Genomic DNA, 57306 nt, shown 5'->3' on the forward strand with positions numbered 1-57306 from the left:
AGCCAGTGACTTGCGTCACTGGCTTTCTCGCATTAATCACTCAAATCACCGCAGCCTGATCCTGCGGTGCCGGAATGTGATTATTCGATATTAGATTCGATAAACCACAGGAATTTATCCAGGTCGCGGGATGCGGCAGTGAAGATATCTGCGGTGTCTTCATCTTCCACTTCGCTGATGGCTTTGCGGGTATCGTTAGCCACAACAGCATAACGTTCAGCCAGCGCTTTCAGGTGTTCCTGAACGGTGTGGATATTGGTCGGGTAACTTTTCAGCGGGGTTTTATCGTTAACAACCTGCACGGTACCCAGCGCAACGCCACCTAACTGAACGACACGTTCCGCGATGGTGTCCTGATGGTCAATAATTGCGGTGCGGAAGCCGTCGAGCATTTCATGGACCGCAATAAAGTTTGCGCCACGCATGTTCCAGTGTGCCTGTTTGGTGATCAGCGACAAATCGATATATTCAGTCACCAGACGATTAAGCACTTTGATGGTATTGAGTTTAACACTCTCATCTAAATCGTTGCGTGTGTAGATAAGTTCAGAAGATTTCGTTTTGACCAGTTTAGCGGTACTCATATTCATATCTCCTTGTTTCATTAAAATAAACGCTAAATAATGTATTTCTTAACTGCATTCAGTATAGCAATAAATCGAAATTTTGCAGGACAGTCGTTCCTATCGTTCTGATAGCGTGTGTCTAAAAGGACTGTCTCGTCGACCTGTTTAACCTATCATACTGATTTCTCAGGTGCATAGGATTCATCCGTAATTGTGTTTTTTATTCCGGCATTCATAATTATTAATAGTGATAATTATTTTCATTTAAGCGTGATAAATATTTATGAATGTAACTTATGATGTGAATATATATTCATGATACTCATGTTTAATGGCTGGGAATAACAATCAGATCGGGTAATTATTTATTTTGAATAGAATTAGCAAAAACGGCAGAAAAATATCTGCCATTTTATATAAGTAACATGACAGGATTACAGCGCCAGCGTACCGCTATAAAGCACTGCGCCGGTAGGTTGTCCGGTTGGAGAGCCGCCGCGAGGTTCGAGGCTGATCGCCAGCGTATACCCCGGATCCGGCATTTTTGCGGCCAGCGTTAACTGCGTCGGTTGCTGAGTGTTGAGCAAGCCGAGCGAACGCGGTTTACCACCCGGTGGTATCGCCCACAGTTCCAGACTACGGTCTGCCGCAAGATCCGGTGCGCTGAGCGGTGTCAGCAACAGGCTGCGCGTGCTCATATCGACGCTGACCACCCATTGCCCGTTTTGCTGCCCTGCGCTGCTGGCCAGAATGGCGACCGGCGTTGGCGCAGCGGGTTGTACCAGAAGGTGAGGGATCAGCAACAACGCGGCCAGCCCGGCGGCCAGCGCCCAGCCAATGTATCCGCGCACCGGTCTTTTCGCCGGAGCAGGGCGCTTATCGGGTTGTAACGTCAGATTGTGCTGAATGCGCTTCCAGACTGACGCGGGTGGGATCACCGGGATAATCTGGTTATCGAGTTGCGTAAACGCCTCCTGCCAGCGGGCGACTTCAGCCGCTAGCCCCGGGTCATCGTGCATCTTGCGCTCAAACTGAATCCGCGCCGCGCCGCGCAAGGTGCCGAGTGCATATTCGGCTGCGAGGGCAGCCTGATAATGGCTTCTGCTTTTCATAGTCCGACGCAGCTCTTAAGGTGATCCAGGGCGCGACGGATCCAACTTTTTATCGTCCCCAGGGGTTGTTGTAAATGTGAGGAAACCTCGCCGTGAGACAGGCCCTGATAATAGGCAAGGATCAGGCTCTGTCGTTGTTCTGCGGGAAGGTGCGCCAGGCAGGCCGCCAGAATTTTGGCATCGCTGTCCTGTTGCAGCCGTTGCAAAGGCTCATCAACGTCGCTGGCGTCGCTGTTCATGACGTCGTCATCCAGCTCATCGAGCTGATTGTCGCTCCCGCGCATCCAGTCGATGGCGCGGTTGCGGACAATGTGTGTCAGCCAGGTCATCGGGGAACTGAGCGCCGGATTATACGAACCGGCGCGGTTCCACGCGGTGATGTAGCTGTCGTGCAAAACTTCTTCTGCCCAGGCGTGCCGGCGCAACATGCGTAATGCGACGGCAAACAACCGGGGGGACGTCAGACGGTATAACTGCTCAAATGCCTGTCGATCGCCAACGGCCATGGCGCTCATCAGTTCACGCTGTACTTCCAGCGCATTCTCTGGTGTTGGCTTAACTAAAAAATTGTCATGCATTCGCCCGTCCTGACATGCTGAGGTGCTGTTTCATAAAGAAATCATGCCCTCAGTATAGTCGGTATTATTTTGGCATCAGGACGGTATCAATGACGTCGATCACACCGTTCTTCTGCTGGACGTCATAAGTGCTGATATTGGCGATATTCCCTTTGCCATCTTTAAGCTGAATATTGTGCGGGCCGTTATTGAGGATCCACAGTGGCTGGCCGTTTACGGTTTTAAGCTCTGCGGTGCCGTTGCCTTTTTTCAGCAGTTTTTCGAGATCTTTCATTTCATATTTACCCGCAACCACGTGATACGTGAGGATACTGGTCAGCGTGGCTTTGTTTTCCGGTTTTACCAGGTTATCAACGGTGCCTGCTGGTAATTTTGCGAAGGCGGCATTGGTTGGGGCAAACACGGTGAACGGGCCCTTGCCTTGTAAGGTATCGACCAGACCTGCGGCTTTGACGGCAGCCACCAGCGTGGTGTGATCTTTAGAGTTCAGGGCATTTTCTACGATATTTTTAGACGGATACATTTCAGCGCCACCGACCATGGTGGTGTTTTGAGACATCATTGCAGCCATTGACGCAGTGCTCAGCAGAAGAGAAGCACAGATAGCAGTACGGAGTAATGTTTTCATGATGGTGTCCTTCGCAGGTTAAGTAGGTAAGGTCTTGCCTCACATCTATACATACGAATGACCCCCTGCTTTTGGATGCAGGAAAAGATGAAATAAAATGAAAAAGGCGAAAGTGTTTTTCAACATATTGATAGAAAAGAAAAAAGCCACATCGTGATGACGTGGCTTTTTTGAAGATTCGGGATGAATTTACTTCCCTGAAGGATTATTGCCCGGAATATCGACCGTTTCTATTTTGGCTTTGCGTTGGAGCGTCAGCGTTGAACCGGCAGATGCCGCAATAATCGCGGCCAGCCCAAGCCACTGCGAGGCCGTCAGGAACTCACCCAGGAAAATAATCCCGGAAAGTGCCGCCATGGCGGGTTCCATGCTCATCAGCGTGCCGAAGGTTTTCGCCGGAAGCTTGGTCAGCGCCATCATTTCCAGCGAATAAGGTATGGCCGAGGTCAGCAGGGCAATCAGCAAACCTAGCGGCAAAATCTCCCAGCTGAAAATTGAGGTATGCGCCTGAATCGCACCAATCGGGAAGAATATCAGTGCGGCAATCAGTGAACCCATCGCCGCCGTGCCGGGGCCATAACTGCTGCCGGCCCGCTGTCCTGCGAGGATATAAATCGCCCAGCAGGCACCGGCAATCAGCGCAAAACAGGCACCTTTCAGGTCCACACCGCCCGCGCTTTGCCCCAGCGGCAGCAGGAACAATAACCCGGCGACGGCCAGCACGACCCAGATGAAATCGACCGGACGGCGCGAGGAAAACATCGCAACGGCCAGCGGCCCGGTGAATTCGAGTGCAACAGCGATCCCTAACGGCACGGTACGTAGCGCCAGATAAAAGCTGTAGTTCATGCAACCGAGCGCGAGGCCGTACATCAGCAGCGCGCGGAAATTACCGCCGCGCATTTTAAGCCGCCACGGTCGGAAATAGAGAAGTAACAGAACAGAACCGATGCCCAGACGCAGCGCAGTCACCCCTTGCGGCCCGACGACCGGAAACAGCGTTTTGGCCAGCGACGCGCCACCCTGTAATGATAGCATCGCGACGAGTAATAAAAGGATGGCGATCAGTGGTGAAGCTTTCCGGGGTAACGCGGGAAGTGGCGGGCCATTATTATGTGCCGCGTCCTGAGAGTCCTGCGGCTGATTTTGTTCTGACTGTGACATCCATTGCGCCTTTTGAGGTGATCCCATGAATCCAGAATCTTCAGATTTATAGTTTTGAAAAGAAAGGTAAAGCACAGTCAGTGTAGTGGGAAATCACGCGAGAAAAAATCCTCAAAAAAAGTTTTTTCAGAATGAGTTTCTTAAAAAATTGTCAAAAAGTGGCGTTTTTTTGCCCAAAAATTTAGGAAATATCAGCTAATTCCAAAAAGTTCAATAAGTTTATCGTATAGTTTTAGTGACGAAAAACTCAATAAATTTAGATAGATACTAAGTACTGGAAACTTCCTGTTACACCATATGATGCTTTGGACATCTTAATTGAGGCAGAGTTTCACACTGGTTTTTGTTATATTTTGGAACGTGAAGGTTACTTTGGTTTCTCTTTTTGAGGTGGTTTATGAAAAAAATTGCATGTCTTTCCGCATTAGCTTGCGTCGTAGCACTGGGTGTTTCCTCTAGCGCATTCGCTGGTACCAGCACCGTTTCTGCTGGCTACGCTCAGGGTGACGCACAAGGCGTTGTAAACAAAGCAAACGGCTTCAACCTGAAGTACCGTTACGAGCAAGATAACAACCCACTGGGCGTTATCGGCTCTTTCACTTACATTCAGGACGACAGCAACCCAACTTCTGGTGACTACCGTAAAGCAGAATACTACGGCATCACTGCGGGTCCTGCTTACCGCATCAACGACTGGGTTTCTGCTTACGGCGTGATCGGTGTGGGCTACGGTAAATTCCAGTACAACGAAAACGTGGCTTCTACTGCTAACCGTGAAAAATCAGACACCAGCGATTATGGTTTCTCTTACGGTGCTGGTCTGCAGTTCAACCCAATCCAGAACGTTGCTCTGGACGTTTCCTACGAACAGTCCCGCATCCGCAGTGTTGATGTTGGCACCTGGATCGCAGGCGTGGGTTACAGCTTCTAATTCTTCGCCCTGTGTAACGCTTGCCGTTACCCTATCGCGAAAACAAAAACCGCTCGAAAGAGCGGTTTTTTTATGTCTGGGATTCAACGTATTTTACTCTCACGCGGTTGCACGTTCATTCCACGCGTCGGCGAACTGAATATTTCCATCTCTATACTTCCAGGTGATTTTTTCATAGCGCAGGGCAACGCTTTCCATGTGGCCCGTTCCCGAACATTCGCGGGTATCATGCATTACCGGTGAAATCGATATCACTTTGACTTCTTCAAGCAGGATATTGAAATATTCAACTTCTTGCCCCGCGTCGCTGATGCAGTACCATCTGATTTCTGCCGATTTTAACGTTTGGCCTGTTGCGGCAGCTTTGTACAAATAAGGAGATGCGCTATCAATTTCTTTTTCAAACTGAAATGGAGCATGTTGACGGGTGCCGGTCAGTTTTCCTGTTGTACCGTCGGTGGGAATGCTCAGGTTATGATGAATTCCTCTCAATTCTATGCTGCCTTCACGCCCCCTGACATCGGAAGAGCCGCGGATTGCCGCGCCGCCATCATCTTTAAGCCATAAGTGAACAGGTACAGCCATCGTTAAAACTCCTTTTTATTAATCGTATAACCAGCGGCCCGCTTTGGCCGATTCTATTAACATTCCGATAGTGAAATCAGGAGTGTCAACCACATGTTTTTTAAATGGATTCCATGAAAAAATTACATCTGGGTAATAGGTTTCAATTTTAAACTCGCCTCTTTCAACGTTGAATTCTGAAAAGTAATCCTCCATCAACTCTTCAACATCATCCTGATCAAGCTTTACATCAAACTGAATGTTTGAGTCTGCTGTGTAAGTGTCATACTTTTTTTTCTTAAAAAGATAAACTCCACTTTTTCGAGTCACTAGTGCGATTATGCGTTGTTCAATGTTGTCAGTTACCATATTTTATCATTGCCTCTGGCTATGATGTTATAGTCGCGTATCGACCGGTAAAGGATTTGGGAAATATCAGAGAGAATAATAAGTTCACCGATTAATGGTATGGTTCGACCTACAAATGTTCCAATTTTAGCTACCATCCTCCTTTGTACAGTCCAGGGGGTATAGCCTCCAATCCAGGTAGGGAGTTGTATACCAAAAGGGAACTTTACTTGATTGAACACTTCTCTTACTTTTTTCGAAGCGCGAGACGTACCTTCAATCGCAGTTCGGGGTTTCCCTCTCGTTGTCTGGTTATTCATTCCACTGTATAACGCGACGACAGCACCAAAATCTGCGATACCCAAGCCAAATTGATCTACCGTGTTCTCACAAAAAATCATAAACAGGAGTTCACCCGCAGTCAGGTTGGACTTCCCTGCATAGAAGTAGGTTCCTTTTAGCTCTTCAACCGTATCCATACTTTCTCTTAATGGCGTGTTTATGAATCCTTGTATATTACGCGGGCCGAAATTCAGCAATATAGAGGAAGTGGACTCTGTCGTTAAAAAGCCTGTTTGTTGATCTGGGTTATATATTATGTGTTATTTTGCAGGGTTTTAAAAATATAATGGATCAGCCGTTAACTATTTCACTAATCAGTCTGGCTTAAATGAAGGGAGAGCTTTTTAAGACGAGTAATTTAAATAATGAAGTTGAAATTATGCCTTTCCGGCAGGGACGACTGGAAATGCCCTTTATTATTGATTCGGATAATGAATTCTACTTATTGAATTTCAGCCGGAATATAGAATAAAGGGCTAAGGTATTATCAAATCCCGCTAAACCAGTTATAACCCTGGTCTTCCCAGTAACCGCCCGGATTAGTATTGGTGACGAAAATCGCGCCGATATGTTTGGCGTTTTTGAAACCTAGCTTCGTAGGCATTCTCAGCCGCAGCGGGTATCCGAAATCCGGAGGCAGTGGTTTGCCGCCAAAATCCAGTGCCAGAATGGTTTGCGGATGCAGCGCAGTGGCCATATCGATGCTTGAGTAATAGCGATCATCGCATTTAAACCCGACATATTTAGCCGTCAGATCGGCTCCGACGTGTTGAAGAAATGTTTTGAGCGGCACGCCTTTCCACTGCCCGATAGCGCTCCAGCCTTCAATGCAAATCAGCCGGGTGATCTGGCTTTCCTGCGGCAGGCGCTGAAGTTGTTCCAGCGTCCACGAGGCTTTCTTTTGCACAAGTCCGGACACTTCCAGCCGGTAGTTCGGGATGTCGATTTCCGGCACATTGTATTCGGGGTAATACGCGTTGAAGCGAAACGGTGTCGTAATCTGGTCGGCGCGGTAAGTTTGCGCCAGCTTCTGCCCGCCAAATAACCAGCCCTGAACGCGATCATTCCAGCGCGACATCGCCCACAGCACTTTGTCGACTTCGTCGCCGTCCTGCAAATTACAGCCGGTCAGCATGGAAACGGCACCGAGCGTTAATCCTGAGCGCAGCAGTAAACGGCGCTGGATATTCACCAGCTGCTTGCGCTGATCGGGCTCCAGAATGATTTTTGGCCGTTGCGATTTTTCACTCATCGGCACTTTCCTCTTTATTCATTACCTTGCCGCCGGTAATCATCGCCACAAATGTTTTCGGCACCAGCAGCACCATCAGGACATGAATGACCACAAACAGCATCACGCCACTCATCGCAAAAAAGTGTACATATCGGGCAATATCAAACCCGCCGAACAGCCATACCAGCCCGCTGAACTGCACCGGTTTCCAGATGGATAAGCCGGAAAGCACCAGCAATACGCCGAGCAGCAAAACGCCGCTGTACATCAGTTTTTGCACGGCGTTGTACTGGCCGAGTTTATGGGGCAGATGGAAGGTCAGGGCACGAACGGTATCGCGCCAGACGCTGCGGGCTGAAAACGGGAAAAAGTCCCGTTTAAAATGGCCGCTGAAAACGCCCCATAGCAGATAAAAGAGAGCGTTAGCCGCCAGCAGCCACATCACGGCGAGATGCCAGGCGATGTTGCCGCCCAGCCAGCCGCCGAGTGTGGTGTTTTGCGGAAACGTAAAGGTAAACAGGGGATCCGCGTTATAAATCCCCCAGCCGCTCATCACCATACCAATCATTGCCAGAAGATTAATCCAGTGGCTGATACGCACCGGCCAGGAATGGATCCTGCGTTTTCGAACTGAAGAGGGCTGAGGTTTCACGGTAAATCTCCTGTTAAACAGCCTGATTACATCGGTGGCGCGATGCCGTCTTTACCGGCTGCGATGCCACGGGCAACCAGCGCACCTTTGTCATCTTTCATGGCGAACAGCACGATTTTAGTGCCCGGTTTCAGCAGGCTGCGGTCGCCCGGTGCCAGCAGAACCACAGGAACGTCGTCAGGAACAACAACTGTTTTCTCAGCATCGTGATACTTCACGGTCAGCGTGCGGCCATTGCTGTTGACCAGTTTGCCAACGGTACCGTTGGTCATGGTATTGATTTTCCCGTCAGCAGATTCAAACGGGTTGAAGCCTTCACCGCTGCCGCGCAGGCTTGGTGCGAAGACGTGGACTTCCAGCGCTTTCAGCGTGCCGTTAGCCTGCGGAACTGCGGCGGTACCGATGAAACTGTCGGGTTTGATATCACTGATCTGGCCTTTGGTAACGGCGTTGATCTTGGTCTGGTCAGTCAGCTTCACATCGAGCTTTTCACCCTGACGTGTGGTGATTTGCACCGATGAGTCATTAACTGAATCAATGGTTCCGCGCGTCGGTTTAATCACGTTATCGGCCGCAAAGGCGGATGTCATTCCGCTGCACATCAGAAGGGAACCCAGTAATAAACCGGCAAGGCGTGTAGGTGTGTTCATGATCAACTCTCCATTTTCTAGCGTTATTTCATTCTGTTAGATGAATCACTGAACCGGCCAGTGATGAATAACTTCATTAAGAGTGGACGATAAACCGGGATTGGTTGATGACAAGTTGATGACAAAATTGTCATCAAAGGTGTCTGATGAAACTGATAAACTTCCTCTGAATCATTCTTTGGGAGAATGGTCTTGCGGCGCCGAGGGCCTGAATGCGGATACTGGTGATAGAAGATGATGTCAGCACAGGCGACTACCTGAAAAAAGGGCTGACGGAGGCGGGTTACAGCGTGGATCTGGCGCGCAACGGCGCAGACGGTCTGTTTCTGGCGCTGGAAGAGGGTTATGACACCGTGATCCTCGACGTCATGCTGCCCGGCCTTGATGGCTGGCAGGTGATGGAAGTGCTGCGTAAAAAAAGTGACGTGCCGGTGCTGTTTCTGACGGCGCGTGACGAAGTGCAGGATCGCATTCACGGGCTGGAACTCGGCGCGGATGATTATCTGATTAAACCGTTTTCATTTACCGAGCTGGTGCTGCGGATCCGCACCTTACTGCGCCGCCCGACGGCACGCGAGCCGGACACGTTTTCAGTCGCCGATCTGAATCTCGATGTGCTGCGCCGCCGCGTCACCCGTCAGGATCAGACCATCGCGCTGACCAATAAAGAGTTTATGTTGCTGGAGCTGCTGATGCGCCGGGAAGGCGAAGTGCTGTCGCGCACCATGATCGCCTCGCAGGTCTGGGACATGAATTTTGACAGTGATACCAACGTTGTGGATGTGGCGATTAAGCGCCTGCGCGCCAAGGTGGATCGCGCCTTTGAGGTGAAACTGATCCATACCGTGCGTGGCATTGGCTACGTTTGTGAAGTGCGCAATGACTAACGTGATGAAAGAAACTGCCCGTCCGTCTGCCTCAAAACGAGCGATGTCGCTGACCTTGCGGGCGACATTACTGTTTGCGCTGATTGCCTCGCTGGTGGTCAGCGCTGTCGGTTTTTATCTCTATTATTCGATGGATAAAGAGCTGGTGCGCCGCGCGGATTATCAGGTCAGCGGACGCGTGCAGTATTTCCGCCATCTGCTGGCGAATGAATTTCCGTTATCACAGCTGAGCCGTAATCCCGGTTTGTTTGAAAATATGCTCGGCAACGAGCGCGATATTCTGACTTTTCGTCTCGAAGGCGAGCCGCCACTGATTAACGTTAATCCCTCGCAGCTGATCTTACCGCCGGTTGCGCCCGTGCCCGACGGCCAGCCGCTCACCCTGCAAACCGTGCATCACCTCATGTCGCCGGACGGAACGCCGGTGCGCTTTGCCCGTGCAAGTGTGCAGATTGAGGATGGCAGAACGGTAGAAATTACCGGCGCGCATTTCATGACGGAAGAATCGCGTCTGCTTGAGACATTTCGCTGGGAAATCATTGGCGCCGTGCTGTTCGCCTATTTGCTGATTGCCGCACTCGGTTATGTTGTGATCCGCAGAGGCTTAAAGCCTTTACGCAACATGGCACAGGAGGCGACGCAAATTCATCCGTCCAGCCTGTCTACCCGGCTGAGCACGGAGAATGCGCCGCAGGAATTGCAGCAACTTATCTATTCTTTCAACGACATGCTGGAAAGGCTTTCGGAGGGCTATCAGCGCCTGACCCAGTTTTCAGCCGATCTGGCGCATGAAATCCGCACGCCGGTGGGCGCGCTGATGGGGCATTGCCAGGTGGCGTTGTACCAGCCGCGCACGGTGGAAGAGTATGAAACGCTGCTGGCAAATAATATGGAAGAGCTGGAACGTATTTCCCGCATGGTGGAAAACATCCTTTTTCTTGCCCGCGCCACCGACGCGCGGTCTGTTTTAACCATCACCGGTATTGATGTTTCCTCTGAAATTACCCGTATTCAGGAATATTTTGAAGGGCTGGCGGAAGAGCGTGAAATGGAGTTGTACGGCGAAGGGCAGGGGATTTTGTATGCGGACGCTATCTTGTTTCAGCGCGCGATCAGCAATCTTGTCGCCAACGCCGTGCGTTACGGCGATGAGGGCAGCACCATCACGATCAGCGCCCGGCCGCAGGGTAAAGGCATGGAGATTGATGTGACCAGCCAGGGCAATCCGATCCCGCCGGAAAAACTGGGCAAACTCTTTGACCGTTTCTACCGGGCCGATGCATCACGCAGCGAAGGCGGCAGCTCCAGCGGTCTCGGTTTATCGATAGTTCAGGCGATTATGGCGCTGCATCAGGGAAGCGTTCGGGTAACGAGTTCGCCGCAGGGCGAGACCCGGTTCACGCTGTCATTTCCGGGGCCATTATCCGATCCGGATCACAGGCTTTCTTAATAATTCTTCAACGGCTCGGAAAAAGTTCAGAAAATCTTAGAGAAAATTCATTTTTTACTTATTGAAAAGTAAGGGTTTCGTTAATTTGGTTACATTATCACAATGGCAGAAACCTTTGCATTTGAACAAAAATGCTTGTCCCGGGGTCTGAATAGTCCTAAGGAGTGGGTTCCATCCTCCGGTTCGAACGGTCAGTACGACGTAAACAGACTCACAAAAGAGCCATTTATTACTAATGCATAAAATACGTTCACTTTCGCTGCAGAGCATTTCTGTTTTCATTGCGCTTTATCTTGGGATCCTGTTAAACCTTCCGATTTTCATCCGCCGTTACAGTCAGCTGCATTATGACAATATGCTGTCGATCGTGGTCGAGATGGTGGCGTGTGTTGCCCTGGTTTACTTCCTTTGTATGCTGCTCTCCTATACCGGCAAAACGGTTTTCCGTGTGCTGATGACTGCCATTGTGATTTCCTCGGCGGCGGCCAGCTATTACATGATCCTGTTCAACGTCGATATCGGCTACGGGATTTTGGCGGCAGCGCTGGCCTCAGACTCCATTGATTTATCGAAAGAATCTGTCGGCACGCATTTTGTGGCCTGGACGGCGCTCGTCAGCCTGATCCCGGTACTTTTGATGTGGCTCAGCACCCTGCCGGGCGCGGCACTCAAACAAACCACCTTCAAAAAAGTGGCGGTGAAAACCGGCCTGCTGGTGATCTCCGGTCTGCTTTGTTACATGCCGCTCCGCCTGATGGGCAAAGTGCAGGATCGTCATGACAAAGAAAGTAACCGCATGATGGCAAGCTACGGCGGCGTCGTGGCAGGAACTTATTCTCCGTCCAACTGGTTGTCCGCGCTGGGCTTGTACTCCTACAGCAGCTACAGCCAGGCCGAAGACACCAAAAATCTTTACGACCCGGCGAAACATTTCACCTACACCGCACCGGCGGATGCCAAAGATATGTACGTGGTATTCGTTATCGGTGAGAGTGCACGTCGTGACCACATGGGCCTTTACGGCTATGACCGCGATAACACGCCGAACCTCGACAAAGAGAAAAATCTGGTCGCGTTGCAGGGCTATTCCTGCGATACCGCCACCAAACTTTCCCTGCGCTGCATGTTTGTGCGTGAGGGCGGCGCTTCGGAAGCGCCACAGCGTACCCTGAAAGAGATGAACGTTTTTTCCGTGCTGAAAAGCAACGGCTGGAGCTCTGAGCTGTATTCCATGCAAAGTGAAGCCTGGTTCTACAACAAAACCCGCGCCGATGATTATTCATTGCGTGAAAACATCGCCTCTGAAAAACGTAACGCAGGCAAGCCGGTCGATGACATGCTGCTGGTCGATGAAATGAAAGATTCGATGGCTAATCATCCGCAGGGAAAACACCTGATTATTCTGCATACCAAGGGCTCGCATTACCTGTATTCAGACCGTTATCCACGTTCATTTGCCAAATATCAGCCGGAATGTATGGGCATCGATGACTCCTGTTCAACGCAGGAAATGATCAACGCTTACGACAACACGCTGCTCTATACCGACTACTTCCTGTCGCAGGTGTTTGATCAGCTGCGCGATAAAAACGCTATTGTTTTCTACGCATCCGATCACGGCGAATCGATTTCCAAAAGCATGCATTTCCACGGTACGCCACGTGATCATGCGCCAGTTGAGCAACGCACTGTGCCGATCATGGTCTGGGCGTCGGACAAGTTCCTGTCTAACGATCAGAACAAGGCAAGCTTTGCACAGTTGCAAAAAATGGCCGCTGAGAAGAAACCGGCATTTCATGAAAAACTGTACGACACCCTTCTCGGCTGTATCGGATACACCTCGCCAAACGGCGGGATTGTAGAGCAGCACAACTGGTGCCATACGCCTGATCCGGCAGCACCGGCGAAGTAACACCGCTAAAATCGCCGTCTTTTTCTGATGAATGAAAAAGGCGGCGACATCCTTCTGGTCGCTCCACCCTTTTTGAGTCACAATCGGCTAACAAAATTCCCGTCATACTTCACGTTGCATGTGCGCTGGCTACGCTTACTCACCCGAATCACTGACTTATGTCAGCTCATCGGGATCCCTCAGCTTGCCGCCTTCCTGCAATACGAATTATCCAGGGTATTACTAATTGATTTCTCTTTATCAGGGCTGATAACCGATGCAAGCACTCCGAATTATCGTCTGCGTTCTGACGGTCATCATGACCTTACTGACGCTGCTTCCTCTTTCCAAAAATCAGCGCTGGTGGGTGCGTGTGTGGGATTTCCCTCGCCTGCAAATGGTTTCCCTGTGCCTGCTTTTTCTTCTGACTGAACTGCTGATTTTACCCTTTGACGGTGTGCTGACCGGCATTGTGATTATCCTGACGGTCGCCTGCATGGCGTATCAGGGCTGGTGGATCCTGCCTTACACCCGTTTATACCGCGTGCAGGTGAAGAAGACGGTGCCCAACGGTCATTCGCGTATCAAAATCATGAACAGCAATGTGCTCACTACCAACCGGGAGAGCGCGCAGTTACTCAGTCAGATTCAGGAACACAAACCGGACATTATCGTGCTGCTGGAAACCGACCAGTGGTGGGAAGACCAGATGGCTCCGCTGGAGGCCGATTACCCGCACAGCCTTCGCTGCCCGCTGGATAACCTCTACGGCATGCACGTCTATTCGCGTCTGCCAATGCACGGCGAGCAAATTCAGTTTCTGGTGGCGAAAGATATTCCTTCCATGCATTTTCGCGCAGAACTGCCGTCGGGCGAACAGGTGGTGCTTCACTGTCTGCACCCGAGGCCGCCAAGCCCGACCGAAGCGGATGAATCAACCGCCCGTGACGGTGAGCTGATCGCCGTCGGGCATACCGCCGCGAAAGCGCATTTCCCGACCATTGTGACCGGTGATCTGAATGACGTCGCGTGGTCGCGTACCACCCGTTTATTTATGAAAATCAGCGGATTGCTTGACCCGCGCCGCGGTCGGGGAATGTACAATACTTTTCATGCGAGCTATCCGTTTCTGCGCTGGCCGCTGGATCACGTTTTCCACAGCAAAGATTTCACGCTGATTGATCTGAAACGACTGGATTTCATGGGCTCCGATCACTTCCCGATCCTGGTCGAACTGGCGCTGACGCCTTGTCAGGGGAAAGATCAGGAACCGCTGGAAATCGAAAATGACGATCTTGAAGAAGCCAGAGAAAAACTTGAGCTGGCGGGTGTAAAACTCACGGATATCTATCCTGCTAATAAAAAACAGGCCAATAATGAACCGGCCAATAACAAATAACGTGAGGGCCAGGGCGTAATCCATGACAACTGAACGTGACCGCTTGCCGCTGGCTGAAGACTTACGGGTTTTTCTGGCGGTGGTGAACAAGCAAAGCTTTGCCGCGGCGGCGACCGAACTCGGGCAGTCTCCGGCCTATGTCAGTAAGCGTATTCAGATCCTCGAAGAGTCCCTGAACACCCGTTTGCTGCATCGTTCAACCCGCGGCGTTCGCCTGACTGAAGATGGCGAACGGGCGCAACGCTGGGCGCTGCAAATTCTCGACACGTTCGACCAGTTTATTGGTGATGTTTCAGACTCCCGCAGTGAGGTTCGCGGCAACGTGCATATTTGCAGTTCGTTCGGTTTCGGACGTTGCCACGTTGCGCCCGCTGTTGCAGAACTTGCCGAACGTTATCCGCAGCTGAACCTGCGCCTCGACCTGTTCGACAGGGTTGTTGATCTGGTCGCCGAAGGCATTGATCTCGAAATTCTGGTCGGCGATGACATTCCCGAACAGCACATCGGTAAAAAGCTGGCGCAGCATCAGCGTATTCTCTGTGCTTCTGCGCAGTATCTGGCCACGCACGGCGAACCCGGTTCACCGGACGACCTGACGCGACATCAGTGTCTGGTGCTCAAAGAGCGCGACAACCCGTTTGGCATCTGGTCGCTGACCGGAGAAGGGCAGGAACAGCGCGTACGGGTCAAAGGCGTGTTGTCATCCAACAGCGGCGAAGTGGTATTGCAGTGGGCGCTGAAACACCACGGAATTATTTTGCGCTCTGAGTGGGATGTCCGGCCTTATATCGACTGCGGTGAACTGGTGCAGGTTTTACCGCAGTTTTCCCAGCCAGCCAGCGTCTGGGCGGTCTACCCCACACGGCTGGCAGATTCTGCAAAACTGCGGGTTTGCGTTGAATTCCTGCATCAGCGCTTTAGCCAGTTACTGCAATAAGGCTTTCACGCCAGCCACGGATTACGCTGCAAATACGCCTGCTGAAATTCAAGGATTTCATCGCTATATCGCAGCGTATTCCCCACCGCATCCAGCCCGTTGAGCAATGACAGTTTGCTCAGTTCGTCGATGTTGAAAACGATCTCTTTGCCATTGTGCAAACTTATTGTCTGCGCCGGTAAATCGACGGTAATTTCGTTGCTTTCCGCCTGCGTAACCTGTTCAGCCAGCTGTGCCCATTGGTTCGGGGCGAGCTGTACGGTGAGCACGCCGTTGCGCTGGCAGTTGTCGAAAAAGATCCCCGCAAACGTGGTGCCGATTAGCGCCCGTATCCCCAGCAGTTTCAGCCCCCACACTGCATGTTCGCGACTGGAGCCGCAGCCAAAGTTCGGCCCGACCAGAAGGAATTTAGCGTTTTTCCATTCAGGCTGATTGAGGATAAAAGCCGGATCGGGTGAACCGTCTGCCAGAAAGCGCAAATCGAAAAATACCCCGCGGTCTAGCCCGTTGCGGTCGATGCCTTTTAAAAATTGCTTCGGCATGATCACATCGGTATCGACGTTGGCCGCCGGGAAGGGCGCGGCTGCCCCGCTTAACACAGTAAATGCTTGCATGTTTTTTCTCCTCACACTTCGCGAACATCGGTCAGATGACCGCAAATTGCGGCGGCGGCAACCATCGCCGGGCTCATCAGATGGGTTCGCGCTCCGGCGCCCTGACGGCCTTCGAAATTACGGTTGGTGCTCGACGCACACCGGTCGCCTGGCGACAGCACATCATCGTTCATCGCCAGACACATCGAGCAACCGGACTGACGCCATTCAAAACCGGCACGGGTGAATATTTCAGCCAGACCTTCCTGCTCGGCCTGAGCGCGAACCTGGCTGGAACCGGGTACGATCATTGCGCGTACGGTCGGTGCAACGGTTTTTCCGCGAACCACGTCGGCGGCAGCGCGTAAATCTTCGATGCGCGCATTGGTGCAGGAGCCAATAAAGGCGTGGCTGATGGCGATACTGTTAAGCGGTTGCCCGGCGCGTAATCCCATATAGCTGAGTGCGCGTTGCAGGTCTTTTTGCCGTGCGGGATCCGCTTCGTATTCCGGATCGGGTACGTGTCCGCCAATGGCCACCGCCTGATCCGGGCTGGTTCCCCAGCTCACCATTGGCGCGATTTCTGTGGCGCTCAGTTCGACTTCGCGGTCGAAAACGGCGTCCGCATCGCTGTGTAATTCACGCCAGACATTCACGGCATCCGCCCATTGCTGGCCTTGCGGCGCGCGCGGTTTGTCTTTCAGATAATCAAAAACTTTGTCGTCAGGTGCCATAAATGCACCGCGCGCACCGGCTTCCACCGCCATATTACAAATCGTCATACGGCCTTCCACACTCAGCGCGCCGATGCCTTCACCGCAAAACTCAATGGCGTAGCCGGTGGCACCTGCTGCACCGATTTTTGCCACCAGCGCCATCACCACGTCTTTGGCAGTGATCCCGTTCGCCAGCGCGCCGTTTACGGTGACGCGCATTGTTTTCAGACGTTTATAAATCAGCGTCTGGGTCGCCAGAAGATGCTCGATTTCAGAGGTGCCGATACCAAATCCGAATGCGCCGAGCGCGCCATAAGTGGTGGTGTGGCTGTCACCGGCGGCAATCACCATGCCCGGCAAGATAAAGCCCTGCTCCGGCGCGACAACGTGCTCAATCCCCTGACGACTGTCGAGAATATCAAACAGCTCGATGCCAAATTCTGCGCAGTTCTCGGCCAGATACGAAACCTGGCGCGCGCCACCGGCGTCCGGCATCTGGCGTGTGCGCAAAGGCGCAGTCGGATTGACGTGATCGACCACCGCCAGCGAGGTTTCCGGTCGCCATACCCGGCGGTTCGCTTCACGCAATCCGCTGAAAGCCTGCGGGCTGGTGTACTCGTTAATTACCTGCCGGTCGATGTACAGCAACACGTGCCCTTTGTCGTCCAGCGTGCGGACTGTGTGGCTATCAATGTGCTTTTCATACAGCGTTTTTGGCTTCATTTCATTGCCCTGATGAACGTAATGGATAATGCCAGCGTCGCAAACTTACCCGTTATCGGGCAACGGCCTGAGTGTGGTGTCTCAAAACACAGATCGTGAAGCGGCAATCTTCATTTGTGACCTTGTTGCTCAAAAGCCAGCGACTAAGATGGGTAAAAAAGGAGAAAACCCATGTTTGAACATTTTACCCAAGGCCGGATGGACGTGAACGGCACAGAGATTGCTTACCGGATTGCCGGTCAGGGCGAACCACTGTTATTGCTGCACGGACACCCGCAGACTCAGGCGATCTGGCATAAAGTCGCGCCGTTTCTGACGTCTCAGTTCACCGTCGTTCTGGCTGATTTGCGTGGCTATGGCGACAGCGGCAAACCCGAACCCGACACGGAACATCTGCGCTACAGCAAACGCGAAATGGCGCAAGACCAGCGGGAGTTAATGGCCGCGCTCGGCTTCAGCCGGTTCAGCGTTATTGCCCATGACCGGGGCGCTCGCGTGGCGCACCGGCTGGCACTGGATCATCCGCAGGCCGTTAAACGCCTGGTGCTGATGGATATCGCGCCGACGCTTTCGATGTATCAGCAAACCAATGAAGCTTTTGCCCGCGCTTACTGGCACTGGTTTTTCCTGATCCGTCCGGCACCGCTGCCGGAAACGCTCATCACCGCCGATCCGGATCAGTATCTGCGCAGTGTGATGGGCAACCGCAGCGCCGGTATGCAGCCTTTCACCGCCGAAGCTTACGCAGATTATTTGCGCTGTCTGCAACAAAATGGAACGGCGCGCGGGATTTGCGAGGACTATCGGGCGTCGGCAAGTATCGACCTGCAACACGACAAAGAAGATCTGGATGCAGCCCGCAAACTGACTTGTCCGTTGCTGGTGCTTTGGGGCGAGAAAGGCACGGTCGGACAATGTTTTGCGCCGCTTGAGGAGTGGAGAAAAGTCGCTGAAGACGTACAAGGTGAAGCGCTGCCTTGCGGGCATTACATCGCCGAAGAACAACCGGAACTGCTGCTGGAAAAAGTCCTGCCGTTTTTAGGTTAGGCGCACGTTTCCGGACATTAAAAAACCCGCATTACGCGGGTTTTTTGTGCGCTCAGATTAAACCGGCTGTTCCGGGAAGGTCAGGGTATTCCCCGGCGCTTCGCGGTTGATGTGCAGGAAGTTAAGATGACGTTCGTACTGGTCCAGAATGTCATTGATCACCTGATGTTTGGTGAAGTCCATCAGGTCATTGCCTTGCGTGCCTTCGAGCAGGAAGGTTTCCAGCCGGTAATAGTGCGATTTCCCGGCGCGGGCGCGGTAGGTAAAAGCAGGAACGGCATAACGTACCGGCCAGATCTGATACACAAAGTTCTGCTCTTCGCCCAGTGCCACCTGTAATTCCAGTGGTCCGATTTTTTCATCTTCCTGCGGCTCATGTTCGTTGAACGTGACTTTTGCACCGCGCAATTCCAGTTCCTGCGCCACTTCCTGCATCGCCGGACGGCACACGGTATCCATCATTTTTTGCGTATGGCGCGTGCCAGGATAATTCATGACCCGTGAAAGCCGCTGCTTCCAGTTTAGCGCAGCATCGCTCGTCGCCGGCAGCGGTGCCAGCGTTTGCTGGGTGCTGGCGCGGCGGTAATCTTCCAGACGCAGGGATTTATACAGCCCGGCCATGATGAAGAAAATCACAAAACTGAACGGCAGCCCCATGATTACCGTGGTGTTTTGCAGCGCAGAAACGCCGTCGGTCATCAGCATGCCGAGCGTCAGCACGCCGATGGTAACTGACCAGAAAATCCGCAGCCAGTTCGGCGCATCGTTGTTAATGTCCGCGAGCTTCGAGGTGAAATTCCCCAGCACCAGCGAACCGGAATCTGCCGAGGTGACGTAAAACAGTAAACCGGTGATGGTCGCGACAGACGCACTGAGCGTAAAGCCCGGATACTGCGCCAGCAGGCTGTAAACGCCGCGTTCAGGGTGCGCGATCACTTCGTTCGCGAAATCCAGATTGCCGTGCAGGATTTGATAAAGCGCGCTGTTACCGAAAATCGACAGCCACAGCAGGGTGAAGACGAACGGGATGATCAGCGTACCCAGCACAAACTGGCGGATCGTGCGGCCACGGGAAATACGGGCCAGGAACAGGCCGACAAATGGCGACCACGCTACCCACCAGGCCCAGAAGAACAGGGTCCAGCTGTTCATCCATTCCGTCGGGCGGTCAAAAGCAAAGGTATTGAGCGTCATGCCCATAAAGCGGTTGATGTAGTCGCCGATATTGAGCACCAGCGCGTTGAGCAGGAATTCGGTGTTACCAAAGAACAGCAGGAACAGAATCAGCCCCAGCGCCAGCAGCACATTGAGTTCCGACAGAATACGGATGCCTTTATTCACACCGGACGTCACCGAGACGGTTGCCATAATGACCGACAGCAGGATCAGCGCCGCCTGAACAGTCAGGTTTTCCGGAATATGGAACAGCACTTTCAGCCCGTAATTGAGCTGCACCACACCGATACCCAGCGTGGTCGCGATACCAAAGATAGTACCGACCACTGCTGCGATATCTACGCTGTGGCCGATCGGGCCATTAATGCGCTTACCGAAAATCGGGTACAGCGCCGAACGGATGGTCAGCGGCAGGTTATAACGGTAACTGAAATACCCGAGCGCGATACCCATCAGCGCATACATCGCCCAGCCGGTCAGCCCGTAGTGGAACAGCGTCCAGGTCATCGCCTGTCGCGCGGCTTCCAGCGTCTGGCCGTTGCCTTCCGGCGGCAACATGTATTGCGTGACCGGTTCGGCGACCGAGAAGAACATCAGGTCGATGCCGATCCCGGCAGCAAATAACATTGCCGCCCAGCTCATCATGCTGAATTCGGGTTTGGATTGTTCAGGACCAAGTTTGATCGAGCCGAAGCGCGAACAGGCTATGAACACTACAAACACGATGTACAGCGTCGCCGCCAGCATGTAATACCAGCCGAAAGTGGCGGACACCCAGTTGAGGGTCAGGCTGATCCATTTTCCCGATAAATCGGTGAAGAAAATGGTCATCAAAGTGAAGGCTAAAATCAGACCGGCGGAGGTGAAAAATACCACCTTGTTGAGCTGGTCCCGTGGTTTCTCAGGTAATTTTTCTTTCGTATCGGCAATTGCCATCTTTTCCCCTGTCTTGTTAATTATTCACTGTTTTTCAATAAATTGGCGCTAAATTCATCTCAATAATCATACAAAACACTAACGTATTGGTAATAAAATATATGCATTTTTAATTGAACGTTCAATCAAAAAAAAGTTAAATAGGTGACGTCAGAGCGTTAACAAGGTTGGACGAAAGCGTAAAAAAACGGTTTTTTAAGCGCGTCTCAACCCGCTCATTTTCAGGAGCCGGATCCATGCCCAAAGTAGGAATGCAGCCCATCAGACGGCAGCAATTGATTGAGGCAACGCTGGCCGCAGTGAACGAAGTCGGGATGCACGATGCCTCGATTTCGCAAATTGCGCGCCGCGCAGGCGTCTCCAACGGCATCATCAGTCATTATTTTCGTGACAAGAATGGGCTGCTGGAAGCGACTATGCGCTATCTGCTCAGTCATCTGGGGGAAGGGGTGCAGTTGCGGTTAGCGCAGCTGACGGATACCGCACCGACAGCGCGGCTGCATGCGATTGCAGAAGCCAATTTTGACGACAGTCAGACCAACAGCGCGGCGATGAAAACCTGGCTGGCCTTCTGGGCAAGCAGCATGCATCACCCGCAGTTGTACCGGCTGCAACAGGTCAACAGCCGCCGGCTCTATTCAAATTTATGTTCTGAATTCAGGCGTTTTCTGCCCAAAGGTGAAGCGCGGCTCGCGGCGCAAAGTACCGCTGCACTGATTGACGGCCTGTGGCTGCGCGGTGCGCTGAGCGGTAAGGAATTTAACCGCGCCGAGGCGATGCAAATTACCCGCCGCCACATTGAGTCGCAGCTCACCTGAGCGCAGCAGAAAACCTTCAGACCGCACAGACCGAGGAGAGATTTATGTCCCGCTACGGCACGCAAAAACTTTATATCAACGGGCGTTTTCAGGACAGCACCGGTGATGAAACCTTCGAGGCAGTCAATCCGGCCAATGGCGAGGTGATTGCCACGCTGCAATCCGCCACGCACGCAGACGTGGATCTGGCGGTGAAAGCCGCGCAAAAAGGTCAGAAAGTTTGGGCGGCGATGACAGCCATGAGCCGTTCGCGCATCCTGCGCCGTGCGGTAGATATCTTGCGCGACCGCAACGATGAGCTGGCCGCGGTAGAAACTGCCGATACCGGCAAACCGCTGTCGGAAACGCTGGCAGTCGATATTGTCACCGGCGCAGACGTGCTGGAATATTACGCCGGTCTTATCCCTGCCATTGAAGGCCAGCAAATACCGCTGCGCGATTCTTCCTTCGTTTATACCCGCCGCGAACCGCTGGGCGTGGTGGCCGGTATCGGCGCGTGGAACTACCCGATTCAGATTGCCCTGTGGAAATCCGCACCTGCGCTGGCAGCCGGTAATGCGATGATCTTTAAACCAAGCGAAAACACCTCGCTCACCGCCCTGAAACTGGCTGAAATCTACACCGAAGCGGGCGTGCCGGACGGCGTGTTCAGTGTGGTGACCGGCGCGGCCAGTGTCGGGCAGGCGTTAACCGATCATCCGGATATCGCTAAAGTCTCGTTCACCGGCGGCATCAAAACCGGTAAGAAAGTGATGGCCAGCGCGTCAGCATCCACATTGAAAGAAGTCACCATGGAACTCGGCGGCAAATCACCGCTGATCGTCTTTGAAGACGCGGATCTCGATAAAGCCGCGGACATCGCCATGATGGCGAACTTTTACAGTTCCGGTCAGGTATGCACCAACGGCACCCGCGTGTTTATTCCCAAAGCACTGCATAAAGCGTTTGAAGCCAAAGTGCTGGAACGTGTGAAGCGTATCCGTCTGGGCGATCCGACTGATGAAAACGTCAACTTCGGTCCGCTGGTCAGCTTCGCGCACATGGAATCTGTGCTGCGTTACATTGAAAGCGGCAAACGTGAAGGCGCAACATTGCTGACCGGCGGCGAGCGCGTCACCACCGGCGAATACGCTAAAGGCGCTTATGTGGCACCGACCGTGTTTACCGACTGCCGCGATGACATGCTGATCGTTCGCGAAGAAATCTTCGGACCGGTGATGAGCATTCTGACCTATGAAAGTGAAGAGGAAGTGATCCGCCGCGCCAACGATACCGAATACGGTCTGGCCGCCGGGCTGGTGACGCAGGATCTCAACCGTGCACATCGCGTTATTCACAAACTCGAAGCCGGGATTTGCTGGGTCAATACCTGGGGCGAATCAGCGGCTGAAATGCCGGTCGGCGGCTATAAACATTCCGGTGTTGGCCGCGAAAACGGCGTCAGCACACTCGAGCATTACACCCAAATCAAATCCGTGCAGGTCGAACTGGGCGAATTCAGCTCAGTCTTTTAATCCGCCGCATCAGAGGAGATTTTAATGGATTACGATTACATCATTATTGGTGCCGGTTCTGCCGGCAACGTACTCGCCACCCGACTGACTGAAGACAGTGCCATCAATGTGCTGCTGCTCGAAGCCGGTGGCCCGGATTATCGTCTGGATTTCCGCACGCAGATGCCTGCCGCGCTGGCTTTCCCGTTGCAGGGACGCCGTTACAACTGGGCGTATGAAACCGACCCCGAGCCACACATGAATAACCGCCGTATGGAATGCGGACGAGGTAAAGGTCTGGGCGGTTCGTCGCTGATCAATGGCATGTGTTACATCCGCGGTAACGCGATGGATTTCGATAACTGGGCGAAAGCGCCGGGTCTGGAAGACTGGACTTATCTGGACTGCCTGCCGTATTTCCGCAAGGCAGAAACCCGCGATATCGGCCCGAATGATTTCCACGGTGGCGATGGCCCTGTGAGCGTCACGACGCCTAAAAAAGGCAATAATCCGCTGTTCCACGCGATGATTGAAGCGGGCGTACAGGCCGGTTATCCGCGCACTGACGATCTGAACGGGTATCAGCAGGAAGGTTTTGGCCCGATGGACCGGACCGTTACGCCGAAAGGTCGCCGCGCCAGTACCGCTCGCGGTTATCTGGATCAGGCAAAACCGCGCGCGAATCTTACCATCGTTACGCACGCCATGACTGACAAAATCCTCTTTGAGGGCAAGCGCGCCGTGGGCGTCAGCTATTTCAAAGGTGACGGCGATAAAGCGGTAAAGGCCAAAGCGAAGCGGGAAGTGTTGTTGTGCAGCGGCGCGATTGCCTCTCCGCAAATTCTGCAACGTTCGGGCGTTGGCCCGGCAGAATTGCTCAATAAGCTGGATATTCCGGTGGTGCATAATTTGCCGGGCGTTGGCGAGAATTTGCAGGATCATCTGGAAATGTATCTGCAATACAGCTGTACCCAGCCGGTTTCGTTGTATCCGGCGTTGCAGATGCACAATCAGCCCGCGATCGGCGCGGAATGGCTGTTCAAAGGCACCGGCGTCGGCGCGAGCAATCAGTTCGAAGCGGGCGGTTTTATCCGCAGCCGTGAAGAATTCGCGTGGCCAAATATTCAGTATCACTTCCTGCCGGTGGCGATTAATTACAACGGCAGTAACGCGGTGAAAGAGCACGGTTTCCAGGCGCACGTAGGCTCGATGCGTTCGCCAAGCCGCGGACGCGTGCAGGTGAAATCGAAAGATCCGCATCAGCATCCGAGCATACTGTTCAACTACATGGCGAGCGAGCAGGACTGGCAGGAATTCCGCGATGCCATTCGTATCACGCGTGAAATTATGAATCAGCCGGCGCTGGATCCTTATCGTGGCCGCGAAATCAGTCCGGGTGAAAACGTGCAAACGGATGAAGAGCTGGATGCCTTTATCCGCGAACACGCGGAAACGGCTTTCCACCCGTCCTGTTCGTGCAAAATGGGCACCGACGAAATGGCGGTAGTGGACGGAGAAGGGCGCGTTCATGGCTTGCAAAGCCTGCGCGTGGTAGACGCCTCCATCATGCCGCAAATCATAACCGGTAATCTGAATGCGACGACGATTATGATCGCCGAAAAGATTGCCGATAAAATCCGTGGTCGCCAGCCGTTACCGCGCAGCACGGCGGATTACTACACCGCAGGCGATGCGCCGGTTCGCACATCACCGCTGAAAAAATCTGCCTGACAAATTGGCTGTAAAACGTATGTTAAAAAGAGATATTCTCAGGAATATCTCTTTTTTTTGGCTTACAGACGCAGGCAGGGCACTTATTCATGACTGAAAAATCATCACTTCACTGGCAGGATTATCATCACAGCGAACTGAACACGGCGCAGATTTACGCCATTCTGGCACTGCGCAACGAAGTCTTTGTGGTCGAGCAAAACTGCGTGTATCAGGATATCGACGGGCAGGATCTGAGCGGAGAAAATCGTCATATCGTCGCCTGGCTGGACGGGAAACCGGCGGCGTACGCGCGTATTTTGCGGCATGAAGATGACGTCGCCATCGGACGTGTGATCGTCGCGCCTTCCGCCCGCGGCCTGAAACTGGGGTATCAGCTGATGGAACAGGCGCTGGCAGCGTGCCAGAAACACTGGCCGGGCGAGCGGATTGCGATTTCCGCGCAGGCGCACTTACAACAGTTTTACGGCAGACTGGGATTTGTGGCGTATACCGAGATTTATGATGAAGACGGGATTGCGCATGTCGGGATGGAGTTGAGGTAAAGGGTTAGCCTTTAGCGTCAACGTCAACGTCAACGTCAGCGTCAAAACCTTGGGCTGCCACCCAAGGTTTTGAACCGGGAATCCGAAATTTTCCCGGACTAATCGAAAGAGCCCTCAGTGCAACTGACTCACTCCCAGTATGCCGGGCTCCCGAATTTCTCCACCAGATAATCAATCACCACCCGCACCTTAACTGAAGCCTTGCGGGCATTTGGATACAACGCCGAAATAGTCTGTGGTTCCGGCGACGTGGAAACCTGGTACTCAGGCAATACGCTCACCAGCGTCCCGGCGCGCAGCGCATCGCCAATCAGCCAGGTTGGAAAAACCACTAACCCCATTCCGCCGATGGCTGCCTGCGTCAGGGTTTCTGCATTATTGCTGGTCAGAACGCCGCGCAGATTCCAGGAGCGCCATTCCTTTTCCGGCTGGCGGAAGTACCAGCGCTGGGAACCTGCAAACCCTTTAAAAACCAGGCAACTGTGATTAGAAAGATCGTCCGGCGTGGCCGGTTTGCCTGCGCGGGTAAGATACGCCGGGCTGGCGGCGAGACGGAAGTTCTGGTGGCCGAGCGTTCGTGCCTGAAGGGTGGAATCGGCCATGACGCCAATCCGGATCAGCAGATCGACGCTGTCCTGCAACGGATCGATAAAATCATCGGTCTGCATCAGTTCAATATTCAGCCGGGGAAAACGCGTACTCAGTTCCGGTAGCCAGGGCGCAACATGACGCTGACCAAAAACCACCGGTGCATTAATTCGTACCAGTCCGCCCGGTTCACTGCTTTGTTCCTGCAAATCCTGTTCGGCGAGATCCAGCTGTGTCAGCACCTGACGCGCATGCTCCGCCAGTAACTTTCCGGATTCAGTCGGGCTGACCGCCCGCGTGTTGCGGTACAGCAATTGCGTTTGTAATGCCTGCTCCAGTTGAGCAATAACGCGCGAAACCGTTGAAGGGGACATCGCTTCGCGCCGCGCCACTTCGGAGAAATTCCCCTGATCGAGTACCGCCACAAACAGGCGCAAAGACTGAATGTTGATCTGATTGAAGCTTTTCATCTGTGCGATTCCTGCAAAGGTATTTTCCTGATTGTGCTGTTTTTCGCATAGCGTTGTCACGCTATAGTCGCCGCTTCTTAAGTACCGGCAGTAAAAATAATGAGAACAGGGCAATGATGAATCTGATGTTAATTCCGCTGGTCGTTCTGGCGGGGATGGGGCTTTCACTGGAGGCGGGGCTTATCGGCCCGCTGGGAACAGAAGTCGGGCACTTGTGGGCGACGCTCAGCATTTTTGGCGTCGGCGCGGTGCTGACCGGTTTACTGGTACTGTTTTTCAGCCCGCGGAATGCGCCTTCTTATACTGAGCAACCCGGCTGGCAACTGCTCGGCGGTGTGCTGGGGCCGGTGTATGTCGTGGTGCTGACTATTGCGACGCCAGTGATTGGTATCGGGATGACGATGATTGCAATTTTGTCCGGGCAGGTAGCGAAAAGTGTTCTGATTGACCATTTCGGCTGGTTTGGTACGCCGCATAAAAAAGTGGGCAGTGAACGCCTGCTGGCGCTGGTGTTTATTGTTGCTGCACTTGTTCTGATTGCCTGGGGTTAACCAATGACTGAAATGATTATGATTGTCCTGGCTATCGTGGCCGGTGCGGCGCTGAGTATGCAGGCGGCGGTAAACGGGCAACTGGGCGAAAAGGTTGGCGTACTGAAAAGCGCATTTCTGACGTTCAGCGTCGGCGCGGCCATCACGGCAGTGCTGATTCTGTTTTTGCAAACACCGCAGCAGGCAACGCTGCTCACCGTACCCAAATGGCAGCTGATGGGCGCGTTATTTGGTGTGCCTTACATCATTGTGATGGTGACAGCCGTGCCGCGGGTAGGGACGGCGGTCGCTACAGTCGCCGTGATTTTAGGGCAACTGGCGATGGGAATGCTCATCGACAATTTCGGCTGGCTGGATAATCCGCAAATCGCGCTGTCATGGCACCGTCTTGCGGCGATCCCTTGTCTGATTATCGCGCTGGCGCTGATTTACCGGAGCAACCGGAAAGCAGCATAAGTGAGGGCTGTTTGCTTCATGCCATAGGGCGGGAAAATTATTGCAGACGCGGGTCAAACATCATGGGCTCGCGTTCTACGGAATCCAGCAACTGCGCGAAATCCGGATGCTGCGGGTTGAGCAGCACATTATATTCCGTCGGGACAATCACCGACGGAACCCTCAGCCCGACATGTTCACCTTCTGCCAGCCACGCTTCGCCCTGACGCTGCGTGCTGTCCGGCGGGGAAGGGCTGCGCCAGTCCGCTGCCAGCTCATCGACCTCGAGCGTATCGAGCAGCGCATCGGACACCTCAATACTGAGCAGTGTGTATGAGCGCATCAGCATGCTGTTTTGCAAATGCACCAGCATCTCGAGGATCGCCAGCGAGATGCTGGTAGTCACATACACGACCGGCCTGCCGGGCGGGTTCCAGCGGCCACCGTAAATCTGGGCTCCGGCACCCGTCCATGCGGTGGCTAAATGTTGGGTCTGAATAATGCGAAACAGCTTCAACTGAATACCCCGTGCTGAAGACGGCCAATCAGCCGGTTCACTTCCACCGCACCCGCTTCTGAAGACAACAACTCCAGCGGCCTTGAACCTGCCAGCGCCGGAGCAGGGCGGGTTATCCAGTCCAGCGCCGCGATGCGGTCGCCTTCAAACAGATCCGTCGCCGCATCGATGGTGCGCACCAGCCGCGCCACGCGCTCGCTTTCATCGCTTTTCAGTAATCCGTTTCCGGCTTTACGCCGCGCATAATTGCGCTCGTTAATTCCCATTATTTCCAGCAAAACCATTTTCGGCCACCCCAGCTCTGTGTTCAGGCGGTTGATGCTATCAACCGGAAAACCTTTCTGTATGGCATTTAACAAACTGATTCCGCTGCCTGCGGGAAGCCCCGCAGATTCCCACAGCGGCGTTACAGGCTCTTTCATTTGTCTGGAAGACAGCCCGGTAATTTTTGAAGTCATGATGTCGGTCTCCGCACCGTTAATTGTCATAACTATAGCATGACAATTAACGGTGCGGTGAATTTGTGTACACCCTTTGTTTTGCCCGGATGACATGCGGATGAAATCGCCATGAAACATAAGTGTGATCAATGTCACGTTGAGCATGTATCAGGATGAAACAGAAATTGACAAACCTTGACCAAATCTATTTATTAGCTAAGAAAAGTTAACTCTTGTAGGAAGTGACTGGAAATTGCATGTTTATTGCACTATGTGCAGCAATCGGTTGCGGATCACAGTTTTAGGGTTCTATTTATGCAACGTCTGAAAGTGGCAAGGCGTTGTCCCACCCCCGCTTCTGGTAAAAATATGAAAAATAAAATTATTGCAGCAGGCGCTTTGATGGCTTTGTCCTACAGCGCGACCGTGCTCGCTGATGATAGCAAGGGCGAATTTGTTTCTGACTGGTGGCACCAGAGTGTTAACGTTGTTGGCAGCGCCGACACCCGCTTCGGGCCTACTCTGCGTAACGATGTTTATCTTGAATATGAAGCGTTTGCGCACAAAGACTGGTTTGATTTCTACGGCTATATCGATATTCCTAAAACCTTCGGTGCGGGTAACGGCAACGATACTGGTATCTGGGATAAGAACGGTTCTCCGCTGTTTATGGAAATCGAACCACGTTTCTCTATCGATAAGCTGACCGGCACTGACCTGAGCTTTGGTCCGTTCAAAGAATGGTACTTCGCGAACAACTATATCTACGATATGGGCCCGGACAGCGATAACCGTCAGAACACCTGGTATATGGGTCTGGGTACCGACATTGATACCCATCTGCCGATGAGCCTGTCTCTGAACGTGTATGCAAAATACCAGTGGGAAAACTACGGTGCAGCGAACGAAAACAGCTGGGACGGCTACCGTTTCAAAGTGAAATACTTCGTTCCTCTGACGCAGCTGTGGGGCGGTAACCTGAGCTACATCGGGTTCACCAACTTTGACTGGGGCTCAACACTGGGCGATGACGATTTCCGTGACCTGAACGGCAATAAAGCGCGTTCTAATAACTCTATTGCGTCCAGCCACATCCTCTCGCTGAACTACACACACTGGCATTACTCGTTCGTGGCACGTTATTTCCACAACGGCGGCCAGTGGGCCGACGGCGCTGAGCTGAACTTCGGTAACGGTAATTTCGACGTGAAATCTACCGGCTGGGGTTACTACGGCGTGATCGGTTACAACTTCTGATTTCAGTGGTTAACCCAAAAAAACCCGGCTGATGCCGGGTTTTTTGCATTTCTGACCCTCTGATAATCCTGCGCATAACACACTTTTTTAGCTATTGAGTGAAAAATGAACACAACTACAGGCGATCCCATCGCGCCGTTGTGGCATAATGCGCGCCAAATCACATTTCCCAATGAAGAGCGAGCGTTGTGCTAAGTACTTACAACATCACCATGCAATTCGGCAGCAAGCCGTTATTTGAAAACATTAACGTCAAATTTGGCGGCGGTAACCGCTATGGCCTGATTGGCGCGAACGGTTGTGGTAAATCCACTTTCATGAAAATCCTGGGTGGCGATTTAGTGCCATCAGGCGGCAACGTGGTCCTCGACCCGAACGAGCGTCTGGGTAAACTGCGCCAGGATCAGTTCGCATTCGAACAGTTCAGCGTGCTGGACACCGTGATCATGGGCCACACCGAATTGTGGGAAGTGAAGGAAGAGCGCGACCGCATTTATGCAATGGCAGAAATGAGCGAAGAAGACGGCTACAAAGTGGCTGATCTGGAAGTCGCTTACGGCGAAATGGACGGCTACAGCGCCGAATCCCGCGCCGGTGAACTGCTGCTGGGCGTTGGTATTCCCGTTGAGCAACATTACGGCCCGATGAGCGAAATCGCACCGGGCTTTAAACTGCGCGTATTGCTGGCTCAGGCGCTGTTCTCTGACCCGGAAATTCTGCTGCTCGATGAACCGACGAACAACCTGGACATCGATACAATTCGCTGGCTGGAACAGGTGCTGAACGAGCGTAACAGCACCATGATCATCATTTCGCATGACCGTCACTTCCTGAACATGGTCTGTACGCACATGGCGGATCTGGACTACGGCGAGCTGCGCGTTTATCCGGGCAACTACGACGAATACATGACGGCGGCAACGCAGGCTCGTGAACTTCTGAGTGCCAATAACGCCAAGAAAAAAGCGCAAATAGCCGAGCTGCAATCGTTCGTCAGCCGCTTCAGCGCCAACGCCTCCAAATCTAAACAGGCAACTTCCCGTGCCCGTCAGATTGATAAAATTCAGCTCGACGAAATCAAAGCGTCCAGCCGCCAGAACCCTTACATGCGTTTTGAGCAGGACAAGAAATTGTTCCGTAATGCGCTGGAAGTGGAAAAAATCACTAAAGGTTTCGACAACGGTCCGCTGTTTAAAAACCTGGGTCTGATGCTGGAAGTCGGCGAGAAAGTCGCGATTCTGGGCGCCAACGGTATCGGTAAATCCACCCTGCTGAAAACGCTGGTGGGTGAGCATGAGCCGGAAAGCGGTTCAGTTAAATGGTCTGAAAACTCAAAAATCGGTTACTACGCGCAGGATCACGAATACGAATTCGACGATACCCTGAACGTTTTCGACTGGATGAGTCAGTGGAAATCCGAGAAAGACGACGAGCAGGCTGTGCGCGGTGTTCTCGGGCGTCTGCTGTTCGGTCAGGACGACATCAAGAAGAAAGTGAAAGTGCTTTCCGGTGGTGAGAAAGGTCGTATGTTATTCGGGAAACTGATGATGCAGCGTCCGAACATCCTGATCATGGATGAACCAACCAACCACCTGGATATGGAATCTATCGAGTCACTGAACATGGCGCTGGAAATGTACGAAGGCACGCTGATCTTTGTTTCCCACGACCGTGAATTCGTCAGCTCGCTGGCGACGCGTATTCTGGAAATGACACCGACCCGTGTCATCGACTTCTCCGGTAATTACGAAGACTACTTACGTAGTCAGGGTATTAATACGTAATCGTTGATTCTGATAAAAAAGTCCGCAAATTTGCGGACTTTTTTTTATCTGAATTTCAGCGACAGACTCTGAGAATCAGCAATCCCCGCATACCTCGCAACCCGGATCTTTCATCAGGTTCATCTGGCGAAATTGCAGCGTCATGGCGTCGTACATCAGCAGTTTTCCGCGTGGCGTTTCGCCGAAGTGCGTCAGCAGCTTGATGGTTTCCATGGCCTGCAAGCTGCCGATGGTGCCGACCAGTGGTGACATGACGCCGGCTTCGACGCACGTCAGCGCGTTTTCACCAAACAGACGGCTGAGGCAGCGATAGCACGGCTCGCCGGGCTGCCATGTAAACACGCTGAGCTGGCCTTCCATGCGGATGGCAGCACCCGAGACCAGCGGTTTTTTCTGCGTAAAACATTGCTGATTGAGCTGATTTCGCGTCGTGACGTTGTCAGTGCAATCGACCACCACGTCGCAGGCGGCAATCAGTTCGTGCAGCATTTCGTCATCCGCCTGAGCATCAACCTGATTCAGCTGAATGTGCGGGTTAATTGCCGCCAGCGCCAGCGCGGCGGATCCGACTTTCGACATGCCGATTCTGGCATCGGTGTGCAGCGTCTGACGTTGCAGGTTTGAGAGCGAAACGGTGTCGAAATCCAGCAAGGTCAGCGTGCCTGTTCCGGCGGCTGCCAGATATTGCGCCGCCGCACAGCCCAGACCACCCAGACCGACAATCAGCGCGTGGCTGGCTTTCAGCTTTTCCTGCGCATCAAAATCAAACCCTTTCAGCACGATCTGGCGGTTATAACGCAGGGTTTCAGCATCCGTCAGTTCCGGCAGCGTCGCCATGATCAGCTCCTAAGCAGGGCGTTGAAAGGTTCGATTTCTACGATTTCGCCTGCGGCGACGTTTTCGCGCTCACGTTCAAGCACCACAAAACAGTTTGCGAGACTGAACGAACTAAAGACGTGCGAGCCCTGATGGCCGGTGGTGCGTACTTCGAGCTGGCCTTCGGCATTTGTGCTGAAAATACCGCGCTGGAAATCCAGGCGTCCGGCGGATTTCTTTAGCGGTGTCACGGCTTTAGCTTTCAGGCGCGGCGGGAACTGCCAGGCGGTGTGGCCGGAAAGCTGAGCGATAAACGGTTGCACCAGTTGATAAAACGTCAGTGCAGCAGAAACCGGATTACCCGGCAGACCGCAGAACCAGCTGTTTTTCAGTTTTCCGAATGCAAAGGGTTTACCCGGTTTCATCGCCAGTTTCCAGAAACCAATTTCGCCCAGTTCATCGAGCATTTGCTTGGTGTAATCCGCTTCGCCCACGGACACGCCACCGCTGGAAATCACCAGGTCGGCAAACGTATTGGCTTCTTCAAAGGCTGTGCGCAGCGCCTGCGGATTATCGCGGATAATCCCTAAATCCAGTACGGTGCAGCCGAGCTGTTCGAGCATCAGACGCACGGCGAAACGGTTGGTGTCGTAAATCTGGCCTTCCTCTAACGGCGTCCCGACGGGTTGCAGTTCGTCCCCGGTCGAAAACACCGCGACTTTCAGCGCTTTCCAGACATTAACTTCCGTCACGCCTAAAGAAGCCAGCAGTGGCAATTCAGCTGCGCCGAGACGCACACCGGCAGGCAGCACGCTGTCGCCTTGTTTGATGTCGTCGCCGGTCAGACGGATATTCTGGCCTTTATGCACTTCTGCGGTAAACCGCACGCCCGCTTCTGACACGTCGGCCTGTTCCTGCATGATCACCGCGCCGGCACCTTGCGGAACCGGCGCGCCGGTCATGATGCGGATACAGGTTCCGGCAGGCCATTCACCGTGGAAAGGCGCACCGGCAAAGGCTTTACCTGCCACAGGCAGAACGGCGTCTGTGTGCAAATCGGCGCAGCGCACGGCGTAACCGTCCATCGCGGAATTATCAAAAGGCGGGACGAAAACCGGGGATTTCACCGGCGTGGCGGTAATGCGGCCTGCGGCGGCAGCGAGCGGGAGAGATTCGGTATCTTTCGCTGTTTTGGACGGGACATAAGCGCGCATTTTTTCCAGCGCTTCTTCCAGCGAGATCAGACCGGCAGTATTGAATTCCATGAAAATTCCTTTGAGGTTCATCCCGGCGGGACGGGTGTTTTCACCGGAACCGGGCGGGGATTTGGAGCATGCGCATAGTATGACAGAGAAACGCGGCGAACCAAAAATTGCGGAAGGCGTAAAAACTTCGTGGGGATTCCTGAAAAATTGAGATCGATCCCAAAATTAACAATGTAACGCAGGTATGATGGTTTCCGTTATTTGTGACATGGGTCACACAACTGTCAAATATACAGGAATAACCGGTGCTTAAAAAAAATCGCCATCAGGCCATCCTTCAGTTGGTAGAACAGCATGAAGTGTTACAGGTAAGCGAACTGGCACAATCGCTGGATGTAAGTCTTGAAACCATTCGTCGTGACCTGAGTGAAATGCAGGATAAAGGATTGATTCTGCGACGTCACGGTCGAGCCCGTCGTCTGGTTGCTCAGCCTGAAACATCCTGGCTCAACAGTTTGCAGCGCTGCCCCCAGCTTTAATCGTGGCAGTGAAATAAGAAAAGGGAAGGCTCCGCAGAGTCTTCCCTTTTTTATGCACAATATTTAAGAAAATCAGTGCGACGGTTGTTGCTCCAGCGCTTCGGCTTTGCTGTTGACCGAGGCAAAAATCAGCGCCGCCAGCAGGAAGACGTAAGCGATGGTCGCAGTATTCAGTGCCCAGAATAACCCGTACTGGCTGTACACCAGCGACGACAACGTGGAGAAGATCAGCGTCCCGATGGTGCCGATAGTCAGCAAGGCTGACGTCAGCGTTGGCGGCGAATTTCTGACCTGCAAACTGCCGTAGCTCATGATGCCTGAGAACAGGCCGGAATTGCAGAAGCCAAACAGACCAGCGCAAATCAGGATAAGCATCGGGTTCCCGCTGTTGGCCGCCACGGCCAGGCTCACCAGCCCGACACCCGCTGAAATCAGCAGATATGTGCGCAGTTTCACGAAGCGAACGGTGAACTGATTCACAAACAGGCCGATGGATTTCACGGTCCAGTAGGTCGTGATGTAGAACGCCGCGCGGTCAGCCGCCATCCCGAAATGCTCTTTCAGCCAGCTTGGCAGCCACATGGTGAACACCGGTTCCGCCAGCAGGAAAGCAAACAGCGCGAAGCACAACACCCACACCGAAACGCCCCAGCGGTCGTGCTGCTGGCCGGTTGATGATTCTTTCTCAGCAGCCTGCGGAATCGACGGGAATTTCTGCCCGGCGCACAGCACGATCATCATCAGGCTCAGCACCGCCATGACGCCGTACATCGCCAGCCAGCTTGCGCCATGCTGGAATAAATACCCCAGCAACAGCGACAGAATCACCCCCGCCAGTGCAAAGAAGAAATCGGTGAGAATCAGGTTCGCCGAGCGTTTCTTCGGATCTTCATTGATGCGTACGACCAGATAGCTGCCGATGGACATCATGATGCCGGACGCCGCGCCAATCAGGAAAACGCCGATACCGAACATGGTGATGGTCGGCATCAGGAACAGCGCGATGCAGGTCAGTACAGAGACGGTTGAGCCGGTAATCAGCTGTTTGCCCAGATTGAATTTGCGCATCAGCACGCCGCTTATCATGATCGGCAGGAACAGGCCGATGTTCATCAGCGTAAACATCTGTCCGATAAATCCGGGGTCTTTGCCAAACGCCTGCGACACCGGGCCGATTACGATTCCGAGCGTTGAAACCAGCGCACCGGTGAAGAAATAACTCAGCCAGGAAATCATATTGATCCGCTGGCGGTTGAATGCCTGTTCCATAGACGTCCCTTATTTCCCAGCCGCTGACAGGTCGGCGAAGAACGCGCGGATCAGTCGGGTGAAATCACCCACCGCCAGTTTTGCGCAGCTCAGGGTTTGTTCGTGGGAAAGCGGGGTGTCGGATAGACCTTCGGCAAAGTTAGTCATGGCAGAAACCGCCAGCACTTTGAGGCCGCAGTGTCGCGCGGAAATTACTTCCGGCACGATAGACATGCCGACGACGTCGCAGCCGAGGGTTTGCATCATGCGGATTTCCGCAGGCGTTTCGAAGTTCGGGCCGGTGTAGGCGGCGAATACGCCTTCTGCCACGTCGATATCCAGTTTGCCGGCGACAGCGTGAAGCTGCGCGCGCAGATCTTTGTCATAGGCGTTCGCGAGGCTGAAGAAGCGCGGGCCGAAACGGTCGTCATTCGGGCCAGCCAGCGGGGATTCCGGCATAAAGCTGACGTGGTCGGTGAGCGCAACCAAACGACCCGGCGCGACTTCTTTGCGCATGGATCCGGCGGCGTTAGTCGCCAGCAGGAATTCACAGCCCAACAGTTTGAAAGTGCGGACGGCGCTGGTCATTACCGACATACCGTGGCCTTCATACATATGGCCGCGGCCTTTCATGCACATTACCGGTACACCTTCGAGATGGCCCAGAACCAGTTCACCGGCGTGGCCGACGACGCTGCTTTGAGGGAACCCCGGCAGGTCGTGATAAGGAATGGTAATCGCACCGGACATATCGTCACACAGCGTGCCGAGGCCGGAACCTAAAATAAGCGCGGCGCGTGGGATAAAGCCCGGGGCACGCTGGCGGATAATTGCTGCACAGTCAAACGCGTTGTTATTGAGCATGATCACTTCTCTCATTATTGACAGTAGGGTTGAGTTGAAGGCAATGCTAGGGTGAGCGGCCTGTGGCGTCTAATACCGTTCGCCGCCGGGATTTATAGTCAAAATCTATAAATCCAATACGCTAATATTTAAGGGAAAATAAATGTTGCTGGAGAAAATGTGACGCGACCATTCACCGATTCAGTTTTCGATCTCGGCCAGATTAATCTCCGCCTGCTGCACTACTTTCGCGTCGTGGCCGAGGAACTGAGTTTCAGCAAAGCGGCGGTGCGGCTCAATATGTCGCAGCCGCCGCTGAGCCTGCATATCAAAGAGCTGGAACATCTTCTCGGTACGCCGCTATTTCTGCGTACCACCCGTTCCGTGTCGCTGACACCGGCGGGCGCGGCGCTGATGCGTGAAGCAGGGCTGATGCTCGACAGCATCAACCGTTCCTTGCATCAGGTACGTAAGATTGGCCGGGGGGAAATCGGGCATATTCAGTTTGGTACGGTGGGCACTGCCGCCTGGGGGCCGCTGATGCCCGTGCTGAACAATTTCGGCAGGCATGCGCCGGAAATCAGCTGGTCGATTACCGAACTTACGCCGGTTCAGCAAATCGACGCGTTGCAGCTGCAAAGGATTGATATCGGTATCTGGCGAGAGGCCAAGCTGGCGCTGCCGCAGGGGTTATCGAGCAAGCTGATGGGGCGTGAGAACGTGGCTGTGGCGCTGTCAGAGAATCATCCGCTGGCGATCAGAAACAGTGTGGCGTTCAGCCAGCTGGCGAATGAGGATTTTATTCTGATGCCGATGAACACGTCGAGTCTGGGCAGTTATTTATATTCGATGTGCCGTCAGCACGGTTTTCTGCCGCAGGTGAAACAGCAGGTGAATGAGCCGCAGACTGCGCTGGCACTGGTGGCGAACGGTTACGGAATTACGTTATTGCCGGAAAGTTATGCGCGGATCCACTGGCCGGGTGTGCGATTTTGCGCGCTGACGGAAATGCTGCCCGCCGATCTCTACGCAATTTATCAGGCGGATTCGGTGACACCGGCGACGGCGCGGTTTCTTGATCTGCTCTGATTCATTTTGCTTCTGACGATTCTCAGCCAAAAAATAAAGCCGCAGGAACTTTGAACTTTCCCGCGGCTTTTTCAACACTCAGTCTGTCATTCAGCCGACAGACATTTCGCGATGAATCTTTTCTGCTTTACTGCGGATACCGGCAATGATCACCGCCAGCACCAGAAGCACGTAAGAAACGGTGGCGATATTCAGCGCCCAGAACAGGCCGTATTCGCGGTAAATGAACGAAGAGAATGACGCGAAAATCAGCGTGCCGACTGACGCGGTGGTCAGCAGGGCAGAGGTCAGCGTTGGCGGTGAGTTTTTCACCTGCAGGCTGCCGTAGCTCATCAGGCCGGAGAACATCCCTGAGTTACAGAACCCGAACACGCCCACCGCAGCCATTACCAGCGCCGTGTTTTCGCTGTGCGTCACGACGCACAGGCTGATTAAGCCGACAATCGCGGAGGCAAAAAGGAACGTACGCAGTTTGACGAAACGCACGGTGAACTGGTTAAGGAACAGGCCAATCGCTTTCACCATCCAGTAGGTGGTGATGTAAATCGCTGCGCGGTCAGTGTCCAGACCAAAGTGTTCATGCAACCAGCTTGGCATCCACAGGGTGAACACCAGTTCGCTGAAGACGAAGGCAAACAGTGCAAAACACAGCACATACGCGGCAAAGCCCCACGGCTCTTTCGCTTCACGATCTTGTTTTGCCACGGCGTCCGGTTTAGCGACAACCGGAAATTTCTGGCCCACGCACAGCAAAATCATCAGCACGCTCAGGGTGCCCATGATGCCGTACATCGCCAGCCAGCTTGCACCGTGTTTGAACAGGAAACCGAGCACCAGCGACAGCGTCATGCCAGAAAGCGCAAAGAAGAAGTCGGTGAAAATCAGGTTAGCAGAACGCTTTTTCGGGTCATCGTTGATGCGCACAACCAGATAGCTGCCGATAGACATCATCAGGCCCGCTGTCGCACCAATCAGGAATACCCCGACGCCGAACAGTGTGATGGACGGCATCACGAACAGCGCGATACAGGTCAGAATAGTGATAATTGAACCAGTAATCAGCTGCTTACCGAGATCGAACTTACGCATCAGAATGCCGCTTATCATGATCGGCAGGAACAAACCGATGTTCATCAGCGAGAACATCAGGCCGATAAATGCAGGCTCTTTATTGAAAGCGGTCGCCACCGGGCCGATGACAATCCCTAAAGTGGAAACCAGCCCACCGGTAAAGAAGTAACTTAGCCACGAGATCACGTTGATCCGACGGCGGTTATAAACAGTTTCCATAACTGATTTCCTAAAAATAAAAAATATAAGAAGGCCACAGTAAGCTTTGCCAGAGGTGCTTATATCTGCGGTTAGGACGATTATTATTCCTGTTCTTTTACGGTTTGTCTTGGACGTTTATTCAATCTTCGTATTTGATTTTCTTAAACAATCTAAGCAATTAGCGCGTTTTTGTAGTTTTACATTTCTGCTTTACATACTGTAGCGGGCTAAATATAGTCAAAAAACAGGGCAACATCACTTTCTGTATACATAAATACAACAACTCAGGGTGCAGTTCTAATGAGTTCTTCTACTGATAATTCAGCGAGTTCCGTTTCGGACAAGAAGCGTCCGGTCATTGCCATTCACGGCGGTGCCGGGGCGATTACCCGCGCAGCAATGAGTCGTGAAAAAGAACAACATTATTTAGCCGAGCTGGAACGTATTGTTGCCAGCGGGCAGGCCATTCTGGCGGCGGGCGGCAGCGCACTGGATGCGGTGACTGAAGCGGTGCGTTTACTGGAAGAATGCCCGTTATTTAATGCCGGAAAAGGTGCCGTTTTCACGCATCAGGGCACGCATGAGCTGGATGCCTGCATCATGGATGGCCGTACGCTGGAGGCCGGTGCCATCAGCTGCGTTAATCATATCCGCAACCCGATTCTGACCGCGCGCAAGGTGCTGGAAAACAGCCCGCATGTCATGTTTACCGGCGCGGGTGCGGAAGCGTTTGCCCGCGAGCACGGGCAGGAAATGGTAGAGCCGGAATTCTTCTACACCCAGGAACGTTTCGAACAGTTGCAGCGCGCGATTGCGGCAGACGGCGGCGTGATGCTCGATCACGACGGTGCGTCCCTGAATGCTCAGCCGTCTGGCGACCCGATCGATCCGGAACATAAATTTGGCACCGTCGGCGCGGTGGCGATGGACGGGCAGGGCAACCTGGCGGCGGCGACGTCCACCGGCGGCATGACCAACAAACAGGCCGGACGCGTCGGCGACAGCCCGATTATTGGTGCAGGCTGCTACGCCAGCAATAACACCGTGGCGATTTCCAGCACCGGCACCGGCGAAGTCTTTATGCGCACGGTCGCGGCGTATGACGTTGCGGCATTGATTGAATACGCCGGTTTAACGCTCGAAGAAGCCACGCACAAAGTGGTGCAGGAAAAACTGCTGCCGATGGGCGGGAGCGGCGGAATGATTGCTGTGGATAAATTTGGCAACGTCGAACTGCCTTTCAACAGTGAAGGCATGTACCGCGGATTTGCCCGCGTGGGCGACGCGCCGGTCGTCAGTATTTACCGCTCATGAACCGTTCCCTGACCCTGCCTCCCGACCACGTTCTGGCCGTCAGTCAGCTCAGCGTGCAGTTTTCGCATGAAGGGCAAATTATTCCGGCTGTGAATAATCTCAGTTTTCAGGTCAGGCGTGGCGAAACGCTGGCGATAGTCGGCGAATCCGGCTCAGGTAAATCCGTGACGTCGCTGGCGCTGATGCGTCTGGTGGAACAAGGCGGCGGGCAGATAACGCAGGGCGAAATGCAGTTTCGCCGTCGAAATGGCGAAGTGGTCGATCTCATCGCGGCGACGCAACCCGCCATGCGCAGTTTACGCGGTGCGGATATGGCGATGATATTTCAGGAACCGATGACCTCGCTCAATCCGGTGTTTCCGGTGGGCGAGCAGATCGCCGAGTCAATCCGTCTGCATCAGGATAAAGACCACCGCGCCGCCCGTGCCGAAGCGTTGCGCATGCTGGATCTGGTGCGTATTCCTGAAGCCCGCAATATTCTCGACAGCTATCCGCATCAGCTTTCCGGCGGTATGCGCCAGCGGGTGATGATCGCGATGGCGCTCTCCTGCAAGCCTGCGTTACTGATAGCCGATGAACCGACGACGGCGCTGGATGTGACGATTCAGGCGCAGATTTTACAACTGATCCGTGTGCTGCAAAAAGAGATGCACATGGGCGTGATTTTTATCACCCACGATATGGGTGTGGTGGCTGAAATTGCCGACCGCGTGCTGGTGATGCATCAGGGCAACAGCGTGGAAACCGGCGACGTGGGCGCGATTTTCCGTGCGCCGCAACAGCCCTATACCCGCTCGCTGCTGGCGGCGGTACCCAAATTAGGCTCGATGGCCGGTAAACCATTGCCCGCGCGTTTCCCTGTGCAGGAGCAAAAAGAAAGTGACCCGGAACTGGTGCAGGACACCCTGACGCCGGGTGCGGCGCCGGTTTTGGAGGTTCGTGATCTCGTCACGCGTTTTGATTTGCGCAGTGGAATTTTCAACCGTGTGACGCGCCGCGTACATGCCGTGGAAAAAGTCAGCTTTGACTTACATCCGGGTGAAACGCTGGCGCTGGTGGGCGAATCCGGTTGCGGAAAATCCACCACTGGGCGTTCGCTGCTGAAACTGGTGAAAAGCCAGGGCGGAACAATTACGTTTAACGGCCAGGTGCTGACCGATGTCACCGGCAGTGCGCTGCAACACCTGCGCCGCGATATTCAGTTTATTTTTCAGGATCCGTACGCCTCGCTCGATCCGCGGCTGACAGTCGGGTATTCGATTATGGAGCCTTTGCTGGTGCACAATCTGGCGAAAGGCGCAGAGGCCGAGGCGCGCGTCGCCTGGCTGCTGGAAAAAGTCGGGCTGCTGCCGGAACACGCGCAGCGCTATCCTCACGAATTTTCCGGCGGCCAGCGGCAGCGAATTTGTATCGCGCGGGCACTGGCGCTCAATCCCAAAGTGGTGATTGCGGATGAATCCGTTTCTGCCCTCGATGTGTCGATCCGTGCGCAAATCATTAATTTGCTGATGGATTTACAGAAAGAGTTCGGGCTGGCGTTTTTGTTTATTTCGCACGACATGGCGGTCGTCGAGCGTATCAGCCATCGCGTGGCGGTGATGTATCTCGGGCAAATCGTTGAAATCGGCACGCGGCGTGCGGTGTTTGAAAATCCGCAGCACGCGTATACCCGCAAACTGATGGCGGCGGTGCCGGTGGCCGATCCGGCGCATAAAAGAAAAGAACAGGCCTTGCTGGTGGATGAAATCCCCAGCCCGATCCGTGCGCTCAACGACGAGCCGCTGGTCGCCCCGCTGGTTCAGGTGGGCGAAGGGCACTTTGTCGCCCGGCATGCTATCGCGGGGCTTTACTGATTTTTGTGGTGGCTTGTTTTTTAAGCGCCAATTCTTTGTAAGACAAACGGGTAAGACAGGAAAAGGAACTGACATGAATCAGCAGAAACGTAAAGGTAAGAACGTGATCCGCCAGGCGGTGCTCGCTGCCGCTATTTTCGGTTCTCTGGCTTCAGCTTCAGCATGGGCTGCCAAAGACGTTGTGATCGCCGTAGGCTCTAACTTCACCTCGCTTGATCCTTATGATGCGAATGACACCTTGTCGCAGGCGGTGGCAAAATCCTTCTATCAGGGGCTGTTTGGCTTCGATAAAAACATGAAGTTGGAAAACGTGCTGGCGGACAGCTACACGGTCAGCAAGGACGGGCTGGTTTACACCATCAAGCTGCATCCGGGCGTGAAATTCCAGGACGGCACCGACTTCAACGCGGCGGCGGTAAAAGTTAACTTTGATCGCGCCAGCAATCCTGACAATCATCTCAAGCGTTACAACCTGTTTAAAAATATCGCCAGCACGGAAGCGGTGGATGACACGACCGTGAAAATTACGCTCAAAGAACCGTTCTCGGCGTTCATCAATATTCTGGCACACCCATCGGCTGTGATTATTTCCCCGGCGGCGCTGACCAAATACGGCAAAGAGATCGGTTTCCATCCGGTGGGCACCGGCCCGTATACGCTGGATCAGTGGAACCAAACCGACTTCGTGAAAGTGAAGAAATTCGACGGTTACTGGAAAAAAGGCGAGCCTAAACTCGATACCATCACCTGGCGTCCGGTTGTAGATAACAACACCCGCGCCGCGATGCTGCAAACCGGTGAAGCTGATCTGGCGTTCCCGGTGCCTTACGAGCAGGCCGCGCTGCTGGAGAAAAACCCGAAACTGGATCTGGTGGCCGCGCCGTCAATTTTGCATCGTTACATCAGCTTTAACGTGACGCAAAAACCGTTCGATAACGTGAAAGTGCGTGAGGCGATCAACTACGCCATCAACAAACAGGCGCTGATTAAAGTCGCGTTTGCCGGTTACGCTGTGCCTTCCGAAGGGCCATTGCCGCAGGGAATTGAGTACGCCGCGAAATTCAAACCGTGGCCATACGATCCGGCAAAAGCCAAACAACTTCTGAAAGAAGCGGGTTATCCGGACGGCTTTACCACCACGCTGTGGTCTTCACATAACAACAGCACCGCGCAAAAAGTGTTGCAGTTCACGCAACAGCAGCTGGCGCAGGTCGGTATCAAAGTGACGGTCACTGCGATGGATGCCGCACAGCGTGCCGCTCAGGTGGAGAACGTCGGGCAGAAAGAAGCAGGTATCCGCATGTTCTATACCGGCTGGTCGGCATCAACGGGCGAAGCTGACTGGGCGCTGTCGCCGCTGTTCTCAACCCAGGCTGCGCCACCGAAACAATTCAATACGGCGTTCTACAGCAATGCGCAGGTGGATAAAGATTTGTCCGACGCGCTGAAAACCACTGACAAAGCGGAGAAAGCCAAACTGTACGCCGATGCCCAGAAACAAATCTGGACCGACGCGCCGTGGGCATTCCTGGTGACTGAACGTCTGGTTTCTGCCAACAACAAACGTCTGACAGGTTTCTATGTGATGCCGGATACGGCATTCAGCTTTGATGATGCCGATGTGAAATAATATGCGGTGAAGCTTTCAGGGTGCGGGTTCAAAGTTTCCGCGCCCTGAACTTACGTGTTCCGCAGACGGAATAGGGATGTCATACCGTGAAATCACAGACAGCGAATCATGCTTAATTATTTTCTGAAACGATTACTGGGACTGATTCCGACATTGCTGATTGTGGCAGTGCTGGTCTTTTTATTTGTACATCTTTTGCCGGGCGATCCGGCGCGTCTGATGGCCGGACAGGACGCAGACGCCAGCGTCGTGGCGCTGGTCCGTCAGGATTTAGGGCTGGATAAGCCGCTCTATCAGCAATTCCTCACCTTCTTCGGCAACGCGCTGACCGGTGATTTCGGGCACTCGATGGTGTCCAAACGCCCGGTCATTGATGAAATCAGCTCCCGCTTTATGCCGACCTTCTGGCTGACGCTGACCAGCATGCTGTGGTCGGTGATTATCGGGCTGCTCATTGGCGTAGTCTCCGCCGTCTGGCGCAACCGCTGGCCGGATCGTCTGGGCATGGCGCTCGCTGTTTCCGGTATCTCTTTCCCGGCCTTTGCGCTGGGTATGCTGCTGATGCAGGTTTTCTCCGTTGAACTGGGCTGGTTGCCGACCGTCGGGGCTGACGGCTGGCAGCATTATATTCTGCCGTCCATCACGCTGGGCGCGGCGGTGGCGGCCATTATGGCGCGCTTTACCCGGGCGTCTTTTGTTGAAGTTATGCAGGAAGATTACATGCGCACGGCGCGGGCGAAGGGCGTTCATGAAGCCGTTGTGGTGGTAAAACACGGGCTACGCAACGCCATGATCCCGGTTGTGACCATGATGGGATTACAGTTTGGGTTCCTGCTGGGGGGCTCGATTGTGGTCGAGAAAGTCTTCAACTGGCCGGGGTTAGGGCGGTTGCTGGTAGATTCCGTGGAGATGCGTGATTATCCGGTGATCCAGGCCGAGGTACTGCTCTTCTCTCTCGAATTCATCCTCATCAATCTGCTGGTGGACATGCTGTACGCCGTGATTAACCCTTCTATCCGATACAAGTGAGCAGTCGCATGAAAAACTGGCGGAGAAATGCCGTACTGGCGAGCTTGCCGATAATCACATCCGAAACTTCGCAGGCGGTAAGAACGCCGTGGAAAGCGTTCTGGCGGCGCTTTCGCCGGCAACATATCGCGATGATTGCGGGCGTTTTCATTCTTTTACTGATTGCCGCTGCGATCTTTGCGCCGTGGCTGGTGCCCTTTGATCCGGAAAATTACTTCGATTACGACCGTCTGAACGAAGGTCCGTCGGTGATGCACTGGCTCGGTGTGGATTCACTCGGGCGGGATATTTTCAGCCGTATCCTGATGGGCGCGCGGATATCACTCACCGCCGGCGTAATGTCTGTGGTACTCGGCGCAGTTATCGGCACGGTGTTCGGATTACTGGCCGGATACTACGAGGGCTGGTGGGATCGCATCACCATGCGCGTTTGCGACGTGCTGTTTGCTTTCCCCGGTATCCTGCTGGCGATTGCCGTGGTTGCCGTGATGGGTAACGGCATGTCGAATGTGATTATCGCGGTTGCTATCTTCAGCATCCCGGCGTTCGCACGTCTGGTGCGTGGTAATACGCTGGTGCTGAAACAGCAAACTTATATTGAATCGGCACGCAGCATCGGGGCATCCGACGCCACGATTTTGTTCCGTCATATCCTGCCGGGCACGTTGTCGTCGATAGTGGTGTATTTCACCATGCGCATTGGTACATCTATTATCACCGCTGCCAGCCTGTCGTTCCTGGGAATGGGCGCGCAACCCCCGACGCCGGAGTGGGGCGCCATGCTCAACGAGGCCCGTGCCGACATGGTCATGGCACCGCACGTGGCCATATTCCCAAGTCTGGCGATATTCCTCACCGTTCTGGCATTTAATTTACTGGGCGATGGATTACGGGACGCGCTGGATCCGAAATTGAAGAGCTGAGATTTTGGGGTTCCCCAAAGCCCCCCTTTTATCTGAATCTCGAAGATTTCCGTTTCTCATAAACAGCCTTCACAGAACCTACGGTATTCGAAACCGCCCAAGAGCGGGAAGTGCTTTCCCTCTCTTGGGCGGTTTCGGCACAGTGCGTTGAGTGACCACTGCAAGTGAGAAACCGAAATTCTCTCATTCAGCATTGAAAGGCATTACGCCCTCATGCCCTGGAGTGCAAAAACTCCGCATGGAATTGCAGGTGATCTTCCACAAACGAGGCAATCGTAAAGTAGCTGTGATCGTACCCCGGCTGGACGCGAAGCTGTAACGGCCAGCCGCGCTGGCGGGCGATTTCGGCCAGTTTTGCCGGTTGCAGCTGATCTGCGAGAAACTGATCGCCATCACCCTGATCGACTAAAATCGGGAATGGCTTCTGATCTGCCGGCAATGCACTCAGCAGATGGCAACTGTCGTATTGCAGCCACTGACTTTCGTCGTCACCCAGATACGCACAGAAGGCTTTGCGTCCCCACGGAACCTGCGCCGGATTCACAATGGGTGCAAACGCGGAAACTGAACAGAAGCGGTGCGGATTACGTAACGCCAGCATCAGCGCACCGTGGCCGCCCATGGAGTGACCGAAAATCGACTGACGATCGCTGACGTTGAAATGCCCGCTGATAAGCGCAGGCAATTCGTCGAGCAGGTAATCGTACATCTGGTAATGCGCGGCCCACGGCGACCGGGTGGCGTTCAGATAAAATCCTGCGCCCTGACCGAGATCGTAGCCTTCGTCGTTGGCGACACCTTCGCCGCGCGGGCTGGTATCCGGCATCACCAGAATCAGCCCAAGCTCAGCCGCGACGCGCTGCGCCCCGGCTTTCAGCGTGAAGTTTTCATCATTGCAGGTCAGGCCCGACAGCCAGTACAGCACCGGCGGGGGCGTGTCATCTTTTGCCGGTGGCAGATAGATGCTGAACGTCATGCCACAATTCAGGCTGGCCGAAGTATGGCGGTAGCGCTGCTGCCAGCCGCCAAACATCCGGTGTTCTTCGAGTAGTTCAATCGAGCTGCTCATCGAAAACTTTCCTTACTTGTTAAAATGAATAACCGTACGGATAGACTTACCTTCGTGCATCAAATCGAACGCTTCGTTGATTTCTTCCAGCGGCATGGTGTGAGTGATGAAATCGTTCAGGGCGAATTCGCCGTCCAGATAACGCTCTACAATGCCCGGCAGCTGGCTGCGGCCTTTGACGCCACCGAATGCGGAACCCCGCCATACGCGGCCGGTTACCAGCTGGAACGGACGGGTGGAGATTTCTTCACCGGCACCTGCAACGCCGATAATGACCGACTCGCCCCAGCCTTTATGACAGCATTCCAGCGCGGAACGCATCACGTTCACGTTGCCGATACATTCGAAGGAGAAGTCCACGCCGCCGTCGGTCATTTCGACGATCACGTCCTGAATCGGCTTATCAAAATCTTTCGGGTTAATCAGATCGGTTGCGCCGAGTTTACGGGCCAGATCGAACTTGCTGGTGTTCAGATCGATACCGATGATGCGGCCTGCGCCTGCCATCACGGCGCCGATAATCGCGGAAAGACCGATGCCTCCGAGGCCGAAGATCGCCACAGTATCGCCTTTTTTCACTTTGGCGGTGTTAATCACAGCGCCCATACCGGTGGTCACGCCGCAACCGAGCAGACACACTTCTTCCAGCGGCGCTTCTTTATTGATTTTCGCCAGTGAAATTTCAGGAACCACGGTGTATTCGGAGAAGGTCGAGGTGCCCATGTAATGGAAAATTGGCTGGCCGTCTTTGAAGAAACGCGTGGTGCCGTCCGGCATCAGGCCTTTACCCTGCGTGGTGCGGATCGCCTGACACAGGTTAGTTTTGCCGGACTTACAGAACTTACACTCGCCACATTCCGGGGTGTACAGCGGGATCACGTGGTCGCCAACGGCCACGCTGGTGACGCCTTCGCCGACAGCTTCTACTACACCACCGCCTTCATGGCCGAGGATTGCGGGGAAAACGCCTTCCGGATCTTTGCCTGAAAGGGTGTAGGCGTCGGTGTGGCATACGCCGCTGGCAACGATACGCACCAGCACTTCGCCTTTTTGTGGTGGCATCAAATCCACTTCTTCGATGGACAGAGGTTGATTCGGGCCCCAGGCGACGGCCGCACGTGTTTTAATCATTTCCATTATGTTGCTCCAGTCAGGTGTTTTTAGCTTAATCAGATTTCAGGTTAATAAGTCGGATGCAGTGCCGGGTCATGTTCGCCGGCCAGAGGGTGTTTCAGTAACGGGATCACACCGTCATTCTGTTCGATAATCAGTTCTTTCAGCGCCCGGACATTCGGGCTGAAAGCGTCCCTGCGCCAGATAAGCCAGGTGGCGGTATCGGCGAATTCATCCGGAATTTCGTGAATTTCTACGCGTTCGTGGCCGGGCAATTGTTCCAGCACCGAACGCGGGATCATCGCGATACCCGCACCGCTGGCAACGCAGGCCATCATTGAATGATAGGACTGAATTTCCATCGTATTGGCAACCGGCACATTCATTTCCTTAATCCAGCCCTGCAAACGCTGGCGATAGGAACAGCTCGGGCGGAAGGCAAATACGGTATGACCGCTGCGACCGGCAGGTACGACGAGTGGCGATTCACCCAGCGGGCTGATTACCACCATGCGTTCGCGAAATGAGATACAGCCGTTGATGTCGTCAAAATCTATCGGACCATCAACCAGCGCCGCAGCGAGACGTCCGGCACGTACGCTGTCAATGGTTTCGCCGGAAGTGGCGGTCACCAGCGACAATGCTACCTGGGGAAATTTCTGATGATAAGCCGCCAGCAACGAAGGCAGACGCGTTGCTGCGGTGCTTTCCATCGAGCCCAGCGCGAAATTCCCGGCAGGTTCTCCGGCATGGGTGATGCTCATCGCTTCATCGCTCAGCGCAAGAATGCGCTCGGCGTAGTTAAGGAAGTTGTGGCCCATCGCGGAAAGGCGGATACGCTGTTTTTCGCGGATGAACAAATCGGTGCCCAGTTCGAGTTCGAGCTGGCGCAGGCGGGTGGTCAGGTTTGAAGGCACGCGGTGGAGTTGCTCTGCCGCACGCGCCAGCGAACCGGTTTCCGCTACGCAGCAAAACATCCGTAACTGAGTCAGATCCATGATGGGTTCCTGTGTTCTCGAATCGTAAACAACTTGGTTTGTATTATTCAGTTTTCGTGATTGTACTCATAAGGCATCATAGCCACAACTTCCAATTAACTTTCTTTTAAGAAATCTGCTGTTTTCGGCAACAGGCTTTGAGTATGTTTATTCATTGTTTCTGATATGTTGCATTGCGGTTTCTTCTGACGGAGCAGTTATGGCTTTTCGTATTGCGCTTAGTGGTTTTCTGGCTTTTGTGGTCGCGATGGGTATCGGGCGCTTCGCCTTCACGCCGCAGGTTCCTTTAATGATAGCTGAACATCAGTTCACGCTGACCGGCGCGGGTTTAGTCGCCGCCTTCAACTATCTCGGTTATCTGTGTGGCGCGTTTGACGGAATGCGTGCGGCCAACCACCTCGAACGCCGGTTATGGCTGGGTGTGTGGGGCGGCGTTGTACTGACATTACTGTCGGCGGTGATTTCCGGCGAAGTGCTGCACAGCATCGTGCGCTTCCTGATCGGCTGGACCAGCGGCTGGGCGATGGTGATGGTCTCCGCATGGTGTAACGAACGGCTGGCGCATTTTGGCCGTCCGGCAATGAGCGCGGCGGTATTCGCCGGTCCGGGTGCCGGGATTTTCCTGAGCGGCATGTTAGCCGTAGGTATCCACAGTTTACAGCTGTCCTCGGCACAGGCCTGGTGCGTTTACGGTGTGCTGGCGCTGATTTTTGTGGCAATTATCACGCCGAATCTGCCCCGTAAAGGTGATTTACATCGTTCCCATGTGGCGGCGGAACCGCTGGTCATGACACCGGCGCTGAAACGTCTGGTGTGGAGTTACAGTCTGGCGGGCTTTGGGTACATCCTTCCCGCGACATTTTTATCGCAGATGGCGACGGCACGTTTTCCTGACAGCCTGTTTGCACAGTTTGTCTGGCCGGTGTTCGGCGGCGCGGCGGTTGTCGGCATCGTGATAGGTATTCTGACCCGCCATTGCCTGACGACGCATAAACGTCTGGCGCTGACATTATGGGCGCAGGGACTGGGGATTTTGTGTGCGGAAGTCGTGCCGGGCGTGACCGGGCTGGTGCTCGGGGCATTGCTGACCGGCGGCGGTTTCCTCAGCGTGGTACAGCTGGCGTTGCAATGCAGCCGCGAACTGGCGCCGAATCACAGCCGTTATATGGCCGGATTGCTCACCACCGGTTATGCCGTCGGGCAGCTGTTCGGGCCAATTTTATCTGCGATTTCGACTGCGCTGACGCATCATCTGGAACCGGCCCTGTATGTCGCGCTGGCCGGTTTCGTGATTGCCGGCGCGCTGGTCTTCCGGCAGAACCGATAAGTTGCAGCTATTTCATCCATCATGAAACACTATCACTGGATTCTGAACCGGCTCTCCACTACAGTAAGCCACCTCACTTTGGCGTGATCTGCGTCAAAGTGATTACACCTGCCGGAGAAGAATGAATGCCAACCCTGAGTAAAGAAGCCATTTTAGTCCATGAGGCATTGTTAGCCTGTGGTCTGGAAACCCCTCTGCGTGAAGCCCTGCCGATCGACAACGAAACGCGCAAACAGCGGATCCAGGAACATATGACTGGCATCATGCAATTGCTCAATCTGGATCTCTCCGATGACAGTCTGGTGGAAACGCCGCGTCGTATCGCGAAGATGTACGTTGATGAAATTTTCTCCGGGTTGGATTACGCGAACTTCCCGAAAATCACTGTTATCGAAAACAAGATGAAAGTGGATGAGATGGTGACGGTGCGTGATATCACCCTGACCAGCACCTGCGAACATCATTTCGTGACCATCGACGGGAAAGCCACCGTGGCGTATCTGCCAAAAGATACCGTGATCGGTTTGTCGAAAATCAACCGCATCGTGCAGTTCTTCTCGCAGCGTCCGCAGGTTCAGGAACGTCTGACCCAGCAGATTCTGGTGGCGTTACAGACGCTGCTCGGCACGCCAAATGTGGCAGTGTCGATTGATGCCGTGCATTACTGCGTGAAAGCCCGCGGCGTGCGTGACGCAACCAGCGCGACAACCACCACGTCTCTGGGCGGTCTGTTCAAGTCCAGCCAGAATACACGTCAGGAATTCCTGCGTACTGTAAGACACGCCAGTTAATGGCGGCGTTTTAACCGGTCAGACACTTTCATATTGCGGCACCTTCAGGGTGCCGTTAGTCTGTCTGGAGCCCGCAAAATTTTCAGCTCCTTACCGTTAACAGGAACGCCAGGTATGCGCTCACGTATTGCCACGCTCGACTTTGCCCGTGGTCTCGCCATTTTTGGCATCCTGCTTCTCAATATCAGCGCCTTCGGTTTACCGAAAGCTGCGTACCTGAATCCGGCATTTGCCGGAACCCCATCAACCTCTGACGCCTGGACCTGGGCGGTGCTCGACGCCGTCGCGCAGGGTAAATTCCTGATGATGTTTGCCATGCTGTTTGGCGGCGGTTTGTATTTGCTGATGCCGCGTGGCAAACACTGGATCCAGTCGCGTCTTTCGATTTTATTATTGTGCGGCCTGATCCACGCCACATTGTTGTGGGATGGCGACATTCTGCTGTCCTACGGACTGATTGGTCTGGTGTGCTGGCGTATGGTAAGGGAAGGGCGCAGCAGCCAGTCGCTGGTTTCGACCGGGATTATTTTGTATCTCATCGGCGTCGCGGTACTGGCGATTTTGGGCGTGATTTCTTCACCCAAAGCGGGAAGTTTTTGGCTGCCGGGACCGGCTGAAATTCAGTATGAGCAATACTGGCGGCTGAAAGGCGGCTGGGAAGCTATTCACAACCGGCTGGATCTCTTATCTTCAAGTTTGCTGGCGATTGGTGCGCAATACGGTTGGGAACTGGCGGGCGCAATGTTGATCGGCTCCGGGCTGATGCGTAGTGGATGGCTGAAAGGCGAATTCAGCGAGCGGCATTACCGCAAAGTGGCGGCGGCGCTGTTACCGCTTTCATTGGTGATACAAATTCCGGCGATTTACCTGCAATGGAAGAGCGGCTGGGATTACCGCTGGAGCGGCTTTTTGTTGCAGGTTCCACGTGAAATTGGCTCGCTGATGCAGGCCGTCAGCTATCTGGCGCTGTGTTATGGCTTCTGGTCGGTGATTTCGCGCTGGCGGCTGGTTCACTGGATTTCTCAGGTTGGCCGCATGGCGCTGACCAATTACCTGTTACAGACGCTGATATGCACCACGTTCTTCAATTTCTTCGGCTTCTTCCTGCACTTCGACCGGCTGCAACTGCTGGCGATGGTGCCGCTGGTCTGGGCGTGCAACCTGCTGGTAACGCTGCTGTGGCTGCGTTATTTCCGTCAGGGGCCTCTGGAATGGCTATGGCGAAAACTGACCATTAAAGCCTCTGGCGTTGAGATGAAAACGGCTTGAGGTGTGTGCTGATATATCATCCTAAATTATAGATTTGAGATGGACGTTGCAGAATTGTATGTAAACGTTTTCTTTCCTGTGACGTGATTCACGCAGGCGTTATCGCAAAATGTTTAGGATAGCGGTCGTGCCAGTCTGACGACCACTACACTAAAAAAGGAAACGCCATGAGCACTTCACCTCGCTTCTCTTTGTCTGCATTTTTTACCTCCTGGGTTAACCATTTCCGTATTCCTCCGTACCACTCTCTGGCTGATGACGGAGCGACAAATGGTCACCATTCGTGATGTCGCCCGTCTGGCGGGCGTGTCTGTCGCCACTGTTTCCCGTGTTCTGAACAATCCGTCTATCGCCAGTAAAGAAGCCCGCGAGCAGGTTTTGCAGGCCGTCGCCACGCTGGGATACCGGCCTAACGCCAACGCACAGGCGCTGGCAACGCAAACCAGCGACACCATCGGCGTGGTCGTGATGGACGTATCAGATCCCTTTTTTGGCGCGCTGGTGAAAGCGGTTGATACCGTAGCGCAGCAGCATCAGAAATACGTTCTGATAGGTAACAGCTATCACATTGCCGAAAAAGAAAGGCATGCCATTGAAGTTTTGATCCGCCAGCGCTGTAACGCGCTCATCGTGCATTCCAAGGCGCTTGGTGATGATGAGCTTTCTCGCTTTATGGATCAGGTTTCCGGCATGGTGCTGATTAACCGCGTTATTCCGGGCTACGAGCATCGCTGCGTGTGGCTCAATAACGTCAGCGGGGCAGAAATGGCCACGCGTCTGTTGCTGTCTCAGGGACATCAGCGCATCGGCTATATCGGCTCAAGCCACGGCATTGAAGATGATTTGCAGCGCTATCAGGGTTATTTACAGGCCATGACGCAGGCACATCATTCTGCCGTTGCTCCTCCCGCGGCCTGGCGCGCGCAAAGTTCGCCGGATTTGCAGGGCGGAGAGGCAGCGATGGTTGAACTCCTCGGACGCAATCTGCATCTGAGCGCGGTCTTCACGTATAACGATTCGATGGCGGCGGGGGCGATGGCAGTGTTGAAAGAAAACGGAATTAACATTCCTGACGATTTCTCACTGGTAGGTTTTGACGATATTCCGATTGCCCGGTACACCAGCCCGAAAATGACAACGGTGCGTTACCCGATTGTCTCAATGGCGACGCTCGCCACCGAACTGGCATTAAAAGGTGCGGCAGAACAGTTAGCTACGGGCGTTTCGCATTGTTTTATGCCGACGCTGGTCAGACGCCATTCAGTGGCGCCGTGGCAAAATGTGGCACCCGTCACTTATTGATCAAATAACGCGATGTAACCGTTTTCAATCTGTGAGAACTTTCACAGTTTATTAACATCGCGGCCTTTATGATGCATTCGTTTTCAACATGATTCACTTTGTGTCCGGCGTTACCGGACTGGTTTCACAGCGAGTCAGGACGTTATAAGTCAAGGATGGCAGGCACCCACAATCATGACGTGGAGCTGTACTGCTCCCGCAGGGATTTCCGGTGCCAAATTCTGTAACACCCTACATAACCGGAGATACAAATGAATAAAAAGGTTTTCACACTGGCTACTCTGGCTGCGAGCATGATGTTTGGTTTTGCCGCACACGCTGCTGATACTAAAATCGGTGTCACCATCTATAAATACGATGACAACTTCATGTCTGAAGTGCGCAAAGCCATCGAGAAAGATGCAAAAGCTTCTCCAGATGTGCAACTGCTGATGAATGACTCGCAAAACAGCCAGTCCACCCAGAACGACCAGGTTGACGTTATGCTGGCGAAAGGGGTTAAAGCCCTGGCCATTAACCTGGTTGACCCGGCTGCTGCCCCGGTCATTATTGAGAAAGCCCGCGGTGCTGGCATTCCTGTCGTTTTCTATAACAAAGAACCTTCCCGTAAAGATTTAGACAGCTACGACAAAGCCTATTACGTCGGGACTGACTCTAAAGAATCCGGCGTTATCCAGGGTGAGCTGATTGCTAAACACTGGAAAGCGAATCCGGCCTGGGATCTGAACAAAGACGGCACCATCCAGTATGTGCTTATCAAAGGCGAACCTGGCCATCCGGATGCTGAAGCGCGTACCAAATACGTCATCAGCACTTTGAATGGTAAAGAAGGCCTGAAAACTGATCAGCTGCAACTTGATACAGCAATGTGGGATACCGCTCAGGCGAAAGACAAAATGGACGCCTGGCTGTCCGGTCCTAACGCTAACAAAATCGAAGTGGTTATCGCCAACAACGATGCAATGGCAATGGGCGCTGTAGAAGCACTGAAATCGCATAACAAATCCAGCATTCCGGTCTTCGGTGTGGATGCGTTACCAGAAGCGCTGGCACTGGTTAAATCTGGCGCGATGGCCGGTACTGTGCTCAACGATGCAAGCAACCAGGCTAAAGCAACATTTGAGCTGGCTAAAAATCTGGCTGAAGGTAAATCAGCAGCCGATGGCACCAGCTGGAAAGTTGAAAATAAAGTCGTTCGTATTCCTTACGTGGCTGTAGATAAAGATAACCTGTCTACTTTCACCAAATAAGACAGACTTTTTAGCTTTACACAGTAAGTATTAAGACTGACAGACAGCAATAAAGAAAAACAAAGCTAAGCAGTGGCAATTAATATTGCGGTTAAGCCGTAAAAAAACAGTAAGTGTTATAAGACGTTAATGCTTGTCTGACAGGACGTCATGTCATAATGCAGCCGGCAGGTTCGCTTACCGGCTGCATTACTGACATCAGGTATTAATACATCCGTTTATTTTTATCTTTAGCCAGGTACAACTATGGCCGATATTTCGTTATCTGACACAAAAACAGAAAAGCCAGGTGAATTTCTGCTGGAAATGAGCGGCATTAATAAATCATTCCCAGGCGTTAAGGCGTTAGATAATGTGAATTTAAAAGTGCGTCCGCATTCCATCCATGCCTTAATGGGGGAAAATGGCGCGGGTAAATCCACATTATTAAAATGCCTTTTCGGAATTTACAGTAAAGACTCCGGTACGATTCTATTTCAGGGACAGGAAGTCAATTTTAAAAGCTCCAAAGAAGCGCTTGAACAAGGTGTGTCGATGGTACATCAGGAATTAAACCTGGTGTTACAGCGTACGGTCATGGACAACATGTGGCTGGGACGTTATCCGACTAAAGGCATTTTTGTCGATCAGGACAAAATGTACAAAGACACCAAAGCGATTTTTGACGAGCTGGATATTGATATCGACCCGCGTGACAAGGTCGGTAAATTGTCTGTTTCCCAGATGCAGATGATCGAAATCGCCAAGGCGTTTTCCTACAATGCCAAAATCGTCATTATGGATGAACCGACATCTTCCCTGACGGAAAAAGAAGTGAACCACCTGTTCACGATTATCCGTAAGCTGAAAGATCGCGGCTGCGGTATTGTGTATATCTCTCATAAGATGGAAGAAATTTTCCAGCTGTGTGATGAAATCACCATCCTGCGTGACGGCCAGTGGATTGCTACTCAGCCGCTGGAAGGCCTCGACATGGACAGAATCATTTCCATGATGGTTGGCCGCTCACTGAGTCAGCGCTTCCCGGATCGCCAGAACGTGCCGGGTGAAGTGATCCTTGAAGTGCGTAATCTGACTTCACTACGTCAGCCTTCGATCCGTGATATTTCCTTTGATTTACATAAAGGAGAAATTCTCGGGATTGCCGGTCTGGTTGGTGCGAAACGTACAGATATCGTCGAGACATTATTTGGCATCCGTGAGAAAGTTTCCGGCACCATTAAACTGCACGGCAAAAAAATTAATAATCACAGCGCCAATGAAGCCATTAATCACGGGTTTGCGCTGGTGACTGAAGAGCGTCGTTCCACCGGTATTTATGCCTATCTGGATATCGGTTTTAACTCGCTGATTTCGAACATCCGTCAATATAAAAATAAAGCCGGATTGCTCGATACCACTCGGATGAAAAGTGATACCCAGTGGGTTATCGATTCCATGCGGGTGAAAACGCCAGGGCATAAAACCAGTATTGGCTCTTTGTCTGGCGGGAACCAGCAAAAAGTCATTATCGGGCGCTGGCTATTAACCAATCCTGAAATATTAATGCTGGATGAACCAACTCGCGGGATTGATGTTGGCGCTAAATTTGAAATTTACCAGTTAATCACCGAGTTGGCTAAAAAAGAGAAGGGGATCATTATTATCTCCTCTGAAATGCCTGAGTTGCTGGGTATTACTGACAGAATATTGGTTATGAGTAATGGACAGGTTGCGGGTATTGTTGAAACAAAAACGACTTCGCAGAACGAAATATTACGCCTGGCCTCCTTGCATCTCTAATTTTTAAGGGTTCTTATTATGAAAGCATTAAATAAGAAAAGCGTGCTCACTTATTTAAAAGAGGGCGGGATTTATGTGGTATTGCTGGTCTTACTGGCCATTATTATCATTCAGGATCCAAGCTTCCTCAGTCTGGTTAACCTGAGTAACATTCTTACGCAATCTTCTGTGCGCGTGATTATTGCGCTCGGCGTGGCGGGGCTGATTGTCACGCAGGGTACTGACTTGTCAGCCGGTCGTCAGGTCGGTTTAGCGGCGGTTGTCGCGGCAACCATGTTGCAGGCGATGGATAACGTCAACAAAGTCTTCCCGCATCTGGAAGTGGTGCCGATCCCGCTGGTTATCCTGACCGTGTGTATTGTTGGTGCGCTGATCGGTTTGCTTAACGGCATTATCATTGCTTACCTGAACGTAACGCCGTTTATCACCACGTTGGGTACCATGATTATCGTTTACGGGATTAACTCCCTGTATTACGACTATGTAGGCTCCTCACCGATTGCCGGTTTTGATCCGGGCTTTTCGAAGTTCGCACAGGGCTTTATTCACCTGGGCGGCCTGAAGCTTTCTTACATCACCTTCTACGCAGTCATTGCTATCGCCTTCGTCTGGGTGCTGTGGAACAAAACACGTTTTGGTAAGAACATCTTCGCCATCGGCGGCAATCCGGAAGCGGCGAAAGTTTCAGGCGTTAACGTACCGTTAAACCTGATCATGATTTATGCGCTGTCAGGTGTGTTCTATGCCTTCGGGGGGTTGCTGGAAGCAGGGCGTATCGGCAGTGCAACCAACAACCTCGGCTTTATGTATGAACTTGATGCTATCGCCGCCTGCGTGGTCGGCGGCGTGTCATTTGCCGGCGGTGTGGGTTCTGTAGCCGGGGTCGTAACTGGTGTGCTGATATTCACCGTCATCAACTACGGTCTGACCTATATCGGCGTTAACCCTTACTGGCAGTACATTATCAAAGGCAGCATCATCATCTTCGCGGTGGCGCTGGACTCTTTGAAATACGCCAAGAAGAAATAAATGATCGGGTTATAAAAGAGAAGGCCGCTTATGCGGCCTTTTTGCTGTCGTAAATTCGGTTCTTACTGCCTGAACGGATTTCTGCCCACCGGTTTCGGCGGTTCAAGCCGGGATGCCGGTGCGGCATCCTCAGTTTCGGCCTGAGCGGCTTCATTGGCTTCCTGCTCAGCTTTCAGTTTTGCGGCTTCCTCTGCGGCGGCTTTGTCCGCAGCCGCTTTATCTGCTGCTGCCTTGTCGGCTGCGGCTTTGGCGATGGCGGCTTTCTTCTCGGCTTCCAGCTGCTGTTGCAGGGCCAGCACTTGTTCAGGTGTCACTGCCGGATAACCCTGTGCATCGTCGGGAATATTGTGCACCGCGGGAATGGGGATCAGCGGCCCGAGGAAGCGGGGTTCGCGTTTAAGCAGATACAAATCCGTCAGCGCGCCGAGGCGGGCGAAGATCTCGCGGCTGCGCACGCTGAGC

The 57306-nt window shown here is 53.3% G+C and carries 55 protein-coding genes (1 of these 55 only partly in view); 29 read left to right on the forward strand and 26 right to left on the reverse strand.

The features are described 5' to 3' along the window. Positions 1 to 80: 80 nt before the first annotated feature. The 5 genes from dps to rhtA form a co-directional block, all read right to left on the reverse strand. Positions 81 to 584 (reverse strand): DNA starvation/stationary phase protection protein Dps, encoded by a 504-nt coding sequence (gene dps / locus J1782_RS10855; RefSeq protein ID WP_015696542.1) that lies wholly within the window; start codon positions 582 to 584, stop codon positions 81 to 83. A 416-nt stretch (positions 585 to 1000) separates the two neighbouring features. After that, entirely contained in the window at positions 1001 to 1678 is a 678-nt protein-coding gene (locus tag J1782_RS10860) for an anti-sigma factor domain-containing protein (protein WP_152324272.1), read from the reverse strand. Continuing rightward, positions 1675 to 2256, reverse strand: a complete 582-nt coding sequence (locus tag J1782_RS10865) for a sigma-70 family RNA polymerase sigma factor (RefSeq protein ID WP_152324271.1) — start codon at positions 2254 to 2256, stop codon at positions 1675 to 1677. The genes J1782_RS10860 and J1782_RS10865 overlap by 4 nt, the downstream gene beginning before the upstream one ends. Positions 2257 to 2320: 64 nt before the next feature. Further along, on the reverse strand, positions 2321 to 2884 hold the full coding sequence (locus tag J1782_RS10870; RefSeq protein ID WP_208950544.1) for a fasciclin domain-containing protein: 564 nt from the start codon (positions 2882 to 2884) through the stop codon (positions 2321 to 2323). A 189-nt stretch (positions 2885 to 3073) separates the two neighbouring features. After that, positions 3074 to 4048 (reverse strand): threonine/homoserine exporter RhtA, encoded by a 975-nt coding sequence (gene rhtA, locus J1782_RS10875; RefSeq protein ID WP_217153146.1) that lies wholly within the window; start codon positions 4046 to 4048, stop codon positions 3074 to 3076. Between the two features lie 397 nt (positions 4049 to 4445). Here rhtA and ompX point away from each other — a divergent pair, with 397 nt between their 5' ends. Next, complete coding sequence (gene ompX / locus J1782_RS10880) at positions 4446 to 4979, forward strand: outer membrane protein OmpX (RefSeq protein ID WP_152324268.1); 534 nt, start codon at positions 4446 to 4448, stop codon at positions 4977 to 4979. Positions 4980 to 5078: 99 nt separating this feature from the next. Here ompX and J1782_RS10885 read toward each other — a convergent pair whose 3' ends face one another. The 6 genes from J1782_RS10885 to J1782_RS10910 all read right to left on the reverse strand — a co-directional run bounded on the left by J1782_RS10885 (position 5079) and on the right by J1782_RS10910 (position 8769). Then, positions 5079 to 5564 (reverse strand): type VI secretion system tube protein TssD, encoded by a 486-nt coding sequence (locus J1782_RS10885; RefSeq protein WP_217153147.1) that lies wholly within the window; start codon positions 5562 to 5564, stop codon positions 5079 to 5081. Positions 5565 to 5582: 18 nt separating this feature from the next. Further along, entirely contained in the window at positions 5583 to 5912 is a 330-nt protein-coding gene (locus J1782_RS10890; RefSeq protein ID WP_152324266.1) for a DUF1493 family protein, read from the reverse strand. Further along, the gene (locus tag J1782_RS10895) at positions 5906 to 6370 is read right to left on the reverse strand and encodes an STM2901 family protein (protein ID WP_152324265.1); all 465 of its coding nucleotides are present in this window, start codon (positions 6368 to 6370) and stop codon (positions 5906 to 5908) included. The genes J1782_RS10890 and J1782_RS10895 overlap by 7 nt, the downstream gene beginning before the upstream one ends. A 350-nt stretch (positions 6371 to 6720) precedes the next feature. Further along, on the reverse strand, positions 6721 to 7485 hold the full coding sequence (locus J1782_RS10900) for a molybdopterin-dependent oxidoreductase (protein WP_152324264.1): 765 nt from the start codon (positions 7483 to 7485) through the stop codon (positions 6721 to 6723). Next, complete coding sequence (locus J1782_RS10905) at positions 7478 to 8119, reverse strand: cytochrome b/b6 domain-containing protein (protein ID WP_165058161.1); 642 nt, start codon at positions 8117 to 8119, stop codon at positions 7478 to 7480. The genes J1782_RS10900 and J1782_RS10905 overlap by 8 nt, the downstream gene beginning before the upstream one ends. A 26-nt stretch (positions 8120 to 8145) precedes the next feature. Continuing rightward, positions 8146 to 8769 carry a hypothetical protein gene (locus J1782_RS10910; protein ID WP_152324262.1) on the reverse strand — a complete coding sequence of 208 codons (624 nt, stop codon included), beginning with the start codon at positions 8767 to 8769 and terminating at the stop codon, positions 8146 to 8148. 212 nt (positions 8770 to 8981) lie between these two features. Between J1782_RS10910 and J1782_RS10915 the strand changes: the two genes are divergently transcribed. From J1782_RS10915 to J1782_RS10935, 5 genes are all read left to right on the forward strand, one after another. Continuing rightward, positions 8982 to 9656, forward strand: a complete 675-nt coding sequence (locus J1782_RS10915) for a heavy metal response regulator transcription factor (RefSeq protein ID WP_152324261.1) — start codon at positions 8982 to 8984, stop codon at positions 9654 to 9656. Next, positions 9649 to 11106 carry a heavy metal sensor histidine kinase gene (locus J1782_RS10920; RefSeq protein WP_254303047.1) on the forward strand — a complete coding sequence of 486 codons (1458 nt, stop codon included), beginning with the start codon at positions 9649 to 9651 and terminating at the stop codon, positions 11104 to 11106. Before J1782_RS10915 ends, J1782_RS10920 begins: the two co-directional genes overlap by 8 nt. A gap of 235 nt (positions 11107 to 11341) precedes the next feature. Continuing rightward, positions 11342 to 13018 (forward strand): kdo(2)-lipid A phosphoethanolamine 7''-transferase, encoded by a 1677-nt coding sequence (gene eptB, locus J1782_RS10925; RefSeq protein WP_152324260.1) that lies wholly within the window; start codon positions 11342 to 11344, stop codon positions 13016 to 13018. Between the two features lie 256 nt (positions 13019 to 13274). Beyond that, a complete protein-coding gene (locus tag J1782_RS10930; protein ID WP_152324259.1) occupies positions 13275 to 14396 on the forward strand; it encodes an endonuclease/exonuclease/phosphatase family protein in 1122 nt (373 codons plus the stop codon). 22 nt (positions 14397 to 14418) lie between these two features. After that, a complete protein-coding gene (locus J1782_RS10935) occupies positions 14419 to 15333 on the forward strand; it encodes a LysR substrate-binding domain-containing protein (protein WP_217153148.1) in 915 nt (304 codons plus the stop codon). A gap of 5 nt (positions 15334 to 15338) precedes the next feature. On the opposite strand, the gene leuD is transcribed toward J1782_RS10935, so the two are convergent. After that, a complete protein-coding gene (gene leuD / locus J1782_RS10940) occupies positions 15339 to 15947 on the reverse strand; it encodes a 3-isopropylmalate dehydratase small subunit (RefSeq protein ID WP_152324257.1) in 609 nt (202 codons plus the stop codon). A gap of 11 nt (positions 15948 to 15958) precedes the next feature. Beyond that, positions 15959 to 17365: a 3-isopropylmalate dehydratase large subunit gene (gene leuC, locus J1782_RS10945; protein WP_217153149.1), complete on the reverse strand. Its 1407-nt coding sequence runs from the start codon at positions 17363 to 17365 to the stop codon at positions 15959 to 15961. Positions 17366 to 17536: 171 nt separating this feature from the next. On the opposite strand from leuC, the gene J1782_RS10950 reads away from it, so the two are divergent. Next, positions 17537 to 18412, forward strand: a complete 876-nt coding sequence (locus J1782_RS10950) for an alpha/beta fold hydrolase (RefSeq protein WP_217153150.1) — start codon at positions 17537 to 17539, stop codon at positions 18410 to 18412. 57 nt (positions 18413 to 18469) lie between these two features. Here J1782_RS10950 and J1782_RS10955 read toward each other — a convergent pair whose 3' ends face one another. After that, a complete protein-coding gene (locus tag J1782_RS10955) occupies positions 18470 to 20524 on the reverse strand; it encodes a choline transporter (protein WP_217153151.1) in 2055 nt (684 codons plus the stop codon). A 236-nt stretch (positions 20525 to 20760) separates the two neighbouring features. Between J1782_RS10955 and betI the strand changes: the two genes are divergently transcribed. The 4 genes from betI (at position 20761) to J1782_RS10975 (ending at position 25111) form a co-directional block, all read left to right on the forward strand. Next, complete coding sequence (gene betI, locus J1782_RS10960; protein WP_152324253.1) at positions 20761 to 21342, forward strand: transcriptional regulator BetI; 582 nt, start codon at positions 20761 to 20763, stop codon at positions 21340 to 21342. A gap of 44 nt (positions 21343 to 21386) precedes the next feature. Beyond that, positions 21387 to 22856: a betaine-aldehyde dehydrogenase gene (betB, locus tag J1782_RS10965; RefSeq protein ID WP_217153152.1), complete on the forward strand. Its 1470-nt coding sequence runs from the start codon at positions 21387 to 21389 to the stop codon at positions 22854 to 22856. A gap of 24 nt (positions 22857 to 22880) precedes the next feature. Next, a complete protein-coding gene (betA, locus tag J1782_RS10970; RefSeq protein ID WP_165058151.1) occupies positions 22881 to 24566 on the forward strand; it encodes a choline dehydrogenase in 1686 nt (561 codons plus the stop codon). An 89-nt stretch (positions 24567 to 24655) separates the two neighbouring features. Beyond that, positions 24656 to 25111: a GNAT family N-acetyltransferase gene (locus tag J1782_RS10975; protein WP_152324250.1), complete on the forward strand. Its 456-nt coding sequence runs from the start codon at positions 24656 to 24658 to the stop codon at positions 25109 to 25111. Between the two features lie 128 nt (positions 25112 to 25239). On the opposite strand, the gene J1782_RS10980 is transcribed toward J1782_RS10975, so the two are convergent. Further along, complete coding sequence (locus J1782_RS10980) at positions 25240 to 26169, reverse strand: LysR family transcriptional regulator (RefSeq protein WP_152324249.1); 930 nt, start codon at positions 26167 to 26169, stop codon at positions 25240 to 25242. 116 nt (positions 26170 to 26285) lie between these two features. Here J1782_RS10980 and J1782_RS10985 point away from each other — a divergent pair, with 116 nt between their 5' ends. Then, positions 26286 to 26720, forward strand: coding sequence for a DMT family transporter (locus J1782_RS10985; RefSeq protein ID WP_208950549.1), 435 nt, complete (start codon positions 26286 to 26288; stop codon positions 26718 to 26720). A gap of 3 nt (positions 26721 to 26723) precedes the next feature. Continuing rightward, on the forward strand, positions 26724 to 27176 hold the full coding sequence (locus tag J1782_RS10990) for a DMT family transporter (RefSeq protein WP_101075994.1): 453 nt from the start codon (positions 26724 to 26726) through the stop codon (positions 27174 to 27176). Between the two features lie 37 nt (positions 27177 to 27213). Here J1782_RS10990 and J1782_RS10995 read toward each other — a convergent pair whose 3' ends face one another. Both J1782_RS10995 and J1782_RS11000 read right to left on the reverse strand, forming a co-directional pair. After that, positions 27214 to 27672: an RES family NAD+ phosphorylase gene (locus J1782_RS10995; protein ID WP_152324248.1), complete on the reverse strand. Its 459-nt coding sequence runs from the start codon at positions 27670 to 27672 to the stop codon at positions 27214 to 27216. Beyond that, on the reverse strand, positions 27669 to 28130 hold the full coding sequence (locus J1782_RS11000; RefSeq protein ID WP_152324247.1) for an antitoxin Xre/MbcA/ParS toxin-binding domain-containing protein: 462 nt from the start codon (positions 28128 to 28130) through the stop codon (positions 27669 to 27671). Before J1782_RS11000 ends, J1782_RS10995 begins: the two co-directional genes overlap by 4 nt. Before the next feature lie 351 nt (positions 28131 to 28481). Between J1782_RS11000 and J1782_RS11005 the strand changes: the two genes are divergently transcribed. Both J1782_RS11005 and J1782_RS11010 read left to right on the forward strand, forming a co-directional pair. Further along, on the forward strand, positions 28482 to 29369 hold the full coding sequence (locus tag J1782_RS11005; RefSeq protein WP_152324246.1) for a nucleoside-specific channel-forming protein Tsx: 888 nt from the start codon (positions 28482 to 28484) through the stop codon (positions 29367 to 29369). 188 nt (positions 29370 to 29557) lie between these two features. Next, positions 29558 to 31153 carry an ABC-F family ATPase gene (locus tag J1782_RS11010; protein WP_152324245.1) on the forward strand — a complete coding sequence of 532 codons (1596 nt, stop codon included), beginning with the start codon at positions 29558 to 29560 and terminating at the stop codon, positions 31151 to 31153. Positions 31154 to 31228: 75 nt separating this feature from the next. Here the strand turns inward: J1782_RS11010 and moeB are convergent, their stop codons facing one another. Further along, complete coding sequence (moeB, locus tag J1782_RS11015; RefSeq protein ID WP_152324244.1) at positions 31229 to 31990, reverse strand: molybdopterin-synthase adenylyltransferase MoeB; 762 nt, start codon at positions 31988 to 31990, stop codon at positions 31229 to 31231. A gap of 2 nt (positions 31991 to 31992) precedes the next feature. Next, positions 31993 to 33234: a molybdopterin molybdotransferase MoeA gene (gene moeA, locus J1782_RS11020; RefSeq protein ID WP_217153153.1), complete on the reverse strand. Its 1242-nt coding sequence runs from the start codon at positions 33232 to 33234 to the stop codon at positions 31993 to 31995. Positions 33235 to 33479: 245 nt separating this feature from the next. Between moeA and J1782_RS11025 the strand changes: the two genes are divergently transcribed. Continuing rightward, positions 33480 to 33713 (forward strand): DeoR family transcriptional regulator, encoded by a 234-nt coding sequence (locus J1782_RS11025; protein WP_101075987.1) that lies wholly within the window; start codon positions 33480 to 33482, stop codon positions 33711 to 33713. Positions 33714 to 33785: 72 nt separating this feature from the next. On the opposite strand, the gene tsgA (J1782_RS11030) is transcribed toward J1782_RS11025, so the two are convergent. After that, positions 33786 to 34982: an MFS transporter TsgA gene (tsgA, locus tag J1782_RS11030; protein WP_165058143.1), complete on the reverse strand. Its 1197-nt coding sequence runs from the start codon at positions 34980 to 34982 to the stop codon at positions 33786 to 33788. 9 nt (positions 34983 to 34991) lie between these two features. Then, positions 34992 to 35825: a xanthosine phosphorylase gene (gene xapA, locus J1782_RS11035; RefSeq protein ID WP_152324241.1), complete on the reverse strand. Its 834-nt coding sequence runs from the start codon at positions 35823 to 35825 to the stop codon at positions 34992 to 34994. Positions 35826 to 35984: 159 nt separating this feature from the next. On the opposite strand from xapA, the gene J1782_RS11040 reads away from it, so the two are divergent. Continuing rightward, entirely contained in the window at positions 35985 to 36893 is a 909-nt protein-coding gene (locus J1782_RS11040) for a LysR family transcriptional regulator (protein WP_152324240.1), read from the forward strand. Between the two features lie 90 nt (positions 36894 to 36983). Here the strand turns inward: J1782_RS11040 and tsgA (J1782_RS11045) are convergent, their stop codons facing one another. After that, complete coding sequence (gene tsgA / locus J1782_RS11045) at positions 36984 to 38183, reverse strand: MFS transporter TsgA (protein WP_152324239.1); 1200 nt, start codon at positions 38181 to 38183, stop codon at positions 36984 to 36986. 282 nt (positions 38184 to 38465) lie between these two features. Between tsgA (J1782_RS11045) and J1782_RS11050 the strand changes: the two genes are divergently transcribed. From J1782_RS11050 to gsiD, 5 genes are all read left to right on the forward strand, one after another. Beyond that, on the forward strand, positions 38466 to 39479 hold the full coding sequence (locus J1782_RS11050; protein ID WP_152324238.1) for an isoaspartyl peptidase/L-asparaginase family protein: 1014 nt from the start codon (positions 38466 to 38468) through the stop codon (positions 39477 to 39479). Then, positions 39476 to 41332, forward strand: coding sequence for a glutathione ABC transporter ATP-binding protein GsiA (gene gsiA / locus J1782_RS11055; RefSeq protein ID WP_217153154.1), 1857 nt, complete (start codon positions 39476 to 39478; stop codon positions 41330 to 41332). Before J1782_RS11050 ends, gsiA begins: the two co-directional genes overlap by 4 nt. Positions 41333 to 41405: 73 nt before the next feature. After that, positions 41406 to 42962, forward strand: a complete 1557-nt coding sequence (gsiB, locus tag J1782_RS11060; protein ID WP_152324236.1) for a glutathione ABC transporter substrate-binding protein GsiB — start codon at positions 41406 to 41408, stop codon at positions 42960 to 42962. Between the two features lie 108 nt (positions 42963 to 43070). Beyond that, positions 43071 to 43991: a glutathione ABC transporter permease GsiC gene (gene gsiC / locus J1782_RS11065; RefSeq protein WP_152324235.1), complete on the forward strand. Its 921-nt coding sequence runs from the start codon at positions 43071 to 43073 to the stop codon at positions 43989 to 43991. 8 nt (positions 43992 to 43999) lie between these two features. Next, on the forward strand, positions 44000 to 44914 hold the full coding sequence (gene gsiD / locus J1782_RS11070; RefSeq protein ID WP_152324234.1) for a glutathione ABC transporter permease GsiD: 915 nt from the start codon (positions 44000 to 44002) through the stop codon (positions 44912 to 44914). Positions 44915 to 45125: 211 nt separating this feature from the next. On the opposite strand, the gene fghA is transcribed toward gsiD, so the two are convergent. The 3 genes from fghA to J1782_RS11085 are packed head-to-tail and all read right to left on the reverse strand — an operon-like array spanning position 45126 to position 48094. Beyond that, complete coding sequence (gene fghA / locus J1782_RS11075) at positions 45126 to 45983, reverse strand: S-formylglutathione hydrolase (RefSeq protein ID WP_165058139.1); 858 nt, start codon at positions 45981 to 45983, stop codon at positions 45126 to 45128. Between the two features lie 12 nt (positions 45984 to 45995). Next, a complete protein-coding gene (locus J1782_RS11080) occupies positions 45996 to 47120 on the reverse strand; it encodes an S-(hydroxymethyl)glutathione dehydrogenase/class III alcohol dehydrogenase (protein ID WP_152324232.1) in 1125 nt (374 codons plus the stop codon). A gap of 44 nt (positions 47121 to 47164) precedes the next feature. Beyond that, the gene (locus J1782_RS11085; RefSeq protein WP_152324231.1) at positions 47165 to 48094 is read right to left on the reverse strand and encodes a LysR family transcriptional regulator; all 930 of its coding nucleotides are present in this window, start codon (positions 48092 to 48094) and stop codon (positions 47165 to 47167) included. A 199-nt stretch (positions 48095 to 48293) separates the two neighbouring features. On the opposite strand from J1782_RS11085, the gene J1782_RS11090 reads away from it, so the two are divergent. The 7 genes from J1782_RS11090 to mglC all read left to right on the forward strand — a co-directional run bounded on the left by J1782_RS11090 (position 48294) and on the right by mglC (position 56844). Continuing rightward, a complete protein-coding gene (locus J1782_RS11090) occupies positions 48294 to 49421 on the forward strand; it encodes a YbfB/YjiJ family MFS transporter (RefSeq protein ID WP_152324230.1) in 1128 nt (375 codons plus the stop codon). A gap of 125 nt (positions 49422 to 49546) precedes the next feature. Beyond that, positions 49547 to 50212 carry a GTP cyclohydrolase I FolE gene (folE, locus tag J1782_RS11095; RefSeq protein ID WP_217153155.1) on the forward strand — a complete coding sequence of 222 codons (666 nt, stop codon included), beginning with the start codon at positions 49547 to 49549 and terminating at the stop codon, positions 50210 to 50212. Positions 50213 to 50326: 114 nt separating this feature from the next. Further along, a complete protein-coding gene (yeiB, locus tag J1782_RS11100; protein WP_217153156.1) occupies positions 50327 to 51481 on the forward strand; it encodes a DUF418 domain-containing protein YeiB in 1155 nt (384 codons plus the stop codon). Positions 51482 to 51751: 270 nt separating this feature from the next. Then, complete coding sequence (gene galS, locus J1782_RS11105; RefSeq protein ID WP_152324227.1) at positions 51752 to 52783, forward strand: HTH-type transcriptional regulator GalS; 1032 nt, start codon at positions 51752 to 51754, stop codon at positions 52781 to 52783. 251 nt (positions 52784 to 53034) lie between these two features. Beyond that, positions 53035 to 54033, forward strand: coding sequence for a galactose/glucose ABC transporter substrate-binding protein MglB (gene mglB, locus J1782_RS11110; protein ID WP_217153157.1), 999 nt, complete (start codon positions 53035 to 53037; stop codon positions 54031 to 54033). A gap of 246 nt (positions 54034 to 54279) precedes the next feature. Next, positions 54280 to 55815, forward strand: a complete 1536-nt coding sequence (mglA, locus tag J1782_RS11115; RefSeq protein WP_152324226.1) for a galactose/methyl galactoside ABC transporter ATP-binding protein MglA — start codon at positions 54280 to 54282, stop codon at positions 55813 to 55815. A gap of 18 nt (positions 55816 to 55833) precedes the next feature. Then, positions 55834 to 56844 carry a galactose/methyl galactoside ABC transporter permease MglC gene (gene mglC / locus J1782_RS11120; RefSeq protein WP_120163900.1) on the forward strand — a complete coding sequence of 337 codons (1011 nt, stop codon included), beginning with the start codon at positions 55834 to 55836 and terminating at the stop codon, positions 56842 to 56844. A 62-nt stretch (positions 56845 to 56906) separates the two neighbouring features. Here mglC and sanA read toward each other — a convergent pair whose 3' ends face one another. Next, positions 56907 to 57306: the end of an outer membrane permeability protein SanA gene (gene sanA / locus J1782_RS11125; RefSeq protein ID WP_217153158.1), read on the reverse strand. Its footprint extends 524 nt past the window's final position; the window shows 400 of its 924 coding nt (coding positions 525–924); its start codon lies beyond the right edge, outside the window — the gene reads right to left on this strand; it ends in the stop codon at positions 56907 to 56909.

The organism is Rahnella sp. BCC 1045 (genome assembly GCF_019049615.1).
GTDB lineage: Bacteria > Pseudomonadota > Gammaproteobacteria > Enterobacterales > Enterobacteriaceae > Rahnella > Rahnella contaminans.

What these genes read in the sequence shown, in the direction of transcription:
- ompX (WP_152324268.1), top strand. Translation starts at nt 4,446, where the DNA reads ATGAAAAAAATTGCATGTCTTTCCGCATTAGCTTGCGTCGTAGCACTG.
- galS (WP_152324227.1), top strand. Translation starts at nt 51,752, where the DNA reads ATGGTCACCATTCGTGATGTCGCCCGTCTGGCGGGCGTGTCTGTCGCC.
- gsiC (WP_152324235.1), top strand. Translation starts at nt 43,071, where the DNA reads ATGCTTAATTATTTTCTGAAACGATTACTGGGACTGATTCCGACATTG.
- mglA (WP_152324226.1), top strand. Translation starts at nt 54,280, where the DNA reads ATGGCCGATATTTCGTTATCTGACACAAAAACAGAAAAGCCAGGTGAA.
- folE (WP_217153155.1), top strand. Translation starts at nt 49,547, where the DNA reads ATGCCAACCCTGAGTAAAGAAGCCATTTTAGTCCATGAGGCATTGTTA.
- leuC (WP_217153149.1), bottom strand. Translation starts at nt 17,365, where the DNA reads ATGAAGCCAAAAACGCTGTATGAAAAGCACATTGATAGCCACACAGTC.
- fghA (WP_165058139.1), bottom strand. Translation starts at nt 45,983, where the DNA reads ATGAGCAGCTCGATTGAACTACTCGAAGAACACCGGATGTTTGGCGGC.
- J1782_RS11005 (WP_152324246.1), top strand. Translation starts at nt 28,482, where the DNA reads ATGAAAAATAAAATTATTGCAGCAGGCGCTTTGATGGCTTTGTCCTAC.
- J1782_RS11050 (WP_152324238.1), top strand. Translation starts at nt 38,466, where the DNA reads ATGAGTTCTTCTACTGATAATTCAGCGAGTTCCGTTTCGGACAAGAAG.
- yeiB (WP_217153156.1), top strand. Translation starts at nt 50,327, where the DNA reads ATGCGCTCACGTATTGCCACGCTCGACTTTGCCCGTGGTCTCGCCATT.
- dps (WP_015696542.1), bottom strand. Translation starts at nt 584, where the DNA reads ATGAGTACCGCTAAACTGGTCAAAACGAAATCTTCTGAACTTATCTAC.
- J1782_RS10980 (WP_152324249.1), bottom strand. Translation starts at nt 26,169, where the DNA reads ATGAAAAGCTTCAATCAGATCAACATTCAGTCTTTGCGCCTGTTTGTG.
- J1782_RS11090 (WP_152324230.1), top strand. Translation starts at nt 48,294, where the DNA reads ATGGCTTTTCGTATTGCGCTTAGTGGTTTTCTGGCTTTTGTGGTCGCG.
- J1782_RS10950 (WP_217153150.1), top strand. Translation starts at nt 17,537, where the DNA reads ATGTTTGAACATTTTACCCAAGGCCGGATGGACGTGAACGGCACAGAG.
- J1782_RS10930 (WP_152324259.1), top strand. Translation starts at nt 13,275, where the DNA reads ATGCAAGCACTCCGAATTATCGTCTGCGTTCTGACGGTCATCATGACC.
- tsgA (WP_152324239.1), bottom strand. Translation starts at nt 38,183, where the DNA reads ATGGAAACTGTTTATAACCGCCGTCGGATCAACGTGATCTCGTGGCTA.
- eptB (WP_152324260.1), top strand. Translation starts at nt 11,342, where the DNA reads ATGCATAAAATACGTTCACTTTCGCTGCAGAGCATTTCTGTTTTCATT.
- mglC (WP_120163900.1), top strand. Translation starts at nt 55,834, where the DNA reads ATGAAAGCATTAAATAAGAAAAGCGTGCTCACTTATTTAAAAGAGGGC.
- J1782_RS10890 (WP_152324266.1), bottom strand. Translation starts at nt 5,912, where the DNA reads ATGGTAACTGACAACATTGAACAACGCATAATCGCACTAGTGACTCGA.
- tsgA (WP_165058143.1), bottom strand. Translation starts at nt 34,982, where the DNA reads ATGGAACAGGCATTCAACCGCCAGCGGATCAATATGATTTCCTGGCTG.
- mglB (WP_217153157.1), top strand. Translation starts at nt 53,035, where the DNA reads ATGAATAAAAAGGTTTTCACACTGGCTACTCTGGCTGCGAGCATGATG.
- gsiB (WP_152324236.1), top strand. Translation starts at nt 41,406, where the DNA reads ATGAATCAGCAGAAACGTAAAGGTAAGAACGTGATCCGCCAGGCGGTG.
- J1782_RS10865 (WP_152324271.1), bottom strand. Translation starts at nt 2,256, where the DNA reads ATGCATGACAATTTTTTAGTTAAGCCAACACCAGAGAATGCGCTGGAA.
- J1782_RS11085 (WP_152324231.1), bottom strand. Translation starts at nt 48,094, where the DNA reads ATGGATCTGACTCAGTTACGGATGTTTTGCTGCGTAGCGGAAACCGGT.
- betA (WP_165058151.1), top strand. Translation starts at nt 22,881, where the DNA reads ATGGATTACGATTACATCATTATTGGTGCCGGTTCTGCCGGCAACGTA.
- J1782_RS10990 (WP_101075994.1), top strand. Translation starts at nt 26,724, where the DNA reads ATGACTGAAATGATTATGATTGTCCTGGCTATCGTGGCCGGTGCGGCG.
- moeB (WP_152324244.1), bottom strand. Translation starts at nt 31,990, where the DNA reads ATGGCGACGCTGCCGGAACTGACGGATGCTGAAACCCTGCGTTATAAC.
- J1782_RS10975 (WP_152324250.1), top strand. Translation starts at nt 24,656, where the DNA reads ATGACTGAAAAATCATCACTTCACTGGCAGGATTATCATCACAGCGAA.
- moeA (WP_217153153.1), bottom strand. Translation starts at nt 33,234, where the DNA reads ATGGAATTCAATACTGCCGGTCTGATCTCGCTGGAAGAAGCGCTGGAA.
- J1782_RS10910 (WP_152324262.1), bottom strand. Translation starts at nt 8,769, where the DNA reads ATGAACACACCTACACGCCTTGCCGGTTTATTACTGGGTTCCCTTCTG.
- J1782_RS11080 (WP_152324232.1), bottom strand. Translation starts at nt 47,120, where the DNA reads ATGGAAATGATTAAAACACGTGCGGCCGTCGCCTGGGGCCCGAATCAA.
- J1782_RS11000 (WP_152324247.1), bottom strand. Translation starts at nt 28,130, where the DNA reads ATGACTTCAAAAATTACCGGGCTGTCTTCCAGACAAATGAAAGAGCCT.
- leuD (WP_152324257.1), bottom strand. Translation starts at nt 15,947, where the DNA reads ATGCAAGCATTTACTGTGTTAAGCGGGGCAGCCGCGCCCTTCCCGGCG.
- J1782_RS10860 (WP_152324272.1), bottom strand. Translation starts at nt 1,678, where the DNA reads ATGAAAAGCAGAAGCCATTATCAGGCTGCCCTCGCAGCCGAATATGCA.
- J1782_RS10895 (WP_152324265.1), bottom strand. Translation starts at nt 6,370, where the DNA reads ATGGATACGGTTGAAGAGCTAAAAGGAACCTACTTCTATGCAGGGAAG.
- J1782_RS10935 (WP_217153148.1), top strand. Translation starts at nt 14,419, where the DNA reads ATGACAACTGAACGTGACCGCTTGCCGCTGGCTGAAGACTTACGGGTT.
- betB (WP_217153152.1), top strand. Translation starts at nt 21,387, where the DNA reads ATGTCCCGCTACGGCACGCAAAAACTTTATATCAACGGGCGTTTTCAG.
- J1782_RS10870 (WP_208950544.1), bottom strand. Translation starts at nt 2,884, where the DNA reads ATGAAAACATTACTCCGTACTGCTATCTGTGCTTCTCTTCTGCTGAGC.
- gsiD (WP_152324234.1), top strand. Translation starts at nt 44,000, where the DNA reads ATGAAAAACTGGCGGAGAAATGCCGTACTGGCGAGCTTGCCGATAATC.
- gsiA (WP_217153154.1), top strand. Translation starts at nt 39,476, where the DNA reads ATGAACCGTTCCCTGACCCTGCCTCCCGACCACGTTCTGGCCGTCAGT.
- xapA (WP_152324241.1), bottom strand. Translation starts at nt 35,825, where the DNA reads ATGCTCAATAACAACGCGTTTGACTGTGCAGCAATTATCCGCCAGCGT.
- J1782_RS10985 (WP_208950549.1), top strand. Translation starts at nt 26,286, where the DNA reads ATGAATCTGATGTTAATTCCGCTGGTCGTTCTGGCGGGGATGGGGCTT.
- J1782_RS10955 (WP_217153151.1), bottom strand. Translation starts at nt 20,524, where the DNA reads ATGGCAATTGCCGATACGAAAGAAAAATTACCTGAGAAACCACGGGAC.
- J1782_RS10920 (WP_254303047.1), top strand. Translation starts at nt 9,649, where the DNA reads ATGACTAACGTGATGAAAGAAACTGCCCGTCCGTCTGCCTCAAAACGA.
- J1782_RS10900 (WP_152324264.1), bottom strand. Translation starts at nt 7,485, where the DNA reads ATGAGTGAAAAATCGCAACGGCCAAAAATCATTCTGGAGCCCGATCAG.
- J1782_RS10915 (WP_152324261.1), top strand. Translation starts at nt 8,982, where the DNA reads ATGCGGATACTGGTGATAGAAGATGATGTCAGCACAGGCGACTACCTG.
- rhtA (WP_217153146.1), bottom strand. Translation starts at nt 4,048, where the DNA reads ATGTCACAGTCAGAACAAAATCAGCCGCAGGACTCTCAGGACGCGGCA.
- J1782_RS10885 (WP_217153147.1), bottom strand. Translation starts at nt 5,564, where the DNA reads ATGGCTGTACCTGTTCACTTATGGCTTAAAGATGATGGCGGCGCGGCA.
- betI (WP_152324253.1), top strand. Translation starts at nt 20,761, where the DNA reads ATGCCCAAAGTAGGAATGCAGCCCATCAGACGGCAGCAATTGATTGAG.